Raw genomic sequence first — 57,671 nt, 5'->3', positions numbered from 1 at the left:
ATCTGTCATTCTCCTGATCCAGTGAGATAAAGCGCGGATAAGGCTATTCTACTACGGGGAAGAGGGAGTGTCAAACCCCGTCCTCCCTTTACGGCAAAGGATTTTTACTGTATCTTTAGTACAGCTATGGTATAATTCAGGAGAGAAAACATATTGTTTGGGAAGGGGAATGTGCATGAAAAAACAGACGCTTGTGCGGGATGCCACTGTAATGCTGCTGGCTCTGTTCGCTGCCTATGCCATGGTGATGCTTACACAGGCCGTTATGGGCCGCATTGAGGGCGTTGCCATGCTGATCTTTATGCTGGCAGTATTTGTCACATCAATGTATACAGAGGGGTATGTCTGGGGCGTGGCAGCGTCCCTGATCAGCGTGCTGGCGGTGAATTTTGCCTTCCTCTCGCCGTATTTCGCGTTCAACTTTACTCTGTCGGAAAACCTGTTTTCCGGCCTTGTGATGCTTGTGGTGTCCATCATGACCAGCACCCTGACCACCCGCATCAAAAAGCAGGAGCAGCTGCGCATGGAGAGCGAAAAGGAAAAAATGCGCGCGAACCTCTTGCGCGCGGTTTCCCACGATCTGCGCACCCCGCTCACTTCCATTTATGGTGCCTGCTCCACCGTGATCGAAAACTACGATTCGCTGGATAAGGCAAAGACCATCAAGCTGCTGGGCGAGGCCTGCAGCGATGCCCAGTGGCTGACCCGCATGGTGGAGAACCTGCTCTCGGTCACCCGCATCGACAGCGAGAAGGTGACGGTGCAGAAGACCCCCACGGTGCTGGACGAACTGCTGGACGCCGTGCTGGTCAAGTTCCGCAAGCGATACCCGGATCTTCAGGTGGAGCTGGAAACGCCGGATGCCTTTATCGTGATCCCCATGGATTCCATGCTTATCCAGCAGGTGCTGATGAATCTGCTGGAAAACGCCGCTCTGCACGCCGAGGGCATGACAAAACTGACCCTGAAGGTGTTCACGGTGGGCAATCGCGCGGTGTTCGAGGTGACGGACAATGGCTGCGGCATCCCCAGAGAACGGCTGAAAACGCTGTTCTCCGGCACCGGCAGCACCGACCCGGATGTACCGGCAGACAGCCGCAAGCACGGCATGGGCATCGGCTTGTCGGTGTGCGCAGCCATCATCAAGGCCCACGGCGGCGAGATCAAGGCCGAGAGCCGGGTGGGCGAGGGAACCACCATCCGCTTCTGGCTGGAGACCGAAGAAATTGAAATGGAGGATGCAGAAGATGAGCAATAATAAATTCAAGGTCCTCATTGTGGAGGATGAGGCGAATATCTGCAGCTTTATCGAAACGCTGCTGACTACCAATGATTATCAGGCGCTGGTGGCCCACACCTGTACCATGGGCCTGACCCTGTTTGCCTCCCACAACCCGGATCTGGTCATTCTGGATCTGGGCCTGCCGGACCGGGACGGTCTGGAGTTCATCCGCACCGTGCGGCAGAAGTACATGACCCCCATCGTGGTGCTCTCGGCCCGCACCGACGAGATGGATAAGATCGAAGCGCTGGATCTGGGGGCCAATGACTATATCACCAAGCCCTTCAGCACCGGCGAGCTGCTGGCCCGCGTGCGTGCGGCCCTGCGCCTGAACCGTTACGGTGCCCTGCGCGGCGGCAATGCCCCGGCAGGGGAGTTCCGCGCACAGGGAATGCGCATCAATTATGACCGCCGCAAGGTGTTTGTGGACGAGCAGGAGATCAAGCTGACCCAGACCGAGTACAACATCGTGGCGTTCCTCTCCCAGCACGCGGGCCGTGTGATGACCTATGCGGCCATCGTCAAAGCCATCTGGGGCGATACCGACATCGGCAGCACCAAGAAGCTGCAGGTGAATATGGCCAACATCCGCAAAAAGCTGGGCAGCCGCCCGGGCAGCAACGCCTATATCCTCAATGAGCTGGGCGTGGGCTACCGCATGATCGACGAGGACAACGACACCCGTAACAGGGAGAATCTGGAATGACACTTGCGCTGCTTGTGTTTGCGGCCACCTATCTGCTGATGCTGCGGCTGCAGCAGTACCGCCCGTGGGTGGCACTGTGCAGTGCGGTGCTCTTTATTATGCTGGGCGAGGCCGGGGTATACGGCTTTTCGCTCCGTGCGGCACTGCAGGCGGTGGATTACAACGTTCTGCTGATGATGGCGGGCACCATGGGTACGGTGGCGCTGTTCATCGAGAGCAAAATGCCCGCCCGTCTGGCGGAAATGCTCATCGTCCGGGTGCCGGATGTCAAGCGGGCGGTGTGTATGCTGGCGCTGTTCGCCGGCGTCATCAGTGCTTTTGTGGACAATGTGGCTACCGTGCTCATGGTGGCCCCGGTGGGCCTTGCCATTGCCCGCAAGCTGAAGATCTCGCCGGTGCCGGTGATCATTTCCATTGCGGTCTCCTCCAACCTGCAGGGCGCAGCCACGCTGGTGGGCGATACCACCAGCATCCTGCTGGGCAGCTTTGCGGACATGAACTTCTTCGAGTTCTTCTGGATGCAGGGCCGTCCGGGCATTTTCTGGGGCGTAGAGCTGGGCGCACTGGCATCGCTGGCGGTGCTGCTGTGGCTGTTCCGCCGTGAGACCCAGCCGGTCTGTGCAAAGGTGGAAACGGATGTGGAGGACGACGTGCCCGCCGCCCTGATGCTGCTGACGGTAGGCCTGCTGATCGCGGCATCTTTCCTGCCGGAGCCCGCCGCCGGGCCGCTGCATACGGTGTATGAGCTGCGCAGCGGTCTTATCTGCATGGGCCTGTGCCTGTTTGGCACCGTGCGCGCCTGCCTGCGGGCAAAGTCGGCAAAGCCGCTGGGGCGGGTGCTGGGTGAGCTGGACTGCGATACCCTGCTGCTGTTGTTTGGTCTGTTCATCGTGATCGCAGGCATTCAGGCGGCGGGCGTCATTGATGCAGCGGCCCGGCTGTTCCACGCCGTGGCGGGAGAAAGCCCCTTCCGACTGTTTACGCTGCTGGTAGTGGTTTCGGTCGTGCTGTCGGCATTCATCGATAATATCCCATACGTAGCCGCCATGCTGCCCGTGGTGCAAAGCATTGCTGCACTGATGAATGATGGCCGGGGGATGGAGCCCTACGTGTTTTACTTCGGTCTGCTCACCGGTGCCACTCTGGGCGGCAACCTGACGCCGATCGGCGCTTCGGCCAATATTGCTGCCATCGGCCTGCTGCGCAAAAACGGTGAAACCGTCACGACCCGGGACTTCCTGCGCATCGGCGTGCCCTTTACGCTGGCTGCAGTGCTGGCAGGCTATGTGTATCTGTGGCTGGTGTGGGGCAGAGTCTGATCTGCTGGCCTCCGGCACGGCTGTCTGCTGAAGAAAAAACAAAGAAACTCCGACCCTCTGCACTGCCGGAAAATCGGCCTGCAGAGGGCTTTTTCGCGAAAGTATGACGTTTTGTAGTGAGGAAAAAGTTTTTTTGAAAAAACGCTTGACATTCTTCGTATATCTGGTATAATAACTATCGTTCCGAGCGACACAGCTCACGAACACAACAGAATATGCGGATATGGCGGAATTGGCAGACGCGTTAGATTCAGGTTCTAATCGGGGCAACTCGGTGGAGGTTCAAGTCCTCTTATCCGCACCACAAGGAAGACAGCTTTTGATAGCTGTCTTTTTTGTTTTGCACGGCAGTTTCCCTTTAGCAGTAACCGCGGATAAGAGGACTTGAACAGCAACGACGACGACCGCAGCCAGCGGCTGAAACAGGGAGGAGTTGTTGGGGCCGCGTTCTGATTTTTCAAAGCCCTGCCAAGGGGCTGCAGAAAAATCAGCAAACGCAACCCGTAAGGCCCTGACCGCCAGATTCCGCTGCGGTTCCCAACCTGTAGGAATGTCTACCGGGAGGCAGACTGTCCACTGTCTTTTTTGTTTTACATTTCCATTGACTGCACTGGGGTCGAGGATGAATTGGACGTGACCATGGCGCAGAGGACGGAACTGGACTACCTCATCTACAATGACCCGCTGGGATATGCGGATTTGATTCTGAACGGTGACACGAAGGAATATTTGAAGAATGTGGCCGGGAGCCATGGGCTAGAGGATTAGAAAAATATCATCTGCTCTTTGCGGCAGACGGTAGATATGAAAATTGCATGAGTTGAGTTTGGGCGATGTGCTTTATAGCGAAGCACATCGCCTTTAGTTTTTCTTTCGGGTGGCAATGTCCTGAAAGCAGAAATAGTCCGGTTGGTGGCGGGACTGGGTGTACTCGAACAGCATCCCGTCCGAGTTGAAGGTCTGGTTTACCACCACTGCCACGCAATCATAGCCGTCCATATCCAGCAGCTTTTCATCACGGGCAGTTGCGTGTTCCACCGTGATGCGCCGTTTGCTGGTGATGATCTGCATTCCAAGCACGTTTTCAATAAAATCATAGATGGAATGGGATGCGATTTCCTCTGTCAGTCCGGGTACAAATTCCTTTAAAAAGTAGTTGATGTCCAGAATCAGTGCTTTTCCGTCCAGATAACGCACACGCTGTACCGCCCACAATTCATCGCCCTCAGAAAATCCGCTTTCCGCGGCAAACTGTTCCGTTGCGATGATGGTCTCAAACTTCGTGACCTTCGTCACGGCGCGAAGGCGGTTGCGGCGGGCGGTTTCTTGAAACGTCTCGATGCCGCCGATGGTAAACGTCGTTTTGCCCACCGGCTGGTAGATGACCCGCACGCCGCGCCCCTGCATGGTCTGCACATAGCCGTCGGCTACCAGCTCCGCCAATGCGCGTCGAACTGTGTTGCGGGAGCAGGCGTATTCCTCTATTAAGGTATTCTCGCTGGGCAGCAGCGATTGATAGGGGTAATCCTGCGCCTCGATGCGTTTTTTGATGCTGTGATAAATGCCCTCATATTTTGCCTTTGGCATGGTGTGTACCTCGCAACTTGTTCAAACATTTACTTTAGTATACCGTCTTTTCGGCTAAATTTCAAGTGGGCAACTTGTGAGCAGTGCCGAAAATAGGCATTCTGCAGTGCTTTTTTGCAAAAGCAGATTGACTTGTATGAACAAGTCTGGTATTCTGTGGCTGTAAGGAGAACTTGTATGAACAAGTTCAAAGATGCCCGTATGAACAAGTTCGAAGATGCCCGCTCTACCGGGCAAAAGGAGGAAAACATTATGGGTAAATACGAACAGGACGCGCGGCTGCTGCTTGAGTACGTTGGCGGCAAGGAGAACATCGCGGCAGTATCCCACTGCGTATCGCGTATGCGATTTGTCCTCAACGATCCCGCCAAGGCGGATGTTGCCAAGATCGAGGCACTGAAATCCGCCAAGGGCACTTTCACCCAGGCAGGCCAGTTCCAGGTCATCATCGGCAATACGGTCAGCGATTTCTACAATGACTTTATTGCCGTCTCCGGCATCGACGGTGTCTCGAAGGACGCTGTCAAGAGCGCGGCCAAGCAGAACCAGAACGCATTGCAGAAGGTCATGAGCGTGCTTGCGGAGATTTTTGCCCCATTGATTCCCGCCATCATCACCGGCGGTTTGATTCTCGGCTTCCGCAACTGCATTGACAGCATCTACTTTTTTAATAACGGCACCCAGACGCTGTGCGACATCAGCCAGTTCTGGTCCGGCGTTGACAGCTTCCTGTGGCTGATTGGCGAAGCCATCTTCCATATGCTGCCGGTCTGCATCTGCTGGTCTGTCACAAAGAAAATGGGCACGACCCAAAGCCTGGGCATCGTCCTCGGCCTGACGCTCGTCTCCGGCCAGCTGCTCAACGCTTACGCCGTGGCTTCTACTGCGGCGGCAGATATCCCCAAATGGGATTTTGGCTTCTTCACCATCAACATGATTGGCTATCAGGCGCAGGTCATTCCCGCCATGCTGGCCGCGTTCACGCTGGTGTACTTGGAACGCTTCTTCCGCAAGATCTGCCCGGCGGTCATTTCCATGATCGTGGTGCCCTTCTGCTCGCTGGTGCTGTCCGTCATCATCGCCCACACTGTCCTTGGCCCCATCGGCTGGAAGATTGGCACCTTCATTTCTGACATCGTCTACGCCGGCATTTCCGGCTCCTTCCGCGTGGTCTTTGGCGCAATCTTCGGTTTTGTTTATGCCCCGCTGGTCATCACCGGCCTGCATCACATGTCCAACGCCATCGATATGCAGCTGATCGCCGACTTCGGCGGTACGATGCTGTGGCCCATGATCGCGCTGTCCAACATTGCACAGGGCTCCGCCGTGCTGGGCATGATCTACCTGCAGCGCAAGAATGCTGCTGCACAGGAAGTCAACGTTCCCTCCTGCATCTCCTGCTATCTGGGCGTTACCGAGCCTGCCATGTTCGGCGTCAACCTGAAATTCCACTTCCCGTTTATCTGCGGCATGATTGGATCTGCCATCGCAGCGGTCGTCTGTGTGGCAACTTCCACCACGGCCAACGCCATCGGTGTCGGCGGCATCCCTGGTATTTTGTCAATCCAGCCCGCCTATATGCTCAGCTTTGCGCTGTGCATGGCCATTGCCATCGTCGTCCCCTTTGTGCTGACCGTCATCGTCGGCAGGAAAAAAGGCGTTGCCTGATTTTGTGAGGTGTATACCATGAATGATTTTAAAGATAAAGTTGTCTACCAAATTTACCCGAAATCCTTCATGGACTCGAACGGTGACGGCTTCGGCGATTTGAAGGGCGTCACCGCGAAACTGGACTACCTCGCCGACCTGGGCGTTGACTATCTCTGGCTGACGCCGTTCTTCCCCTCGCCCCAGCGCGACAACGGCTATGATGTGGCCGACTACCGTGCCGTTGACCCGCGCTACGGCACGATGGAGGATCTGGAGGAGCTTATCCGCGAGGCGGACAGGCGCGGCATCGGCCTGATGCTGGACATGGTGTTCAACCACACCTCCACCGAGCATGAGTGGTTCAAAAAAGCACTGGCGGGCGACAAAAAGTACCAGGACTATTACATCTTCAAGGACGGCACGCCCGACTGCTACCCGACGAACTGGGTTTCAAAATTCGGCGGCCCTGCGTGGGAATATGTACCATGGCTCGGCAAGTGGTATCTGCACCTGTACGATGTTATGCAAGCCGACCTGAACTGGGAGAACCCCGCCGTGCGGGAGGAAATGGCCGACATCCTGCGATTCTGGAAGGCGAAGGGCATCAAGGGCTTTCGCTTTGACGTCATCAATGTCATCTCCAAGCCGGAATTTTATGAGGACGATTTTGAGGGCGACGGCCGCCGCTTCTACACCGATGGCCGCAACGTCCACAAGTACCTGAAAGAGCTGGTCGCCGCGGGCGGCATCGACGGCATGATAACCGTTGGCGAAATGTCCTCCACCACGCTGGAAAACTGCATCGGCTACACCGCTGAGGGCAACCACGAGCTGACGATGTGCTTCAATTTCCACCACCTGAAGGTCGACTACAAGGACGGGCAAAAGTGGGAATTGAGGGAGCCTGATTACCTCGCCATGAAGAAACTGTTCCAGACCTGGCAGGAGGGGATGCAGGCCCACGGCGGCTGGAATGCGCTGTTCTGGTGCAACCATGACCAGCCCCGTGCGGTGAGCCGCTTTGGCAGCGACACGACCTACTGGAAGGAAAGCGCCGAGATGCTGGCGGCAGCGATCCATTTTATGCGCGGCACCCCCTACATTTATCAGGGCGAAGAACTGGGCATGACGAACCCGCACTTCACATCCATTGACCAGTACCGTGATGTGGAAAGCCGCAACTACTATAAGATTCTGCGCCAGCAGGACAAGTCCGAGGAAGAAACGCTGGACATTATCGCCCAGCGCAGCCGCGACGACAGCCGCACCCCGATGCAGTGGAATGGCAGCGAAAATGCGGGCTTCACCACTGGCACTCCGTGGATTGGTTTGGCGGACAACTACAAGGCCATCAACGCCGCTGCTGAGGTGGATGACCCAGATTCTGTGCGCAGCTTTTACAAGATGCTGGTGCATCTGCGCAAGACCCACAAGGTCATCAGCGAGGGCAAGATCGAGTTTCTTTACCCAGACAATGCCGATTTATTGGCTTACCGCCGCTATGGTGCCGAAGATGGGGAAGAACTGCTGGTGCTGTGCAACCTGACTGAGCATGACGCACCTTACACCCTGCCAGAGGGCTGGGCAGACGCAGATAAGCTGCTGGGAAACTATCCTGACAGAAACGATGCCCTGCGTCCGTATGAGTGCCTGATCCTAACAAAGGCCTAAGATTTATTTCTCAAGTTTTTTCTCAAAATAAAAACAGGGTGCGCCCTGAATGGACGTACCCTGAAAATCCACAGACAAGAGCGATATGTACGACAGGGCGTTCCCCGTCGGGAACGCCCTGTTTCTCTCTGTACTGACAGTAAAACCGCTCCGAGCGCTCTGCCCGGAGCGGTTTTGCGTCAGCAGTATTTATGCAGAATGGTCATAGACGGAGGGAGAAGTCATGCGTCCTTGCACAGCTTGGTCAATTCTTCGATGGCGGCATCCTCGTCCGGGCCATCGGCGGCGATGGTCACGGTCTCGCCGCACTTCACGGCCAGACCCATTACGGCAAAGATCTTCTTCATGTCGGCGACTTTGCCGTTCTTAGTCATAGTGACTTTGCTCTCAAAGCCTTTGGCAGCTTTGCTCAGGATACCGGCGGGACGGGCGTGCAGACCTTCTTTGTCCTGAATGGTGATATCGATGCTCTTCATAAAAATCTCTCCTTTTTGGAATCGTTATTGTAAGTGCTCCAGCACATAGTTCATATCGGAAGTGGTCTTGAGCTGTTCCAGCGCATCCTCGTCTTCAAGGATCTCGCAGACATTGCCCAGCAGGTCAAGATGGTCGTTGCCGACACCGGCAATGCCGAACACGAGGTAGGCTTTTTCATCGCCGAAGTCCACGCCCTGCGGATATTGCAGCAGAACAACGCCGGACTTTTTAACGGTGCCCTTCTTCTGGCTGGTGCCGTGGGGAATGGCTACGCCCATGCCCATGTAGGTGCTCACCAGCTTTTCGCGCTCCACCATGGCATCGGCGTAACTGTCATCCACATAGCCCCGCTTTGCCAGCAGCGCACCGGCCGCACGGATGGCCTCCTCCTTGGTGACGGAGGGCAGACCCAGCTGGATGTCCTCCGCCTGGATCTTCATCACGGAACCGTTGGCTTTGGAAGCCTCGGTCACGGCAGCCGCCAGAGGGGCTACGGCTGCATTGCGCAGGTCGGATACGATCTCCTCATTGGCGGCAGCTTCGGCCTTGGCATCCAGTGCCGGGGTAGTGGAGGTCAGTGCGTTGTACAATGCGTCCAGATGCGGATCTGCAAGGAAGTTATCCAATGTAACAAGCTGTGCCTGCGGGGCGCACTTGGCGGCACGGTCAGCCAGAACGCGCTGGCAGACCACCACGTCCGCGTCAGCGGGGATGGTGTCCACGCTGGAGTTGGTCACGGTCAGGTCGGGGCGCTCCGCCTTAATGCGGTTGTGGAACTTGGTAGCACCCATGGCGCTGGAACCCATACCGGCATCGCAGGCAAAGACGATCTTGCGGATCTGGCCGACATTCACGGCAGTAGGCTCGGGGATCTCGCCCTTAGCCTGTGCCTTCATCTCCTTCATTTCGTTCTGGGCGTCGGTCAGGCTCTTGGTGTGACCGGAGGTCGCTTTCAGGATGACCGAGGACAGAACAAAGGAAACAGCACCGGCGATGACAACGCCCAACAGAACGGTGAGAATGGAATCCCGGGGAGCCATTGCCATGTAGGCGATGATGGAACCGGGAGAAGCAGGACCGGACAGACCTGCACCGGTCATAGAGTAAAACAGGATGGCGCAGAAGTTGCCCACGATGGGGGCGATGATGATCACGGGGTTCATCAGGATGTAGGGGAAGTAGATCTCGTGGATGCCGCCCAGCAGATGGATGATCACAGCACCGGGAGCGGACTGGCGGGTGGTGTCGTCCTTGCAGAAGAAGCAGTAGGCCAGCAGGACACCAAGACCGGGACCGGGGTTGGCTTCCAGCATATACATGATGGAGCGACCGGTCTCAGCAGCCTGGCTTGCACCGATGGGGCTGAAGATGCCGTGGTTGATGGCGTTGTTCAGGAACAATACCTTGGCAGGCTCAATGAAGATGGACACCAGCGGCAGCAGGCTGTGCGCCACAAGGAAGTCCACACCGGCGGTCAGCACGGTGAGGATGGCAGTCATGAACGGGCCGATGACGTAGTAGCCAAGGATGGCCAGCAGCATACCCAGAATGCCGATGGAGAAGTTGTTGATCAGCATCTCGAAACCGGCGGGGATATGGCCTTCCACCTTCTTGTCGAACTGCTTGATGACCCAGCCGGCCAGAGGGCCCATGACCATGGCGCCCATCAGCATGGTGTAGTCCGAGCCGCAGATGCAGCCCACCACGGCGATGGCGGCGATGACGCGGCCGCGGTCGCCTGCAATCATCTTGCCGCCCTGCCCTGCAATGAGGATGGGCAGCAGGTAGGTCAGCATCGGGGAGACCATGCTGGCCAGCTTTTCGTTGGGGAACCAGCCCGCTTCAATGAACAGAGCAGTGAGGAAGCCCCACGCGATGAATGCGCCGATATTCGGCATGACCATGCCGCTGAGGAACTTGCCAAAGCGGGAAACAGCGTTTTTCATTTGTAGCTCTCCTTTTTCACTTGAAAGGCAGGCGGCGCAGCTCCTGTGGCATGGGAGCTGCGGCCTGCGGACGGTTGTTCGGAGGAGCTTTCGTTTCGTTCTGGCACTATTCTAGCCGATACTGCGCCGGATTTCAATGGTGACAAGCGGTGGGGTTGTCACCGGAGGATGGTGACACCAGTGGGCTGATACGGCAACATTTCCAATGGATGCGCGGGTGATTTGTGCATATTTGCTGATGCGCCGGGATACAAGACGGGAACAAGGAAGCTTTTGTCACTGGGCAATGGTGACAAAAAACACACAACTTCTTTTCTGCGTTGGGGGCTGGCAGACGGGGTGGCACTATGTTACAATAGAAGCAATGGGTAACTTTTGGGAAAAGGAGAGAAGCAACATGGGTGCGGTGTATCGTGAGGAACTGTCGGCAAATGCACGGAAGCTGATCGAGCAGCTGCTCAGCCTTCCGCAGGGCTGGGTGACGGCGGCGGCGCTGGCTGAAAGCATCGGGGTCAGCCGCCGCACCGTGCTGCGGGAGCTGCCCGCTGTGGAGCAGTGGATGCAGGCTGCCGGGGCGCATTTTGTGCGGAATCCCGGCAAGGGTCTGCTGCTGGATGAAGCGCCGGAGCGGCGAGACGCACTGCGCACCCAGCTGAACAGCGGCGACAGGAAAAAACTTTCCCGCACAGAGCGGCGGCAGCAGCTTTTGACAAGGCTGCTCAGCGAGCAGGAGCCCTGCAAAACAGCGGTACTGGCACGGGCGCTTGGCGTTTCGGAAAGCACGCTGTCTGCAGACTTGGATGAACTTGAGACCAAGCTACACCCCTACCGGGTGGAGATGTTCCGCCGCCCCGGCGTGGGGGTCTGGCTGCAGGGGGATGCTTCTTCCTACCGGAGGGTGGTGTCTGCCCTGCTGCGCAGCAGTATGCCGGAAAAGGAACTGGCAGAGGTGCTCTGCGGACGGATGCCGGAAAACGAGATCTTCTCGACCCTGCTGGATACAAAAACGGCCGAAAAGGTCTGGGCGGCTTTGCAGCAGTTTGAACAGGAAGAACAGCTCCATCTGCCGGATGCAGGCTTTCTGGCGCTGGCGATCCATTGCACCCTGACCATTCAGCAGCTGCGGCAGGGCGGCGACAAGGGCAGTGCCCCCAGAGGGCTGCGCCCGGCGGGCAATCATGCTGCCCGGCTGGTGGCGGCGCTGAACCGCACCTTCGGGCTGACCCTGCCGCCTGAGGAAGCGCAGTATCTGGAACTGTATCTCTCCGCCTATCTGGGTGCGGAGGATCCTTGGGGCAGTGCGCAGGAGATGGAGTTGCGGAATCTGGAAGCCGCCCTTATCCGGGAAATGGAAAAGGCGCTGCACACAGACCTTTCCGGTTACACCTCTCTGCGGGATGACCTGTACTGCCACCTGCGCCCCATGCTGCTGCGGGTGGAGCAGAACATTCGTACCGAAAACCCCCAGCTGGACACCATCCGCACCGCCTACCCCGGCCTGTGGAAAGCCACCCGCACCGCCTGTGATGCGGTGCAGCAGCAATTCGTCCTGCCCGCCATCTCGGACGACGAAGCGGCCTACCTTGCCATGCACTTTGGCGCAGTGCTGGAACAGAATGCCATGTTCCGGCTGCTGCTGCGGGTGGTAGTGGCCTGTCCGCTGGGCATGGGTTCCAGCCGCTTTCTGGCTTCCCGGCTGGGAAACGAGTTTCCCTCTTTGCAGGTGGAGGGGTGCTGCTCGGTGCGGGAGCTGAACACTGCCGACCTGCGTCGGAGAAAAATCGACTTCATTATCTCCACCGTGCCGCTGGAACTGGATTACCCGGCGGTGTGCATCAGCCCTTCCCTGCTGGAGCCAGACCGTGCCGTGCTGAAGGACGCTATCACGCGGTACAGCCAGAACCGCGCAGAACCGGAACCGGCGGTGCAGCCCGTGCAGGATGCACCGCACGCAGGCTCTAAGCTGCAGTATTATGCGCGCCTGACCCGGTCCATGACCGGGCTGCTGGAACATCTGACCATCCAGCCCGTCAAGGCTCCTGGCAGCCGCGCTGCCCTCATCCATGCAGCGGCGCAGCTGTTCTGCCCGCAGGAAGCGGACGCCCGGCTGGTGGAGCAGCAGCTTCGCCGCCGTGAAACGCTGGGCGATACCTACATCAAACCTCTGTATGCCCTGCTGCTCCATTGCAGGACAAGTGCGGTAAAGGACTGCCGCTTGGGCTATCTGCAGGCACAGCCGCCGGTCTATGAGCCGGGGCGCATCGTGCTGGGGGCACTGGTGCTGCTGGCTCCGGACGACGGGAACGGCGTCCCGGTGGAGGTCATGCAGAATGTCAGCGGGCAGCTGATCGAAACGCCCCGGCTGATGGAGGCGCTGCGCACCGGCCAGCAGCAGGAAGCTGCAGACCTGTTGGAACAGGGCTTTGATCGCACCTTTTTTGCGGACTGCAAACCGCCGCATACAAAATGAACTGAAAACGCACTCCCGGCTTTTTCCTTTTTGGGCAGAACCGGGAGTTTTTTGTTGTTGTAAAAAGATACCTATTAGAGAACTTTTGAACTAAAAATCATGTATCCCAGAAAGTTGGCGAAAAGCACCAAAAACACGCAGTGCAATTTGTTGAAACAACAGCTTGACATGGGCGAAAACTGTTGGTATTATAATGCTAGAGCTTTCGTTTCAACAGTTTCGAGTTTCATAACAACAATCATGAAGGAGGCTGTTGTTCCCATGATCTACACCGTAACATTGAATCCGGCGCTGGACAAGACCGTTGAGATCCCAAACCTTGCGCTGGACACCGTAAACCGGATCACCAAGATGCGTACCGATCCCGGTGGCAAGGGCATCAACGTCAGCAAGGTGATCGCAAAGCTGGGCGGGACCAGCAAGGCTATCGGCATTCTGGCCGGTAACAGCGGCAAAGCCATTCAGGACGCACTGGACAGTGAAGGGCTTGCCCACAACTTCCGTTTCGTGCCCGGCGAGACCCGCACGAACCTGAAGGTCATCGACCCGGAAAACCACACCAACACCGACATCAACGAGCCGGGTATCGAGGTGGATGCCCCGGAGCTGACCGCCCTGCTGTACGACCTGCTGAAGGAACTGAAACGGGGGGATATCGTGGTGCTGGCAGGCAGCCTGCCGAAGGGTGCCCCCAAGGACACCTACTACACATGGGTGGAATCCTGCAAAAAGGCAGGGGCAAAGGTCTTTCTGGATGCAGACGGTGAGCTGCTGGCAGAGGGGCTGAAGGCTGCTCCCTATCTGGTCAAACCCAACAACGACGAGCTTTCCCGCATGATGGGCCGGGAGCTGAAAACGCTGGATGAACTGGCCGATGCCGGTCAGGCGCTCATCCGCAGGGGCATCGAACATGTGGTGGTGTCCATGGGCGGTCGGGGTGCGCTGTATCTCCGCAAGGACAGCGTGATCTACGCTCCGGCACTGAAGGTCAAAGTGGGCAGCACGGTGGGTGCCGGCGACAGCGTGGTCGCCGCTCTCGCCTACGCCGAAGCAGAAGGGCTCAGCGAAGAAAACACCGTTCGCCTGTCCATCGCCACGGGAGCCGCCAATGTGATGTGCAGCGGCACACAGGCCGCAGAGCGCAGCCAGATCGAAGAACTGCTGCCGCGGGTCACCTTCCAGCATCTGTAAAACTTCTTGAAAACACAACGGTAACTGTTATAATAAAAGGAGAGTTTCATTATGAAAGTCAAAGCTGTTCGTCTGCACGCCGCCAACGATCTGCGTCTGGATACTTTTGAACTGCCGGAGATCAAGGACGATGAGATCTTGGTCAAGGTCGTTTCCGATAGCATCTGCATGTCTACTTACAAGTGCGCCATCCTCGGCACTGGTCACAAGCGTGTGCATCCGGATGTAGCCGAGCACCCCGCCATCATGGGTCACGAGTTCGCCGGTGATATCGTCAAGGTGGGCAAGGCGCATCAGGACAAGTTCAAGCCCGGCATGAAGTTCACCCTGCAGCCCGCCCTGAACTACAAGGGCACCATGTGGAGCCCCGGCTACTCCTACGAGTTCTTCGGCGGCGACGCCACCTACTGCATCATCCCTGCCGAGGTCATGGAACTGGGCTGCCTGCTGGAGTACAAGGGCCGTGCTTACTACGAGGCTTCTCTGGCCGAGCCTATGAGCTGCTCCATCGGTGCTTTCAACGCCGCCTACCACACCAAGATGGGTGTGTACCATCACGATATGGGCATCAAGAAGGGTGGCAAGCTGGCGATTCTGGCCGGTGCAGGCCCCATGGGTCTGGGTGCTCTGACCTACGCACTGCACCGTGATGTGCGCCCCGGCATGGTGGTGGTCACCGATATCAACGAGGATCGTCTGGCCCGTGCGGAGTCCCTCTTCCCCCCGAAGGAGGTCAAGGAGAAGGACGGCATCGACCTGTACTTCGTCAACACCGCCAACATGGCAGACCCCGCTGCCGAGCTGCGGGAGCTGACCGGCGGTACCGGCTTTGATGATGTGTTCTGCTACGCCCCCATCGCGCCGGTGGTGGAGCTGTCCAGTGCTGTGCTGGGTCGTGACGGCTGCCTGAACTTCTTTGCAGGTCCCACCGACAAGCATTTCAGCGCCAAGATGAACTTCTACGATGTGCACTACAATTCTACCCATGTCATGGGCACCACCGGCGGTAACACCGCCGACATGATCGAGTCGCTGGAACTGACCGCCGCTAAGCGCATCGACCCGGCTGTGATGGTCACCCACATCGGCGGTCTGAACGCCGCTGCCGAGACCACCCTAAACCTGCCCAAGATCCCTGGCGGCAAAAAGCTGATCTACACCCACCTGACCATGCCCCTCATCGCCCTGACCGATCTGCGTGCCAAGGGTGAACAGGACAACGATCCCCGCTATACCGCACTGGCTGACATCGTGGATGCCCACAACGGCCTGTGGTGCCCGGAAGCAGAGGAATATCTGCTGGCAAACTTCAACCCGGAGGACTAAGCGGAACGTGCCATGGGACAGGACAAACGCAGACAGGAGGAATCCCCCATGGAACAACGCCGCAATCAAATCGTGGAGCTGGTGAACCGCAAAGGCAGCATTAGCTTTGCCCAGCTCAAGGAAGCTTTCCCTTCCGTTTCGGAAATGACCCTGCGCACCGACCTGAAAGCACTGGATGAAGCCCGCCGTGTGGTGCGGGTGCATGGCGGTGTCAAGTCGGTGGAGCAGGTGGTAGGCACAGACGACCTGCTGAGCCGCCGTTCTGCCCGCAATGCCGAAGCAAAGCAGATCATTGCCGAAAAAGCCGCTGCTCTGCTGCGCCCCAACACCACCCTGTTTCTGGATTCCGGCAGCACCGCCACAGCAGTGGCCCGGTGCATCCCGGATCAGCCCATGCTCATCTACACCAGCGGCCTGAGCTGCGCCATGGAGCTGGCAAAGCTGGAAAAGCCCCATGTATCCCTGCCGGGCGGCAACCTGAACCGGTTCAGCCTGAGCGTCTGCGGTGCACAGAGCATCCAGACGATGGAGGGCATCAACTTTGATCTGCTGCTGCTGGGCGTGACCAGTTACAGCCCGGAAACCGGTTTTACCTGCGGCGTGGAGGATGAAGCACGGCTCAAGCAGACCGTGCTCCGCCGCTGTGACTGTGGGCAGAAAGCCGTGCTGCTGGATTCCTCCAAAATCGGACTGAAAAGTACGTTCCACATCTGCGAGCTGTCCGATATTGATATTGTGATCTCGGACGGAAAGCTGCCCGTAGAATTTTTACAGGCCTGCCGGAACGCAGGCGTAACGGTACTATAAAAGGAGCATTATTATGAAGATCATTCGTGCAAAAGATTATCAGGATATGTCCCGCAAAGCGGCCAATATCATCTCCGCACAGGTCATCATGAAGCCGGACTGTGTACTGGGTCTTGCCACCGGCGGCACCCCGGTGGGCACTTATGCCCAACTGGTGGACTGGTACAACAAAGGCGATTTGGATTTCTCCGAGGTCACTACTGTCAATCTGGATGAGTACCGCGGCCTACCCAAGGAGCACCCCCAGAGCTACTGGTATTTCATGAACGAGAACCTGTTCAGCAAGGTGAATATCGACCCGGCCAAGACTAACCTGCCGGACGGTACCAATCTGGACACCGCCGCCGAGTGTGCCCGTTACAACGGTATCATCCACAAGCTGGGCGGCATCGACCTGCAGCTGCTGGGCATCGGCCCCAATGGTCATATCGGCTTCAATGAGCCGGGCGAAGCCTTTGAGCTGGAGACCCACTGCGTCGACCTTGCGCCCACTACCATCGAAGCCAACAAGCGCTTCTTTGACGGCAACGAGGCCCTTGTCCCCAAACAGGCATACACCATGGGCATCAAGACCATCATGCAGGCACGCAAGGTGCTGGTGGTAGCCAACGGTAAAGCCAAGGCACAGGCCGTCAAGGACGCCGTGACCGGTCCTGTGACCCCTGCCTGCCCCGGCAGCATCCTGCAGCTGCATCCGGACTGCATCCTTGTGGCAGACGAGGAAGCACTGAGCCTGCTGTAAACTCCCAAAGCCAACCTCTTCATTTACCATAATTTTGCTCAAGATCCAACCAAAGCACAGAAAGGGCCGGACTCGTTGCACGGGTTCGGCTCTTTCTGTCAGAAATAAGATTTATCTTGCAATCTTACGCAAAATGTGGTATATCCATTATACGAAACATTGTTTGAGATGCACGTTCCACAGTTCAATGATGTATAAATAGGATGTGCCTGCCATGACCGCCGTGATCTATGCCCGCTATTCCAGCGACAACCAGCGCGAAGAATCTATCGAAGGCCAGATCCGCGAGTGCACGGCCTATGCGGAAAAGAATGGCATCACCATGCGTTGGATGTTACCATGGCGCAGAGGTCAGAACTGGATTATCTCATCTACAATGACCCACTGGGCTATACTGATTTGATTCTGAATGGCAACCCGGAGGAATATTTGAAGAAAGTGGCTGGGAGTCATGGATTAGAAGATTGACCACGCTATAAAGATTCCCTAAAAAAACAGTTCCCATCTGTACGACAAAATTACAGATGGAAACTGTTTTTATGTGCGGATAGAACATTCGGTGCAACTCGACAACAGTTGCGGGTGATTTTTATACATTTTCTGTGCTACGCGCCTGCCCACTTTTCTTGCTGCTCAAACGGAGAGAACCTCAACGGAGTTATTGAAAATATTTAGCACGGTATTGGCTCGGAGTATCCTGAAATTCTGCTTTGAAGCGTTTGACAAAATAGTTAGCATCCATGATGCCAACGGATTCTGCAATTTCGTGTATTGGTGCTCTGCTATGCGCCAAACTGTGTGCAGCGTGCTGCATTCTAATGCGATTCAGATAGGCCAGCGGCGTGATACCGACTTCCTTTTTGAATAGCGAAATCAGATGATTTGGAGAAACATCCAGTTCTGTTGCCATGCTTTGCACGGTGACTGCCCGTGCATAGGAGTGCTCCAGATAATATAGTGCACTGATCGTCAGGTTGCTGTAGCTGGTGGTCTTTTTGCGCCGGATGGTCTGACAGTATTCACGGATCAGCCGTTCATGTTCCTGATTGATCTCGTCGATGGTGTGGGCATCCCAAATGATGGAGGCACTGGCAGAGGACAGCCGGTCGTTTACAATGGGAGGAATCCCTGCGTGCATTGCGCCAATGCGGATAACTGTGCGGGTAATGGCAGCCGAAACCCGGGCACTTTCCAGTGTTTGTCCCAACCGTTTCAAGAAGGCAACAGAATTGTGCAGTTCATTCCAACTCTCCAGCGCTTTTACGACATTGCCGTTTTCAACAGCTGTCATCAGCGCGGCTTCCAGCGCATAGCGCTGAGCAACAAGTTCCGCATAGGGAACAGTAGAGTCAACATCCTGAAAAATAGTACGGACGTTCTTCTTGTCGTAATTGATTTCTCGGAAATCTTCTGGAATGGGGGTCTCCATCGCGCGGAACAGGCAGTGAATGATATGCTGCTGATTGGACTTTGGTGCCACCGGGATCTTGCCCCGGTGTGCAGCCAGTTCTTCCGGAGAAAAGTTTTTTAACTCGATCTGTCGCAGCAGGCTTTCACAGTCATTCAAGGAATAGAACTCGGTACAGAACGGACCAAGCACGAGAGGAACCGAACCAATCCGAAAAAACAGAGTTTTTATATGGAAGGGATCAGTCACGCAGACAGTTTCGTTTTCCGAGAGTCCTTCCAGAAACAACTTCATCGTATGCGGCAGAAGATATTCCTGTAAGGGATGAAACTGATACTGTGTGCAGAAGAGCATACAGTCTGTAGAAGTCTGCAAAACGGTGATAGGGATGCGTGTCATATCCTGCGCAAGAGCACAACATTCATTTAAAGTCATAGTTTTATCCTATTCTAAATTGTTTTATTCTAATTGAGAACGGTGAATAATTCTATTTTACTATATTTTATTCTATCACATCTTTTCAAAAAATGATATCCTATTTTCAGAATCTCAAAGCAGTGGGCCCCTGCCGCAGAATCGTTGTGAAAAACATGAAAAAACAAGAAAAGCATTAGGAGGAAAACCATGGCAAAAGATTACAACGTGCTTGCCAAGAGCATTGTCGAGCTGGTCGGTGGTGAAGAAAACGTTGTCTCGTTGGCACATTGCGTTACACGTCTGCGTTTCAAACTGAAAGATGTTTCTCTGGCAAAGACCGAAGAAATCAAAAAACTGAACGGCGTACTCAAGGTCATGGAAGCCGCCGGTCAGTATCAGGTCGTCATTGGTACCGATGTAGGAGATGTGTATGATATTATCCTGAAAACCACCCACATCACCGCAGCAGGCGTGGCACAGGCTTCGGCAGCAGAAACGGCTGCCGATACCACCCCGGCGGAAAAGCCGAAGCTGTCTGCTGTCCTGATCGACACGATCTCTGGTATTTTCACCCCGTTCCTTGGTGCCTTTACCGGTGCCGGTCTGTTGAAAGGCTTTATGGTTCTGTTCGTCACGCTGGGTGTGCTGGACAAGTCCACTACGACTTATGCGATCCTGAACGCAGCCGGTGACGGTGTGTTCTACTTCCTGCCGATCTTCCTTGCATACTGCGCAGGCAGCAAGTTTGGTGCTAAGCCTTTTATCTCGATGGCAATCGCTTCTGCGCTGGTATACCCCAATATCACCGCTCTGTTCAGCGCAACCGACCCCATCGCAGTTGATTTCTTTGGCATCCCCGTCCACATGATCAGCTATACCAGCTCGGTTCTCCCCATCATTGCCGCCTGTTTCGTGCAGGCTAAGCTTGAAAAACTGCTGAACCGGGTCATTCCCAAGATGCTGCGTGGCATTTTTATCCCGGTGCTGGATCTGCTCATTCTTGTTCCGCTGACCTTTATCGTTGTAGGACCTGTTACCGATATCCTGGGCAATGGTCTTTCTACCATTATCGAGGCAGGTATGCACCTTTGCCCGCCGCTGGGTGGTTTCCTGATGGCTGCTCTGTGGCCGGTTATGATCATCTTCGGCATCCACTGGGCTTTCGTTCCCATTGCTCTGAACAATCTGGCTGTGCTTGGCTATGATTATCTTCTGCCTCTGACGGTCGGCTGCAACTTTGGTATTGCTGCTGCATGTCTGGCGATATTCTTTAAAACCAAGAACAAGGAATTGAAAGAGGTTGCCGGTCCGGACACGATTTCTGCACTGATTGGTGGTGTCACCGAGCCTGCTGTGTACGGCATTCTGCTCAAGTACAAGAAGCCTATGATTATCGTTTGCCTCGTCAACGGTATCGGTGGTGCCATCTGCGGCATCTTCAATGTCACCCGTAATGTGCAGATGTCGGTCAACCTGCTGACGATCCCTGCGATCTGGGCAGTCTATGGACCTTGGGGTGTGGTCGCCATCGTGGTTTCCTTTGTCGGCTCCTTTGTCCTGACCTGGCTGTTTGGTTACAGCGATAAGATGCTGGAAAAAGAAAGCAAGTAAAATAACGCCGTGCTTCGCAGATGTTTTTCTTGAAGGATGAACAGCTGCGGAGCATTTTTGGTAAACAGACCATAAATACAATCAAAAACGGGAGCATCGTTCTATGATGAAAAACTCAGTCCTTTACCCCATTACGAACCGTTATCGCATGGCTCTGTCGCTGGACGGGATGTGGCAATTCCAGTTTGACCCAAAGTCCTGCGGCCTTTCTGAAAACTGGAAGGACGGTCTGCCGTCTCCCATTTCCATGCCGGTACCTGCCAGCTTCTCTGATTTCTTCACCAGCGGTCCTGACCGGGACTACTGCGGCGATTTCTGGTATCAGAAGGATTTTTTTGTGCCTGAAACGGTGCAGAGCAAGGTGCAGCTTCGTTTTGGAAGCATTACCCACCGTGCAATTGTGTTCTGCAACGGTGTTGAGGTCGCCCGGCATGAAGGCGGCTTTCTCCCCGTTGTCGCCGATGTCACGGACGTTGTCCGCCGTGGTGCGGTGAACCGGGTCTGTATCTGGGTGAACAACGACCTGAACGAGAGCACTTTGCCTTGCGGAACACACAATGTCCTCTCCAGCGGCAGAAAAATCGTTAAGCCTTATTTCGATTTCTTTAACTACTCCGGCATCCAGCGCAGTGTGTATCTGGTCATGCTCCCGGCAGAAAGTGTTCAGGACTATGAGGTGCGCTATACGCTGAACGGTGCGGATGCACAGGTGGATTACAAGGTTTTCTGTGAAGGTGCCGGAGAAATTTCGGTACAGCTGCTGGATGCGGAAAACAAGCTGGTGGCAGAAGCAAACGGTGCGGAAGGTGCTCTCTGCGTGCAGAACGCGCATCTCTGGCAGGTGCGGAACGCCTATCTTTACACCATCGTCATCACACTGAAAAAGGACGGCTTGCCTGTGGACGAGTACCGGGAACGCATCGGTATCCGCACGGTGGAGATTCGCGGCACAAAGATCCTCATCAACGGAAAGCCTGTCTACCTGAAAGGCTTTGGCAAGCACGAGGACTTTGATATTCTGGGGCGTGGCTTCAACTGGGCCGTCGCAAAGCGGGATTTTGAGTGTATGAAATGGACGGATGCCAACTGTTTCCGTACCAGCCACTACCCTTATGCAGAAGAGTGGTATCAGATGGCAGATGAAGAGGGCTTCCTTATTATTGACGAAGTCCCCGCTGTCGGCATGATGCGTTCGACCCACAACTTTGCCGCAGCCGGCACAGGCCAGTACACCTACTTTTTCGAGACACCTACAGTTCCGGAGCTGCTGAAAAATCACATTCAGCAGGTCAAGGAGATGATGGCGCGCGACAAAAACCATCCCAGCGTTTTTGCGTGGAGCCTGTTCAATGAGCCGGAAACCACCAGCGAGTATGCAAAGGATTACTTCACGAAAGTCTTTGAGACCGCCCGTACACTGGATCCGCAGAACCGTCCGCTGACCGGTGCGTTCGAGAAGAACAGCGCGCCTGACAAGTGCCGCTGTTATCAGCTGTGTGATTTCATCTGTCTGAACCGGTATTATGGCTGGTACATCAGCGGCGGCGCTGAGATGGAGGAAGCGGAGGTCAAGTTCCGTGCTGAAATGGACAAGTGGGCGGCAAAAAAGCTGAACGTTCCATTCGTCTTTACCGAATTCGGCACGGACACCCTTGCCACTGAGCACAAGCTGCCCGCTATCATGTGGAGTCAGGAATACCAGAATGAGTATCTGGCAATGAATTTCAGCGTGTTTGACAGCTACGATTTTGTGCAGGGCGAGCTGGTCTGGAACTTTGCAGACTTCCAGACTTCCGAGGGTGTTATGCGCGTCAACGGAAACAAGAAGGGCATCTTTACGCGCCAGCGTCAGCCCAAGGATGCAGCATTCACCTTCAAAAGACGTTGGGAATCTCTGCCGCTGAATTATAAGGGAGAATAAAATGGGAGTTTTTCGTGATGATTTTCTGTGGGGCGGCGCCTGCGCTGCCAATCAGTTCGAGGGTGCATGGGATGTGGACGGCAAAGGCCCCAGCGTGCCGGATATGTGCACCAACGGTTCCCACACCAGCCCGAAATGGGTGACCACCGGCATCCGCCCCGACCGTCTGTACCCCAGCCACGAGGCCATTGATTTCTATCATCACTACGAAGAGGATATCGCCCTCTTTGCTGAGATGGGCTTCAAGACCTTCCGCACCTCCATCAACTGGACCCGCATCTTCCCCAACGGCTGGGAAACGGAACCCAATGAGAAGGGTCTGGAGTTCTACGACCGCGTGTTCGACTGCTGCAAGAAGCACGGCATCGAGCCGCTGGTCACCATTAGCCATTACGAGCTGCCCTATGCTCTGGTGGAAAAGTACAACGGCTGGGCTTCCCGGGAACTGATCGAGTTCTACATGAACTACTGCAAGGCAATCTTTGAGCGCTACAAGGACAAGGTAAAGTACTGGCTGACCTTCAACGAGATCAACTGCGGCACCATGCCCATAGGCGCGATCCTCGGGACCGGCACGATCAAAGGCTTTGAAGGCTCCACCGCCGATGTGCCCGACAACAAGCAGGAGCGTTTTCAGGCACTTCATCACCAGTTCGTGGCCAGCGCCAAGGCGGTCAAGTACGCCCACGACAACTATCCCCAGTTCAAGATGGGCAACATGATCAGCTTCATCACCAGCTATCCGCTGACCTGTGACCCTGCCGATGTGGTCGCCAACCAGCAGAAGATGCAGATTACCAACTGGTTCTGCTCCGATGTGCAGGTGCGCGGCGAGTATCCCAGCTATATGAAGCGCTGGTTCGCCGAGAACGGTATCACCATCCTGCAGCAGCCCGAGGACGCTGACATCCTGAAAGAAGGCACGGTGGACTTCTACACCTTCAGCTATTATATGTCCAACTGCATCACCACCCATAAGGATACCGAGGATGTGGGCGGCAACATCGTTGCCGGAAAGAAGAACCCCTACCTGAAGGCTTCCGACTGGGGCTGGCAGATCGACCCCATTGGTCTGCGCTACACCCTCAACGAAATCTACGACCGTTACCACCTGCCTATGATGGTGGTGGAGAACGGTCTGGGTGCTTACGATGTGAAGAGCGAGGACGGCAAGATCCACGACAGCTATCGCATTGACTACCTGCGCCGGCACATCGAGCAGATGGCTGAGGCGGTCAAGGACGGCGTGGATCTGATGGGCTATACCCCGTGGGGCTGCATTGATCTCGTTTCCGCCTCCACCGGCGAGATGGCAAAGCGTTACGGTTTCATCTACGTCAACAAGTTCGATGATGGCACCGGCGACCTGAGCCGCGAGCGTAAAGATAGCTTTTACTGGTATAAGCGGGTCATTGAGACAAACGGCGCTGAATTGTAACTGGGAATAAAACAAAAACAGGGTGCGCCCTGAATGGACGCACCCTGCCAAAAGCCACAGACAATAGCGATATGTACAACAGGGAGTTCCCCAGTGGGAACTTCCTGTTTTTCGTTTTTTGCACTATCTCTTTGTGCAAGCTGCTATCGCATTTTTATTTTGCAACAGCCCCGTTTTTGAAACAAGGGGGGCAACAGCATGAAACAGTGCGTTTCTTTCCAGCGACTTGATATAATATGTTCCATCCAGTGCCTTACAGAGTTTTACCTGAAACGCTTCCTCCCAGATCTTCTGCTCATACAGTTGGGAGGGTTCCGCAAAGGTGGCAAGTTTTCCGTCTGCGAATACACCCACGGCATCGCTGTACTGCATCGCGTGGGCAAGGTCGTGCAAAACCATCACGACGGTCCGGCCCTGCTGCGCAAGGCTTTGCAGAAGTTCCATCAGCTGGAACTGTGCTGCACCGGGAACTTCGGGTGCCAGCGCCGCGACCAGAAGGGCAAAAAAGCCCGCGCCGGAGTCCAGAACGACCACATTCTTATAAAGTTTGCTCATGTTCCGGATGATCTCGTCCTCGCTCTGGCCCGCCCTCTCGAAAATGTACCCGGTCGGTAAGCCGGAACTGGACGATCTGAGAAGAACGGCGTATGAGGCTATTGCATGAGATCCTGTGCGACAGCCTTATTTTTATGCACAAATGCACCCCAAAATTTAAAAAGTATGGTATACTGGTACAAAACTGGTTCCATAGGGGAGAAAAGAATGCAATATAAGATTCTGGCAAGCGATTACGACAATACACTGGTGCCCTTTGGTGAGAGCAAGCCCCACCAGAAGGTGGTCAGGGCGGTAAAGAAGCTGCAGGCCGCAGGCGGCAGATTCGTGCTCAGCACCGGCCGTGCCTATCCGTGCGTCAGCCTCAAGGGGCAGCTGGGCGGCATCCGGTTCGACTACGCCATCACCTGCAACGGTGCCTGCGTGGTGGACCGCGAGGGCCGCATCGTGGCAGAGCACCCGCTCACCGCTGAGGAAATGTATGCGCTGGTGGATTTCTGTGAGGATTATAACTATCCGCTGCAGTTCAATTTCAGGGATGCCTGCTACGCCTACTGCGAGTATGAATATCTGCACAGGGGCTACCGGCAGATGAACAGCATCGGGCTGGACTGCGTGGACGGCGAAGATCAGGACCGCCACCTGATCGATATGCCCCACGCGGCCTTTGCGGCAGTGCCGCCGGAGCACGTAGCAGATTTTGCGGCAAAGTACGGCCATCTGGGCCTGCACTGGATGCAGGTGGGTGCGCAGAATGCCGACGGCCTGTGCTACTACGACATCGTGCGCGGAGGAATGGACAAGGGGGTTGGCCTTGCTGACCTGTGTGAAAAAATGGGTCTGACGCTGGCCGATGCCGTAGCGGCAGGGGATTCTGCCAACGATGTGGGCATGCTGAAGGCAGCGGGCCTTGGCTGCTGCATGGCAAACGGCACGCCGGACGCAAAGGCTGCCGCCGACCGCATCATTGGCGACGTGCGGGAGGACGGCGTGGCGGCACTGATCGAGGAGCTGTGGTTCGACGGCCCCACAGCGGTGCCGTCCGGCCGCGACCTTGGCTCGCCTTGGGATAAAATTGAAAGTGCAGGCGGACAATGAGCTTTGACCCGGTGTATAACGAACACAGCCGGGCGCTGATCCTGGGCACATGGCCCAGCCCCAAAAGCCGCGAGATGGCCTTTTACTACGGCCACCCGCAGAACCGCTTCTGGCCCATGCTGGCCGCGCTGACCGGGGAGCAGACGCCCGCGCGGGAGGATATCGAAGCCAAAAAGCAGATCATCCTGCGCCATGGTCTGGCCCTTTGGGACACGCTGGAACGCTGCACCATTACCGGGGCGTCGGACGCTTCCATCCGGGATGCGGTGCCGAATGACATCGCCGCACTGCTGGAAAAGGCACCCATCGAGGCGGTGTTCTGCAACGGTGCGGCAGCTTACCGCATCTATACAAAGTATCTGCAGCCGGTGTCCGGCATCGCGGCCGTCAAGCTGCCCAGCACCAGCCCGGCAAACGCCGCCTGCCGCCCGGAAACGCTGCGCGCGGTCTGGGGCGAAGCGCTGGGCCCGTGGATTTCCAAATGATTGCAAGGTTGTAAATTATCCGTGAAACCCTTGCGTTTTTCGCCGGGTGCGGTATCATGGATAACATAAGGGGAAGCTACCCCAAAGAAGGAGAAGGTTCATGAGTAAGATCATCCGCACCCAGAAGCCCAGCGTTCTGCCGTTTTATGCAATGGCGCTGGTCTTTTTGGGATTGTGCGCGGTACTGCCGGTGTATAAGCTGTGGGCGCTGCTGGTGGCGCTGGGCGGTGCCCTGATCGCCTTTGGCGCGGCGCAGAAGGTCTGCCCGCCCCGGGTGGTGGAGCACGAAGTGCCCTTCCACACCGGCGTGGAGGATGTGGACGCGATGCTGACCGACATCCAGCAGAAACTGGATACCCTGCACACCCTCAACGAGCAGCTGCCGGACCCGCAGCTCTCTGCCGCCATGACCCGCATGGAAAAGGCGGGCCGCTCCATTGTGGAGGCGGTGGAAGCAAACCCGGAAAAGGCAAAGCAGGTGCGCAGGTTCGCAAACTATTACCTGCCGGATGCGGTGAACGTGCTGCAGCAGTATGCAAAGCTGGCAAAGCAGGGCGTGCGCGGCGAGAATGCCGCAGCCATCCGTACCGAGGTGGAGCACAATGCTGCTTCCATTGCCACGGCGTTTGAAAACCAGCTGGATGCCCTGTACGCCGCCGAGAGCATGGACCTTTCTGCAGACATCACGGTGCTGCAGAGCATGCTCAAGGGACAGGGACTGAGCTGAAGAAAAAGGTAACCGGTATTTGGAAAGGAAGGAATCTCTTATGGCAGACAATACATTCAACTTTGATCTGGATGCACCCGCTGTGCCCACCCTGACACTGGACCCCGCCCCGGCAGCGGAGGAAAAGGCTGCGCCCGTCCAGCAGGAAGCCCCCGCTCCGGAGGCACAGGTGAACCTGACCCCGGAGGAGCAGGCCATGGTGGACCAGTTCGCTGAGAAGATCGACATTACCAACAGCCAGCAGGTGCTGCAGTACGGCTCTGCCTGCCAGAAAAAGATCGGCGATTTCTCCGAGGCTGCGCTCTCCAAGGTATCCACCAAGGATCTGGGCGAGGTGGGCGACATGATCACCAGCCTGATCGGTGAGCTGAAGAGCTTTGATGCCGGTGAGGAAGAGAAAAAGGGCATTCTGGGCTTCTTCAAGAAGAAGGGCGACCAGCTGGATGCCATGAAGATGAAGTACAACAAGGCAGAGACCAACGTGGAAAAGATCCAGTCCATGCTGGAGGGCCATCAGGTACAGCTGCTCAAGGACATCGCCATGCTGGATAAGATGTATGATCTGAACATGGCCTACTTCAAGGAGCTGAGCATGTATATTCTGGCCGGCAAAAAGAAGCTGGCCGATGTGCGGGCAAACGAGCTGCAGCAGGCCATGGACAAGGCCAAGGTTTCCGGCCTGCCGGAGGACGCACAGGCTGCCCGCGATCTGGCCGACCAGTGCGAGCGGTTTGAGAAAAAGCTCTACGATCTGGAGCTCACCCGCAACATCAGCCTGCAGATGGGCCCTCAGATCCGCCTTTTGCAGAACAACAACACCATGATGGCGGAAAAGATCCAGTCCACCATCGTCAACACCATCCCGCTGTGGAAGAACCAGATGGTGCTGGCACTGGGTCTGGCCCACAGCCAGCAGGCCATGCAGGCCGAGCGTGCCGTTACCGATATGACCAACGACCTGCTCAAGAAAAATGCCGAGGCCCTCAAGATGGGTACCATCGAGACCGCCAAGGAGTCCCAGCGCGGTGTGGTGGACATCGAGACCCTGCAGCAGACCAACAAGAGCCTGATCGAGACGCTGGACGAGCTGAACAAGATCCAGAGCGAGGGCCGCGCAAAGCGTGCCGCCGCCGAGCAGGAGCTGAACCGCATCGAGGACGAACTGAAAGCAAAAATGATGGAGATCCGGAGCTGAGATGGCAAACGCAGATTTTTCGCAAAAACAGAACAGCACTCCCGGCGGCTTTGACGCGGGCAGCTACCGCGAACAAAAGCAGCCGGAGCAGGCTGTGCCGCTGACCCCTTTGCAGCAGAAGCTGGCGGGTGCGGAAGCAAAGCTGCCTGCCACCCTTTCCACCCGGGCGGCGGCGCTGGCCCTGAGCGTGGTGGTGATGCTGGCGGCCTTTTTGGGCTTTGGCAGCGCCAAGCTGCGCAGCCGGTACAACGAAGCCCGCAAATGGTATACGGTGGGTGTGGCGGCAGACAACGGCTATAACCTCAGCGAGGAGCTGACCACCCGCATGAACACGGCGGCGAACATCATCACCACCGCCGGCAACACGCTGGGGGCCGACAGTGCCGAGGTGCAGGCTGCACAGACCGCGCTGAACGACTTCTCGGCCTGTCTGGAAGCGGTGCAGAACGGCGGCAAAGCGCAGGCTCTCACCTCGCTGCCCTATTATCAGGGCAGCACGATGCACGCACTGTATCAGGCCAACGAGGTGCTGGGTTCGCGGATCGACCAGCTCTATGCAAAGCTGCAGGAGCAGGCTGCAGACCCCATGAAGATGGGCGCAGTGCAGGGGCAGTACGGCCAGTTCAACAGTGCGGCTACCATCATCGGCACCCTGCAGTACAACGATGCCGTTTACGACTACCAGAAAGAGACCGGCGGCTTCCCGGCCAGTGTGCTGGGCAGCATTGCCGGGGTAAAGGAGGTTGAACCCTTCGCATGAAAAATTTTGCAAAGCGCGTGAGCGCTCTGGTGCTGGCCCTTGTAGTGGGCGCAGCGGCCCTGTGCCCGGCGGCATTTGCCGCCGCCAGCCTGCCGGATCTGCCCAGAGATCAGTGTGTGGTGGATGACGCCAACGTTCTGAGCGACAGCACCACCCAGACCATCATCGACCTGAACAACCAGCTGCAGTCCAGCTGCAACGGGGCACAGATCGGCGTACTGACTGTAGATTATACGGGCAATTATTCCACTGAGGATTATGCAACACAGGCCTTCAACGCATGGGGCATCGGTGATGCCGCAAACAACAACGGCGTGCTGATCCTGCTGGTGATGGAGTCGCCCATCTATGAGGATGGCGATTACTACGTGACCTACGGCGACGGCTTCCGCAACACCACGCTGGAAAGTCAGGCCAGCGCCCTCGCCCAGACCATGGAAGGTGATTTTGTTAACCGCGATTACAGCGATGCAGTAATCACCTGTGCCAACAATGTGGCCGACACCATTGCAAGTGTTTATGGGGTAAATCTGAACAATGGCAGCTACGACGATGGCAGCTACAACGATGGCGGCTACGCGGAGCCGGACGACGGCCCCACCACCTTTGAGGATGTCGTTCTGGGCATCGTGATCCTGTTCATGTCCCTGCTGGTGATGCTGATCATCGTGCTGTTCGTGTTCCGGGTGTTCGTTGCACCCATCGGCCATGCAGTGGGCTGGAACTGGGGCCCCTTCGCATGGGGCTACATGGCAGGCTCGGCCCGTCGGCGTTATCGTCCCGGCCCGCCGCCCCCTCCGGGCCCCGGCTTCGGTCCCGGATACGGCCCGGGCTATGGCCCCGGCCCCCGCAATGACCGGCCCCGCCCGCCCCGGAACAACAACCGGCGTCCGCCCCGTCCTCCCATGGGCGGCGGCTTTGGCGGCGGTTCCTTCGGTGGCGGCTCGTTCGGCGGCGGCAGCTTCGGCGGCGGCTCCTTCGGTGGAATGGGCGGCGGCTCCAGCCATGGCGGCGGCGGTGGACGCGGACGGTAATGCCGCTGCGCGGCAAAATGCCCTCCGCGCTGCTTTGGGCCGTTTCAGCGGAAGAATTATTTGAGATTTTGGGGTTCTGAAAAGCCTGCGGGCTTTTCAGAACCCCTTTTTCACGGATGGGATCGGGGCGGCAAGAAGCAGCTGCCGTGCCGGTCTTGACGGAAAACATTGCCGCTCTCTTTTCTACCTCTTTTATCATGAAGGAAATTCATTTGACAAAATAACTTTGCTAATCTATACTGAAAACCATGCAATTACAGTAAAATGTGTCATATAGAGGGAGAATCACCATGCTGACTCTGGATAAGATCTACCACGCCGCCTTTGTGCTCAAGGACGTTGCCCGCAAGACCGACCTCATTGAGGCATCCAAGCTTTCCAAGGACTGCCATCTGTACCTGAAGACCGAGAATCTGCAGGCCACCGGCAGCTTCAAGGTGCGCGGCGCTTACTATAAGATCAGCCAGCTCTCCGCAGAGGAGAGCGCCAAGGGCGTGATCGCCTGCTCTGCGGGCAACCATGCGCAGGGCGTGGCACTGGCTGCCACCCGCCGCGGCATCAAAAGCATCGTCTGCATGCCGGACGGTGCGCCCATCATGAAGGTGGAGAACACCAAGAACTTGGGCGCAGAGGTGTGTCTGGTGCCCGGCACCTACGACGACGCCCACGACAAGGCCGTGGAGCTGCAGGAAGAGACCGGCATGACCTTTATCCACCCCTATGACGATGAGCAGGTCATCGCGGGGCAGGGGACCATCGGTCTGGAAATTCTGGATCAGCTGCCGGATGTGGATGCGGTCGTTGTGCCGGTGGGCGGCGGCGGCCTGATCTCCGGCGTGGCCTTTGCCATCAAGAGCCTGCGCCCGGAGGTAAAGGTGTACGGCGTGCAGGCCGAGGGTGCCCCCAGCATGTACCGCAGTCTGCATGAGCACAAGTATCAGACCCTGAAAGCAGCCTCCACCTTTGCAGACGGCATTCAGGTCAAGACGCCCGGTGAGCTGACCTACCAGATCTGCGAACAGTATGTGGATGATATCGTCACCGTCACCGAGGACGAGACCGCTGCCGCCATCCTCTCCCTGATGGAGAACCAGAAGCTGGTGGCCGAGGGTGCCGGAGCCGTGCCGGTGGCTGCAGTGCTGTTCCACAAGCTGCCGGTCGAGGGCAAAAAGGTGGCCTGCGTTGTCTCCGGCGGCAACATCGATGTGAACATCCTCAACCGCGTCATCACCCGCGGTCTGGTGATGAGCGGCCGCAAGGCCAACATGACCATCGCACTGGAGGACAAGCCCGGCCAGCTCAAGAAGGTGGCGGAGATCGTTTCCCGCTGCGGCAGCAATGTGGTGTCGGTGCAGCACGATGGTTCTGACCCCAACATGCCCATCTCCAGCTGCTTCCTCAAGCTGACCCTTGAGACCCGCGATGCGGCGCAGATCGAGCAGATCCGTGCAGAACTTGCAAAAGAGGGTTTCCAGCTGGTGAGCGAAAGAGTATAATAGAAGAAAAAAGAAAGGAACGTTTTATCATGAAAGTCGTTTCTACTTCCAATGCACCCGCCGCCATCGGCCCCTACAGTCAGGCCATCGATCTGGGCAATATGGTGTTCGTTTCCGGCCAGATCCCGGTAGACCCTGCCACCGGAAAGATGGCCGATACCGTGGAGGAGCAGGCTGCACAGAGTCTGGCAAACCTCAAGGCCATTCTGGCGGAGGCCGGCCTTTCCATGGCAAATGTGGTCAAGACGGTCATCTTCCTTGCCGACATCAACGATTTTGCCGCTGTGAACGCCGTGTATGCCAAGGCATTTGCAGAGCCGTTCCCCGCACGCAGCTGTGTGCAGGTGGCGGCCATCCCCAAGGGCGCAAAGCTGGAGATCGAGTGCATCGCCGTGCGTGAGTGAATGCACACAGACTGTTTCTGAAATACCGGACAAAAAGAGAGCCGCAGGATGCTGCAAAGCAGCGTTCCTGCGGCTCTCTTGCGGAATGCGTGAGGGCGCGGGGGTCACTTCTGCACCCCGGCCTCGCACTGTTCAATAAACTGCTTTGCCACCCGGGGGCTGCGGCCTCCGGCGCGGATGGCAAAGGCCTCGGCCTTTACCAGCAGCTGATCCATGGGCATATCGATGCCGTGCTGCTTTGCCAGCTCTGCCAGAATGGTCTCGAACCGGGCCTTCTCCGGGCGCTGGAAGGTGACGGTCAGGCCGAACCGGGCGGAAAGGCTCATCAGCTCCTGCCGGGTGTCGGCTTCGTGGATGTCATCGCCGGTGCGGTCGGTCAGGGTCTCCTTGATCAGGTGGCGGCGGTTGGAGGTGGCATATACCGCAATGTTCTCGGCCCGGCCGCCTACGCTGCCTTCCAGAATGGCCTTCAGGGCGGCAAAGTTGTCGTCGTTGGCGGTAAAGCTCAGGTCGTCGATGAACAGGATGAACTTGAGCGGGTTCGCCGCCAGCCTGTCCATCAGATCCGGAATCTGGTACAGCTGGTTCTTTTTCACCTCCACCAGCCGCAGGCCGTCGGGCGCAAACTCGTTGGCAATGGCCTTTACCGCGCTGGACTTGCCGGTGCCGGCGTCACCGTACAGCAGCACATTGTTGGCGGGCATTCCGGCCAGCAGGGCCCTGGTGTTGGCAATGACCTTTTCCCGCTCCTTCTCGTAGCCGGGCAGCTCGGAAAGACGCTGGGGGTCGGGGTACTTCACCGGCACCAGCTGGCCGTTTTCCACCGTGAACACATGGTGCTTGGCAAACATGCCGTAGCCCTTTCTGCCCACCTCGCTCATGCGCTGGGCGTAGGCGGCAGGCAGATCCAGCTGTGCCGTCTCCCACCGGGGAAGAAAGTCCAGCTCCTGTGCCTGACCGGCAGCAGAACCGGCTGCGGCCAGCAGCTCGTCCAGCGTCAGGCCGCACAGGGCCTGCAAAAAGGCCAGCTCGCTGTCCAGTGCAGTCTGCAGCACCGGGGCAAGGGTGCCCGCTGCAGCCTGCCGCACGCAGACGGTTTCGGCTTCCAGCACGGCGGCGCTGAGGTAGCTGCCCCAGTTGGTGGTGTGCTCGAACAGCGCCGCTTCAAATTGTGCCACGGCGTCACACACCGGGCCGCAGCCGGGCGCACCGGCTTCCATGCGGTCGGTCAGATCCGCAAACTTTGCCACCACGGGATCGTCCAGCAGGCTGCGGAAAATAACAAGCCCGTGCAGCCGGGCATTCCATTCTCTCAGTTTCATATTCCTGTCCCTCTGATTTGAGCGTGTGATAAATAAACGCGCAGGCGCGCATATCAGAAGTATACAGCAGCTTCTGCCAAGGCGCAAGAGGTGTTCAAATCCCTTCATGTTTGAGATGCTTCAGGAGACAAATCATCGATTGACAAAAGCCCGATTTATAGTATAATTTACATCAGCAAATGCGCAGATGGGAAAAAGTACCACACGATCCCCACTGTTCAGAGAGCTGCCGTCTGGTGCAAGGCAGTCAGCGTTTCGTGCGGAAAATCATCCCGGAGCAGCCTGCCCAACGGGTGCAAAACCCTTGTAAGCAGCGCCGGTTGCAGCCGTTACCGTGCAGGGCTTTGTTGGAAGCCCGTGAGAGGGTGTGCACAGCACGCCAACGAGAGTGGTACCGCAGAGAGCTTGATGTTACAAGGTCTTTGTCTCTTGAAAGAAGCAGGGGACAAGGGCTTTTTCTTTTTCTTTTTCAAAAGCTCTCCCTGAGGGAATGGATAAGAAGTGGAACAGGAATAGGAGCAACACCATGCAGTTGAATGGTTCTCAGATCTTTGTAGAGGTCCTGTGCGAGCAGGGCGTGGACACCCTTTTTGGTTATCCCGGCGGCGCAGTGCTGAACCTTTACGATGAGCTGTACAAGAATTCGGACCGCATCACCCATGTGCTCACCGCCCATGAGCAGGGCGCTGCCCACGCGGCAGACGGCTATGCCCGCGCCACCGGACGCACCGGCGTGGTGCTGGCTACCAGCGGCCCGGGTGCCACCAATCTGGTCACCGGCATTGCCACAGCCTATATGGACTCGGTACCCATGGTGGCCTTCACCGGCAACGTAGCCACGGCGGGCCTTGGCACGGACAGCTTTCAGGAAGCCTACATTGAAGGCATCACGATGCCCATTACCAAGCACAACTTCACGGTGCGCCGGGTAGAGGAGCTGGCCGATACCATGCGCTCTGCCTTCCGCATTGCACAGAGCGGCCGCAAGGGCCCGGTGCTGGTGGATATCCCCAAGGACGTGACGGCGGCGGTGTGCGAGTTCACCCCCAAAAAGCCGGAGCCCATCCGCACCGTGACCACCTTCGACGCAGAGCGGGTGAAGTGGGCGGCAGACCTCATCAATGCGGCGCAGCGCCCGCTGGTCTACTTTGGCGGCGGCGTGCGCAGCGCAGCTTCCTGCCAGCCCCTGCGCGACCTGCTGAAGAAGGCCGAGATCCCTGCGACTTATACCCTGATGGCCGCAGGCGTCGTGCCCTACGGCGACCCGATGAACATCGGAATGGTGGGCATGCACGGCTGCTACACCTCCAACCGCGCTGTGGCCGACTGCGATGTGCTCATTGCAGTGGGCACCCGCTTCTCGGACCGTGTGGCCCTGAACCCCAAGACCTTTGCAAAGAACGCCACCATCATCCAGATCGACATCGACCCCAGTGAGCTGGGCAAGAATGTGGAAGTCGATCTTTCCATCGTGGGCGATGCGGCTTATGTGCTGAACGCCATGCTGCCCCAGATCAAGGAGAAAAAGCATCCGGAGTGGATGGCTATGATCCACGAGTGGCAGGCACAGGATTACCACCCGGTGTCCGACCCCACCCGCCTGATGCCCCATCAGGTCATCGGAGAGGTGTGCAATCAGTGCGGCCCGGAGGCCGTGTATGTGACCGATGTGGGCCAGCACCAGATGTGGGCAGCGCAGTATCTGCGCCACGCCAAGAGCCGCGGCTTCATCACCAGCGGCGGTCTGGGTACCATGGGCTTTGGCTACGGTGCTGCCATCGGCGCACAGATGGCCCTTGGCCGGGATCAGCGGGTGGTCATGTTCACCGGTGACGGCTCCTTCCACATGAACCTGAACGAGGCCTGCACCGCTGTGAGCTACGAGCTGCCCATCATCACCGTGATCTTCAACAACTCGGTGCTGGGCATGGTGCGCCAGTGGCAGACCACCTTCTACGGCAGGCGCTACAGCCAGACCGACCCCCACCGCAAGACGGATTTCGTCAAGCTGGCAGACGGCTTTGGCCTGAAGGGCTACCGCTGCACTAACCTTCCGGAGTTTCAGGCTGCTTTTGCGGATGCGCTCAAGCAGAAGGGCCCCACATGGATCGAGTGCATCATCGATAAGGACGAAAAGGTGCTGCCCATGATCCCCGGCGGCGGCGATATCAACGACATCATCATGGAATAAGGAGGACACAGCAAAATGGAAACCAACAAACGCAGGGTCATCAGCCTGCTGGTGGACAACCAGAGCGGTGTTCTGGCCCGTGTGTCCAGCCTGTTCTGCCGCCGCGGCTTCAACATTGACAGCCTGACCGTTTCGGCTACCAACGACCCGGCGGTCAGCCGCATCACGGTCACAATCACCAGCGACGAAAAGGCGCTCAGCCAGCTGATCCTGCAGACCGAGCGTCTGGAGGTCACCCGTCAGGTGTTCGTGCTGGACGGCGAAAAATCGCTGGAACGGGAGCTGCTGCTGCTGAAGGTGGCGTCCGACGTGCACAACCGCAGTGAGCTGCGGGAGATCGCCAGCATCTACAAGGCAAAGATCATCGATCTTTCGCCGGACAGCATGGTGTTTGAACTGATCGGCAAGCCGGATAAGATCGACGCCTTCCTGAAAATGTTTGCGGATTATAAGATCCTGGAGCAGTGCCGCACCGGAGTCACCGCACTGGAGCGCGGCGGGATGCACCAGCACATGCAGAAGCCGCCGCAGGAGGTGCGCGCAGCGCAGCTGCCTCTGCCGGGGACCCACTGCCCGGAGAGAAAATAAGAACGAACCCTCTCTGTCACGGCTGCGCCGTGCCACCTCTCCCGAAGGGCGAGGTTTTATGCATCATCAAAAGAAAAGGTATGATAAAAGCTCCCCCCTCGGGGGAGCTGGCATCGAGCAAAGCGAGATGACTGAGAGGGTTAAAACTTCGCTTTTCCGCTCTCAAGGAGCGAAAAAATAAAATGTTTAGAATCAGCCACTGAATAAACACAAAACAAAAAAGGAGAACAACTACCATGGCTATCAAGAAATACTACGATTCCGACTGCAACCTCGGCGTGCTGGACGGCAAGACCGTTGCTGTCATCGGCTTCGGCAGCCAGGGCCACGCCCATTCCGAGAACCTGGCCGAGAGCGGCGTGAACGTCGTCGTCGGCCTGCGCAAGGGCTCTGCTCACTGGGAGAAGGCTTCTGAGTTTGCAGCAACTCACGAGAACTTCAAGGTCATGGAAGTGGAAGAAGCTGCCAAGGCCGGCGACGTTGTCATGATGCTGGTGCCCGACGAGCTGTGCGCCGACATCTACAACAAGCAGGTGGCTCCCTACATGACCGAGGGCAAGGCACTGGCCTTTGCACACGGCTTCAACATCCACTTCAAGACCATCACCGCTCCCAAGAATGTGGACGTTATCATGATCGCTCCCAAGGGCCCCGGCCACATTGTCCGCCGCCTGTACACCGAGGGTGAGGGCTGCCCCTCTCTGATCTGCGTGGAGCAGGACTACACCGGCAAGGCTAAGGATATCGCTCTGGCATACGCTTCCGGCATCGGCGCAGGCCGTGCAGGCATCCTGCAGACCACCTTCAAGGAGGAGACCGAGACCGACCTGTTCGGCGAGCAGGCAGTGCTGTGCGGCGGTGTTTCCGAGCTGATCCACGCCGGTTTCGATACGCTGGTGGAAGCTGGCTACGAGCCCGAGATGGCATACTTTGAGACCTGCCACGAGATGAAGCTGATCGTTGACCTGATCAACGAGGGCGGCTTCTCCAAGATGCGTTACTCCATCTCCAACACCGCTGAGTACGGCGATTACCGCACCGGCAAGCGCCTGATCACCGCCGAGACCCGCAAGGAGATGAAGAAGGTCCTGACCGAGATCCAGGACGGCACCTTCGCTTCCGAGTTCCTGACCGAGATGAGCCCCAACGGCGGCCGCAAGGTGCACTTCCTGGCAAAGCGCCGCATGGAAGCAGAGCTGCCCATCGAGAAGGTCGGCGCAGAGCTGCGCAGCATGATGAGCTGGCTGAAGAAGTAAGAGGAAAACCCTCTCAGGCCGCCTTTCGGCGGCCAGCTCCCCCGAAAGGGGGAGCTTTTGTTGAAAGTGGGAACCTTATACTTATAGATCCTCCGCAAAAACCTCTCCCCTTCGGGAGAGGTGGCACGGCGCAGCCGTGACGGAGAGGTTTTTTGACAGAAAAGAGGATTTGAAATGAGAAGCGACAATGTGACCAAGGGCTCGGAGCGCGCTCCGAACCGAAGCCTGTTCTACGCACTGGGCTATACCAAGGAAGAGCTGGAGCGCCCGCTGATCGGCGTGGTGAGCGCCTACAGCGAGATCGTGCCCGGCCATATGAATCTGGACAAGATCGCCGATGCCGTAAAGGCCGGTGTTGAGATGGCAGGCGGCACCCCCATCCTGATCCCTGCCATCGGCGTGTGCGACGGCATCGCCATGGGCCATGTGGGCATGAAGTACTCGCTGGCTTCCCGCGAGCTGATCTGCGACAGCGTGGAGACCATGCTCATGGCCCACCAGCTGGACGGTCTGGTGCTGGTGCCCAACTGCGATAAGATCGTGCCCGGCATGGTGATGGCAGCGGTGCGCATGGATGTGCCCGCTGTGGTCTGCTCCGGCGGCCCCATGCTGGCCGGTACCTACGGCGGCGAAGAGGTCAGCCTTTCCAAGATGTTCGAGGCTGTGGGTGCCTACAAGGCCGGTATGATCACCGAGGATCAGCTGGAAGACTGCACCTGCAACTGCTGCCCCAGCTGCGGCAGCTGCTCCGGCATGTACACCGCCAACAGCATGAACTGCCTGTGCGAGGCCATCGGCATCGCACTGCCCGGCAACGGCACCATTCCTGCCGTCTACTCCAAGCGTCTGCAGCTGGCAAAGCACGCCGGTATGGCCATCATGGATATGGTCAAGAAGGGCATCACCGCACGCCAGATCATCAACGAGCGCTCCATCCGCAACGCTCTGACCTGTGATATGGCGTTGGGCTGCTCCACCAACACCGTGCTGCACCTGCTGGCCATCGCCTATGAGGCCGGTGTGCCCATCGACCTGAAGCTGTTCAATGAGATCAGCGCCAAGACCCCCAACCTGTGCCATCTGGCACCGGCCGGCCCCACTCACATGCCGGATCTGTACGCCGCAGGCGGCATTCCTGCTGTGCAGGCAGAGCTGGCCAAGAAGGGCCTGCTGGATCTGGATGTGCCTACCGTTACCGGCAAGACGCTGGGCGAGAACATCAAGGGCGCACACATCCTGAACGACAAGGCCATCCGCCCCATCGACAACCCCTATTCCCAGACCGGCGGCCTGCAGATCCTGTGGGGCAACATTGCACCGGACGGCTGTGTGGTCAAGCGCAGCGCCGTGGCCCCCGAGATGCAGCAGCATTCCGGCCCGGCCCGTGTGTTCAACAGCGAGGACGAGGCCATTGCCGCCATCTACGCGGGCAAGATCGTCCCGGGCGATGTGGTGGTCATCCGCTACGAAGGCCCCAAGGGCGGCCCCGGCATGCGTGAGATGCTGAACCCCACCTCCGCACTGGCCGGCATGAAGCTGGACAAGACCGTGGCCCTCATCACCGATGGCCGCTTCTCCGGCGCAAGCCGCGGTGCAGCCATTGGCCATGTGAGCCCGGAGGCTGCTTCCGGCGGCCCCATCGGCCTGATCGAGGAGGGCGATACCATCAACATTGATATCCCCAATGCCTCCATCACGCTGGAGGTCAGCGACGAAGTCCTGGCCCAGCGCAAGGCAAAGTATGTTGCACCCGAACCCAACATCAAGACCGGCTGGCTCAGCCGCTATGCACGCATGGTCACCAGTGCAAATCTGGGCGCCGTGCTGAAGTAATTTGATGATCTAAGCAAAAACAGAGGGACGACCCCGCGTCGTCCCTCTGTTTTTTTGTTTCCTGCAGGCCCGCAGGCCCATAGATAAAAAGAAAGCGACAAAGCAGACAGGCTTTGTCACTTCTCAGGCAAAAATTTATTCTCCGTGGCCGAACAGCACTGCACGGAAGGTTGCAAAGATGATCTTCCAGTCCACCAGGAAGCTGCGCTCCTTGACATACTTCACATCCAGCGCCATCCACTCCTCAAAGCTCAGCTGGTTGCGGTGCGGGGCGATCTGCCAGTAGCAGCTCAGGCCCGGCGTCACGTACAGCCGCTGCCATTCATAGGGGGTGTACTGGGCCACCTCACGGGGCAGAGCCGGGCGCGGGCCCACAATGCTCATATCGCCCTTGAGGATGTTCACCAGCTGAGGCAGCTCGTCGATGCTGGTCTTGCGGATGAAATGGCCCACCCGGGTGATGCGGGGATCGTCCTTCATCTTGAACACCGGGCCGTCCATCTCGTTGTCCTGCAGCAGATCGTTGAGCTTGCTCTCAGCGTTCGGGCACATGGAACGGAACTTGTACAGCCGGAACAGCTTGCCGTTGCGGCCCACCCGCAGCTGGCTGAACACCGGGCTTGCACCCGGGCTGTCGATCCAGACTGCAATGCAGGTAAGGAGCATCAGCGGGGAAAGCGCGATCAGCGCCAGCAGAGAAAAGAAGATATCCTGTGCGCGGCGCACACACCAGTAAGCGCGGTGCTCATGAAGATTCGTCTTACGGTCGACCGTGACCGGCTTGCGGATGCCAAGCTCTGCGCCGGGCTCCTCCATCCGGCCGGTCTGCAGCCAGTATTCCGCTTCTGGCGCAGTGGTTACAGTTGTCATACTCAGATTCACTCCATCTTAGTCCATAACAGAAAATAAGGAGAGCCCCAAACTCTCCTACACAGTTATTGCACCTATTGCACAATAAAACTGCAAACTTCTGTACAATTTTACCATGTGCACAGGCAGATTGCAAGAGAGTTGAACCATTTTTTTGTCTGGTATGTCAGAAAAAGCCGGATCAGAGGGGGAAAAACGATGAACAGACAGACCGGTGTGCCGGAGCCTTACCCGAACAGGCTCTTTGTGTTGTGCATATAGACCGACAGCACAAGCCCCACGCAGATATACAGCATCAGCACCGAGCTGCCGCCCGCAGAATAAAAGGGCAGGGTGACGCCGATGACCGGCAGCACCCGCAGGTTCATGCCTACGTTCACGGCGATCTGAGCCATCAGGGCACCGCCGATGCCGGCGCAGATATAGCTGCCCAGCAGATCCTCGCTGCGGGCACCGGTGGCAAAGGTCTTGATCACCAGTGCCAGCAGGGCACCCAGCACGATGCACAGGCCCACAAAGCCCATGGTGTTGCCTATCCAGCTGAGGATAAAGTCGTTGTGGGCGTTGGGTACGCTGTAGTACCGGCCGCTGAACAGGCCGTTGCCGAAGATGCCGCCGGAGCCGATGGCGATCTCGCCGCGCTGCTGCTGGTAGATGATGTTTTTCCAGGTGGTCTCGTTGGGTGCCCAGCCGGTGGTGTTCTCCGGGTCGATGACGGCCAGAATGCGGTACCACTGGTAGCCCTTGCCGATCTTATCACTGAAAAAGGCGAAGGCTGCGGCCACTGCGGCAGCGGCGGCTGCAATGGCTCCGATGATATACTTCCAGCTCAGGCCCGCCGCAAACATCATGCTGCAGCCGATGATACCGTAGATGATGGCGGTGCCGTCATCGCCCTGAACATGGATGATGGCGATAGGCACCAGCAGGTGCAGCAGCAGCTTTGCCAGCTCCTTGGGCTCATTGATGCGGCTGCGCACATTGTTCAGGTGCATGGCAAAGGTGAGGATGAAGCTGATCTTTGCCAGCTCAGTGGGCTGGAAGGTAAAGCCGCCCAGCTTGTACCAGGAGTAGTTATCGGTATCACCGGCGTTGAAGCCGATGGTCAGCGGGCCGATGGTCACGTTGCGGATGAACAGGGTGGGCAGCACAAGGCCCCATGTCAGGGCCACATGCACCGGCCACACCTTGACGAGGCTGCGGTAGTCGATGCAGGAGAGCAGCAGCGCAAGGATGATGCCCAGCACCGCCGCACCGGCCTGCACCAGCGCACGGCGGTAATCGCCGATGCCGATAACGGCACCGGTGAGCTCATCGGTGGCAAAGCCGCTGCCCTGCTTTGCGGCCCAGGAGGCCAGTGCCACCACAGCCATGGTGCTGCTGAAGATGCACAGCAGCAGGTAGAGCTTATCCGTCCGCTTCAGATATTGTCGAATGCTTTCCAAGAAAGCACCACCTTTCGTTTCCAGATGCACACCGGGCCCGGCTGCACGCATAGGCAACACAAACCCAGTTTATCCTTATTATACACAGATGGCACAGCGTTTTCAATCTGCCGCGTGGAACAGCCTTGCAAAATCTGCGCGGATGCTTGACAAAGCGGACGGCAGCATCTACAATGAAGGCACGGCAAACACGGATGAAGTTTTTGCTGCGGGAAGAAGATGGAACGGCCGGTCATCGGCCGGGCAGGCATCCTGCCTGCCGGAAAAGGGCCCTGTGCTGCATGGGCGCACGGCAGGCCCGGAGGGAATGGGAATGAAACAGAATAGACCCTGCCGCCTTGTGTGTGTGCTGTGTGTGCTGGCTTTTGCACTGACAGCTCTGCCCATGGCGGCTTTTGCACAGCAGCCGGAGGAAACCGCCGCTGTGCAGCAGAGCCTGACGGCTGCGGATGTGCGTGGGATGCAGCAGGCAGATGCTGCAGTCACGGAGCTGACCGACAGCGAGGATTACACCCGGATGAGCGAGGACGAGCGCATCGATGCAGCCCTGCAGCAGCTGGAAGAACTGACCCGGCAGGGCCTTGTGAAGCAGGGCTCTGTGTACACCGATGCCGAAAACGGCATGGTGAGCTTTACCTACAGCTGCGGTGCGCTGGGTGGCATTCTGGTGGCAGACCCGGAGGAGGAGAACGCTGCCGCTCTGCCGCAGCTGGAGAAAGAACAGCTGCAGCAGCTGGCCGAGAACAAGCGGGTGGGCACGGCGGCCATCTATTACGCCTTTGACAACACCATCAACAGCGCCCGCTACCCCTACTATGCCTATATGCAGACCTATTGGGATTCGGTGGGGCTGCAGACCAGACTGGACACTACCGTTACCGTGTCCGACCTGCGCAGGATGGGTGATTATGACCTGTGCATCCTGAGCACCCATGGTGCCTACTATACCTATGAATACGGCTGGCTGTGGAAAAGGACCGCCACCGAGCCGCTGATCCTGCTGAGCGAAAAATCAGAATTCTGGAGCGACCTGCGCTATGGCTTTGACCTGCTGGCCCACCGTGTAGTCAAGGTGAACGGCATGTATGCCGTCAACGGCGATTTCTTCCGCAGTGCATACCGGGGCAATGGCATCGTGCTCAGCGAGACCTGTGAGTTCTATGGCAAGAACGGCCATGTGGACACCGCTATGGCAGACGGCCTGCTGGCAGGCGGTGCCAAAGCCGTGATGGGCTATGTGAACAATGTGTACTCGGTGTACTCCCGCAGCATGCTGTGGGCCACTGTGAACCGGATGATCGAAGGCGAAACGCTGGAGCAGGCCGTGGACTATGCCAAGAGCATCTACGGCACCGATGATATCATCTGGTACAACGAGCAGGGCGGCAGACGGCCCCATGCAGCGGCATCCTATGCGATGCTGAGCGGAAGCCGGAGTGCCGTGCTGCCCAACCCCTACACGGCAGAAGAAGCTGCGGCTGCGGCCTGAGCAGACCCCGCAGCGGTCAAGGAAATCAACTTTTGATGCTTGACCCAGAGCTAAAGCCTTCACCCCTTGGGGGGAAGGTGGCGCGTAGCGCCGGATGAGGGGTATTTAGGGCAAGATGCTGTTGTCCTGCGCCCTCATCAGTCACCTGCGGTGACAGCTTCCCCCGACCGGGGGAAGCCTTTAGAGGAAAATTGATTTCCGTGCGCAGCGGTTTCTTGGCATTGCGCTTTTGTGCAAAGTATATTATACTAAGGGATGGCAGAGCTCTGCCGTCCCTTTTGCTTTATAAAATGAGGTAAGCTTCATGTCTGAATATATCACCCACTCCCGTGCCGAGACGGTGGCGCTGGGCGCACGCATGGCCGGCGCACTGGCACCGGGCTCTCTGGTGGCCTTTACCGGCGGACTTGGCGCGGGCAAGACCGCTTTCACCGAGGGCCTTGCGCAGGGCCTTGGCTGCACCGACCCGGTGTCCAGCCCCACCTTTGCCATTGTGAACTATTACCGCGGCCCGAGACCGCTGGCACACTTTGACCTGTACCGCATTTCCACCGAGAATGATCTGTGTGCGGCAGGCTTTTACGATTATCTGGATCAGGGGGCCGTTGTGGCGGCAGAGTGGAGCGAGAATTTCGCCGACCTGCTGGCGCTGGAAGACCCCATCCGGGTGGACATCCAGCGCGTGGACGAGAACACCCGAAGGATCACCATTGAGGGGGTAACGCTATGAATATCTTAGCCGTGGATACGGCGGGCAAGACGGCCGGTGTGGCCCTTTTGCAGGACGACCGCCTGCTGTACGAGGTCTATCTGGACGCGGGCATGACCCACAGCGAGACCCTGATGCCCATGATCGACACCTGCCTGAAGATGTGCGGCATGACCTGCGCGGACATCGACCTGTACGGCGTCAACGCCGGTCCCGGCAGCTTTACCGGCCTGCGCATCGGTCTGGCAGCGGTGAAGGGCCTTGCCTTCCCGCGGGAGACGCTGTGCGCACCGGTGTCTACGCTGGAAGCACTGGCCGCAGCACACACCGGCGAGGGCACCGTGCTGTGCGCACTGGATGCCCGCCGCGCACAGGTGTACAGCGCCGCATTCGAGCTTTCCACCCACCGGCGCCTGCTGGAGGACGATGCCCGGGCTGTGGCTGATCTTGCAGAATTTGTAGAAAATTGCAAAAAGCCCCTGTTTTTTGTTGGTGATGGCGCTTCTCTGTGCTATAATAAATACAGCAGTGTGCCGGGCGTGCTGCAAACGCCCCTGGCGCTGCGCGGCGGACGGGCTGCAGCGGTAGCCCTTGTGGCAAAGCAGATGGCCGCAGCCGGACAGGCTGTGCTGCCGGAGGCGCTGCTGCCGGATTATCACCGCCTGAGTCAGGCGGAGCGGGAGCGCGCAGAGCGCCTTGCGGCCGAAGCTGCGGCAAAAAAAGAAAAAGCTTGAATTATAGTTTGCGTTACAAGAGAAAGGACGTTTTTCCATGGCAAAACCCATTGCACTGGCCGCTGACCACGGCGGATTTGAACTGAAGGAAGCTGTCAAGGCACATCTGAAGGAGCTGGGGCTGGAATACATCGATTTTGGCACCCACAGCACCGACAGCGTGGATTACCCCGACATGGCAGTGCCTGCCTGCGACGCCGTGGTGAACGGCCAGTGTGAAAAGGCACTGCTGTTCTGCGGCACCGGCGTGGGCATCAGCATGGCGGCAAACAAGATCAAGGGCATTCGTGCCTGCTGCTGCTCCGACAGCTTCAGCTGCGAGTATACCCGCCGCCACAACGACGCCAACGCCCTGTGCATGGGCGGCCGCGTGGTGGGTGCAGGCTTGGCCTGCCAGCTGGTGGATATCTTCCTGAACACCGAGTTTGAGGGCGGCCGCCATCAGCGCCGTATCGACAAGCTGACCGCACTGGAGAACCGCTGATTCTCAGGTTTGACGATTGGAATGGCCTCCGTTTTACTCTGGCCATGAATCAAGGAAAAAATATTTTTTTGATTTCGCGTTTGTCGCGGCCCCGACGCTTGTCAGGGCAAAGCCCTTCCATCTGCTATCGCAGATCGCTCGCCTGCTTGAAAGACCCACTGGGGCTTTCATTGCTGCGCAACCGCAGGGCCGCTCCAAACGCATTTTCACAAAAGGGGCCGTAATGGGCAGCTGCATAGAAATACTGCAGTGCAGATGCCGTTTTTTCGTTACGACCCTTCTGATCATGGCGAAGCGCATGCGGAGCCGTTTCAGAGCGTGATCCCGTACCCGATAGAGTTATCTATTTAAAATAAGGAGCGTGTTTTTATGACCCCGATGATCGTTGAGCATCCGCTGCTGCAGCACAAGCTGAGCATTCTGCGCAACAAGCAGACCGGTACCAAGGAGTTCCGTGACCTCGTTGGCGAGATTGCAACCCTGCTGTGCTACGAAGCGACCCGTGACCTGCCTCTGGAAGAGGTGGAAATCGAGACGCCCATCACCATGGCAAAGACCAAGGTGCTGGCTGGCCGCAAGCTGGCTCTGGTGCCCATCCTGCGCGCAGGCATGGGTATGCTGGACGGTATGCTGACCCTGCTGCCCGCTGCAAAGGTGGGCTTCATCGGCCTGTACCGCAACGAGGAGACCCTGCAGCCCGTGGAGTACTTCTGCAAGCTGCCGCAGGACATTGCAGAGCGTGACGTTCTGGTTCTGGACCCGATGCTGGCCACCGGCGGCAGCGCCATTGACGCCATCACCCAGATCAAGAAGCATGGCGCAAAGCGCATCAAGTTCATCGGCCTGATCGCTGCTCCGGAAGGCATCAAGGCCCTGCACGAAGCACATCCTGATGTGGATATCTACCTCGGCGCAGAGGACGACCACCTGAACGAGAACGGCTACATCGTTCCCGGTCTGGGCGACGCCGGCGACCGTATCTACGGCACCAAGTAAAAAACTGTATCGCAGAAGGGCAGCTGGAAACAGCTGCTCTTTTTTGTGCAGACGAAAAGGGGGAACGACAGCTGTCGTTCCCCCTTTGTGCGTTATGGAAAAACTCAGATCTCGGCCAGAATGGCATCGCCCATGGCGGTGCAGCCAAGGCAGGTGCAGCCCTCGCTCATATTGTCGGCGGTGCGCAGGCCCTTGTCCAGCACCTTGTTCACGGCGTTCTCGATGGCGTCGGCTTCCTCGGTCAGGCCGAAGGAGTAGCGCAGCATCATGGCGGCAGACAGGATGCAGGCGGTGGGGTTCACGATGTCCTTGCCGGCAATGTCCGGGGCGGAGCCGTGGATGGGCTCGTACAGGCCGCGGGTGCCGTCGCCCAGAGAAGAGGACGGGATCATACCGATGGAGCCGGTGATCATGGAAGCCTCGTCCGACAGGATGTCGCCGAACATGTTCTCGGTGACGATGACGTCGAACTGGGCGGGGTTCTTGACGATCTGCATGGCGCAGTTGTCCACGAACATCTCGCTGTATTCCACATCCGGGTACTCGGCCTGCAGGCGGTGCATCACGCTGCGCCACAGGCGGCTGGTGTCCAGCACGTTGGCCTTGTCCACGCAGCACAGCTTTTTGCGGCGCTTGCGTGCGGTCTCGAAGCCGATGCGGCCGATGCGCTCGATCTCGTGCTCCGAGTAGGGCATGGAGTCGATGGCCTGCTTCTCGCCGCTGGCGAGGGTGTGGGTCTCGTGACTGCCGAAGTATACGCCGCCGATCAGCTCACGCACGATGATGAAATCGATGCCCTGTGCCACGATCTCGGGCTTCAGGGGGCTGGCAGGAGCCAGCTGGGGCCAGATCTTGGCCGGGCGGTTGTTGGAGTACAGGCCCATGCCTGCGCGCAGGCGCAGCAGGCCCTTCTCCGGGCGCTGCTCACCGGGCAGACCCTCCCACTTGGGGCCGCCCACGGCACCCAGCAGGACGCTGTCCGCAGCAAGGCACTTGTCCAGCTCGTGCTGGGGCAGCGGGTCACCGTACTTGTCAATGGCTTCGCCGCCCATGGCAGCGTCGGTGTAGTGGAAGGTGTGGCCGTACTTTTCGGCCACCTTGTCAAGCACACGGATGGTCTGCTTGACGATCTCCGGGCTGGAGCAGTCGCCCCAGATGACAGCAATGTTTTTTTCCATTGGGAAACTCCTTCTATCGGTTTGAACCCTCTCAGCCAATGCCTATGGCATTGCCAGCTCCCCCGAAGGGGGAGCTTTTCAGGCGGGTAAGATATTGTTCGTTGTTTATCCTGGAAGAAAATACATTCGGGAAGATGCCAAAAAGCTCGCCCTTTGGGAGAGCTGGCGCGAAGCGCCTGAGAGGGTTACTGCTGCTTCGCCTTGATGGACTTCATCAAGCCACCGGCGGAGATGATCTCCTGAATGAACGGCGGGAAGGGTTCGGCATGGAACACCTTGCCGTTGGTCTCGTCGGTAATGACACCGGTGTCAAAGTCCACGCTCACGGTGTCGCCTGCGTTGATGGCGTCCACGGCCTCAGGGCACTCCATGATGGGCAGACCGATGTTGATGCTGTTGCGGTAGAAGATGCGGGCAAAGCTCTTGGCAATGACCACCGAGATACCGGCGGTCTTGATGCACAGCGGTGCGTGCTCACGGGAGGAGCCGCAGCCAAAGTTCCAGCCGCCCACCATGATGTCGCCGTCCTTCACCTTCTTGACGAAGTCCTTGTCGATGTCCTCCATGCAGTGGCTGGCCAGCTCTTTGGCGTCCTGCATGTTCAGGTGGCGGGCCGGGATGATGACATCGGTATCCACGTTGTCCGGGTATTTGAAAACAGAACCTTTTGCGTTCATTGTTGTGCTCCTTTCCGATCAGACCGTGCGGGGGTCGGTGATGTAGCCGGTCAGTGCGCTGGCGGCGGCAGTGGCGGGAGAAGCAAGGTAGACCTCACTCTTCACATGGCCCATGCGGCCCACAAAGTTGCGGTTGGTGGTGGAAACGCAGCGCTCGCCCTCGGCCAGAATGCCCATGTAGCCGCCGAGGCACGGTCCGCAGGTGGGGGTGGACACGATGCAGCCTGCATCGATGAAGGCGGTGGTCCAGCCGCGCAGGATGCATTCCTTGTAAACAGCCATGGTGGCGGGGATGATGATGCCGCGCACGCCCTTGGCAATGTGCTTGCCCTTGAGCACGTTGTAGGCGGCTTCCATGTCCTCCAGACGGCCGTTGGTGCAGCTGCCGATCACTACCTGATCGATCTTGATGTCCTTGCCCTCACTGGCAAGGTGGGTGTTCTCGGGCAGGTGGGGGTAGCTGACGGTGGGCTCCAGCTTGTCCAGATCGATCTCGATGGTCTTTTCGTACTCGGCATCGGGGTCAGCAGTGTAGAACACCGGCTCACGCTGGCTGCGGCCCTTGAGGTAGCTGCGGGTCACATCGTCCACCGGGAAGATGCCGTTCTTGGCACCGGCCTCGATGGCCATGTTGCAGATGCACAGGCGGTCGTCCATGGTAAGACCGGCAACGCCCGGGCCGGTGAACTCCATGGATTTGTACAGCGCACCGTCCACACCGATCATGCCGATGATGTGCAGGATCAGGTCCTTGCCGGACACCCGGGGGCCGAACTTGCCCTTGAGCACGAACTTGATGGCAGAGGGAACCTTGAACCATGCCATGCCGGTGGCCATACCGGCGGCCATGTCGGTGGAGCCGACGCCGGTGGAGAAGGCGCCCAGTGCACCATAGGTGCAGGTGTGGCTGTCCGCACCGATCACGCAGTCGCCTGCGGTCACGATGCCTTTTTCCGGCAGCAGGGCGTGCTCAATGCCCATCTGGCCCACATCGTAGAAGTTGAGGATGTCGTACTTGTTGGCGAACTCGCGGCACTGCTTGGACTGGGTGGCACTCTTGATGTCCTTGTTGGGCACAAAGTGGTCCAGCACGATGGCAATGTGCTCTTTGTCGAACACACCGTCAAAACCGGCCTTTTCAAACTCGTTGATGGCAACCGGGGTGGTGATGTCGTTGCCCAGCACGATGTCCAGCTTTGCATTGATGAGCTGGCCTGCCTTGACCTCGGCAAGACCGGCATGTGCGGCAAGAATTTTCTGCGTCAGGGTCATTCCCATGATGGTACTCTCCTTTTATCGAAAAAATGCTTTTACTTATTATTGATCGCGCTCACCAGTGCCTTGATGCCGGCCACGATGATATCGGTGTCGGTGCCGGCACCCCATGTGACGGTGTTATCGCCCCAGACAAGGCCGACGTAGGAGGCAGCGCGGGAGGTGGAGCCTTCGTCCAGACTGTGCTCGGAGTAGGTTTCGAGGTGGAACTCCATGCCGGTGGCGCTCTGGATGGCGTTTGCCACGGCGTCCAGACGGCCATTGCCCACCGAGGTGACCACCTTGCGCTGACCGTTCAGCTCCAGCGTGACGGTGGCGGTGATGCCGCCCACCTGTGCAAAGTGGGCTTCCAGAACGTTGAGTGGCTTGCAGCGGTTGAGGAAGGCATCCTCGAAGATGTGCAGCACCTCGTTTGCACTCAGCTCCTTGTGGCTGTGGTCGGAAACGCTCTTGACCTTGTAGCCCAGCGCCTCACGCATCTTGGGCGGCAGGTTGTAGCCGAAGTTCTGCTCCAGCACAAAGCCGATGCCGCCCTTGCCGCTCTGGCTGTTGATGCGGATGACGTCGGCATCGTAGGTGCGGCCGATGTCGTGGGGGTCCACCGGGATGTAGGGGCAGGTCCAGCGGTGCTCGCCATGCTCCTTGCGGTAGGCCATGCCCTTTGCAATGGCGTCCTGATGGCTGCCGGAGAAGGCGGCGAACACCAGCTGACCGGCGTAGGGGGTGCGCTCGTAAATGTGCATCCGGGTCACCCGCTCATAGGTGGCGCAGATGTCCGGCATATCGGAGAAGTCCAGCTTGGGGTCTACGCCGTGGCTGTACATGTTCATGGCCAGTGTCACGGCGTCCACGTTGCCGGTGCGCTCGCCGTTGCCGAACAGGCAGCACTCCACCCGCTGTGCACCCGCCAGCACGGCCAGCTCTGCGCAGGCCACGCCGGTGCCGCGGTCATTGTGGGGATGGGTGGAGATGATGACGCTGTCGCGGTACTTCAGGTGCTTGTCGCAGTATTCGATCTGGTTGGCGTAGACATGCGGCATGCTCATTTCCACGGTGACGGGCAGGTTGATGATCATGGGGCGGTCCGGGGTGGGCTGCATGATGTCCAGCACGGCATTGCACACATCCACGGCGTAGTCCACTTCGGTGCCGGTGAAGCTCTCGGGGCTGTACTCGAACAGGAAGTTGCCCTCGTACTCCTGACTGAGCTGCTTGACCAGCTTTGCGCCGTCGGTGGCGATCTTCTTGATCTCATCCTTGCTCTTGTGGAACACCTGCTCGCGCTGGGCCACAGAGGTGGAATTATAGAAGTGGATCACCGCCCGGGGAGCGCCCTTGACGGCCTCAAAGGTCTTGCGGATGATGTGGTCGCGGCACTGGGTCAGCACCTGCACGGTAACATCCTCGGGGATCATATTCTTCTCGATCAGGGTGCGCAGGAACTCGTACTCGGTGTCGCTGGCGGCAGGGAAGCCCACCTCGATCTCCTTGAAGCCGATTTTTACCAGCATCTGGAAGAACTCCAGCTTTTCCTCAAGGCTCATGGGCACGATCAGGGCCTGATTGCCGTCGCGCAGGTCCACACTGCACCATGCGGGGGCCTTTTCAATGTGATCCTTCTTTACCCAGCTGTCATAGCCTGCGGGTACCGGGTAGTAACCCGGAGCGTACTTGGTTGCGTCCATCATAATGTGCGTCCTCCTGAATAGCATAAAGCCTTCACCTCTTGGGGGGAAGGTGGCGCGTAGCGCCGGATGAGGGGTGTTTAGGGCAAAATGCTGCTGTCCTGCGCCCTCATCAGTCACCTGCGGTGACAGCTTCCCCCGACCGGGGGAAGCCTTCTGCCCCACTGCGACCGTTGTACGAAAAAAGGCTCTCGTCTTTCAAGGCGAAAACCTTGAGAGACGAGAGCCTGTAAATTCAAACTACAGGGCACCCGTGGTACCACTCTCTTTGCTGCGCCTTTGGGCACAGCCACTTTGCACGATCGGCTTTTTGCGGCGAATCGCTGCCCGGGTAACGGTGGGCGTCCGTCAGAGCCTACTTGCATGTTCAGCTCTGCCGCTCAGGGGCCAGTAACCGAAGCCCTCTGCACCCGCCTTGCACCACCCGGCGGCTCTCTGTACGCAGAAGAAATTCGTTTTTTCCCCGTCAACGCATTTGTGCTTTTTTCAAAGTGGACTAAGTTTAGCATGATTCGCAGGCAGTGTCAAGCAGTCTGGCTCATTCTCAAAATGAAACAATTTCACAAAAGAAGGGGCAGAATTTTCCAAAATTGTGCACGGGTCGATTCGATGCATTTTACAGTCGATTCGTGCCGGAGATCGTCCGGGGGAGGGGCAAGCATGATATGATACAGACAAAGAAAGAGAGGAGGCACTCATTTTATGAAACGATGGACCCGAAAACTCCTTGCCGGTCTGCTGAGCTTTGGTATGCTGCTGCAGGTGGCAAGTCCCCTCAGCGCACTGGCGGCAGAAGGTGGCACCAGCGGCGGACCGACTTTGACGATTGAAATAGATGACACCAATTTAAAGATTGACGAAAGCGGCTCGTACGATTTCCACTACAGCGACTATAGTGGTGACCACACAGTAACTATTGAAGTGACACGGAGTGGTGACACCTTTACATTGAATGGTGCTATTCCGTATTATACCACGATCACCGGTACAGACAGCCCAAACCTTGTGATGGATGGCGGAGAAGGCCCAATTGCAACGAGCAACCTCACAATAACTGGTATCCATGATTTTACAGCTACCACAAATTCAACAGCAAAAAGAGCGTTTGTTGGTTTGAATGTGGAGTGCACGGGTGACGTGAAAATCACTTCTCCCAGCACCTGTACCAGTGGGCTGACCATAAAAGGTGCAAACAAAGTGAACTTGACATCAGGAGGTACCAGCAACGATTGCAGTCATGCAGCGCTTCAGAGCGCAAACATCACCTGCAGTGGGAATGTGACGATTGAAAATACGAACCCCGCAGCAGTATTGTCCAATGAAGAATTGTACATTACGACGCCGGGTCTGGTTGCGCTCAGTTGCAGCGGCAGCGATGTCATGACGGGCAGATATGGCAGATACGGGATGTCAGTCATTACGTCCGGCGGCCTTATCATGAACAATGCATCTGGCTCGTTTGGCGATGTCAACTTCACACGGCCAGAGGGTAACACGAACAGCTTTATCGTCAGTGTGGGAAGCAGCGACGGCACGATGCAGGCGCAGAGCGGCATTATGGCAGACAATTTTGGAATCAACTACATCCGAGCAGATAACTACCAAAAGGACTACCGGAATTGCATGAGCATCCTGCCGGGCGAATATGAAGAGTATGGCATTACGCTTTCTGTTTTTGGCGGAAGCAGCGTAAAAGTAACAAACTTAAATAAAGACAATGTTGTTCTTCGCGGCTATTACAAGAACAGCATACTGAAGTACGACAAAGACACCAATACGCTGACTGCGGATGAAGTGTTCCAAGCGGGCAACACTACCACGATCAAAGGCAATGAAACTTCCAAGCTCGCGCTGAAACAGAGCAGTGAAAAAGGTCTGGACATTAAAAACATGGCCGAAATCAATGTGGACGGCGACATAGGCGGCTATCTTAAGGTCAGCAACTGCACCGGTGATGTGACGATCAATGGCAGTGTGAGTGATTATGTGCTTGCCACCGTTGACGGTAATGTGAAAATTGTTGGCAGCAGTGAAAAGCCTCTAATCGATGGTGGCTTTGTCAGTGATGTTACCGCCAGCAGTTTGCTGCTGGAGAACACCAGCGGCGGAAAGCTTGGAAAGGTGACCTTTACCAAGCCCGACAGTACCAAGACCTATCGTGTGACCACCGGCAAGAGCAGCACAGACCCTGACCGTACCTCCGTCATCATGAAGGGCAACAGCTATACACTGTCTGCCGACAGCGATATTTCTTACCTGTATATTGAGCCCACCAATCCAGAAACACCTCCCGAACCGGAAGTCCCTGCTGAGCTGGAAATTACCGTAAACGGCAAGAGCTACAAATTTGGCAAGGATGCCGCGCATACAACGCTCAATGATGACTCCGGTGTCATGGTTACTTATTTTGAAAACGGCAATTATTACAAGATTGACGGCGGGTTTAACAGTGCTGTCACCGTTAGCGGCACCAACAACAAAACGCCCAACGTCAAAATGGAAAACGATAACGGCCAAATCACCTCGGGCACGCTGGCCGTTACCAGTGTGAACGATTTCACTGCAGAATCCAATGTGGAGATCGCCGGTGAAGAACTGAACATTATTGCAGACGGCGATGTCAACCTGAGCGGTATGTCGTTTATCAAGACCGTCGTCAAATCTAAGAGCCTGACCATGGATACGGCCAAGAGCCTAGGCGATGTTACCTATATCACCCCGAACGGCAATACCTATACCCCCACCAAGGAAGAAGCTGACAGTACCACGCTGAAGCTTGACGCAAGTACCGTCGATGGTAGCAGTAATCCCGGCAATGACGACACCCCTGCCACCACCGACTCCGGTTCTGACGCAGGCGGCGCTGTTGCAGCCGTTCTGGTGGGCGGCGCTGCAGTCTGGGGCGGCTACGAGATTGCTACCCGGGTGATCCTGCACAATATCCTGCCCGAGGGCACAGCCATCCCCGCAAACCGCGGCCAGCTGGCACTGCTCGTCTGGAACAATGCAGGACGTCCCGCGCCTGTGAACGAACCTGCCTTTGCGGATATGGACGACGCCGACATGGCAAAGGCTGCACAGTGGTGCGTGGAACAGGGCATCATGGAGGCCAAGACCGCAGAAACCTTCAAGCCGGAAGGCTGGATGCCCAAGCTCAAGGTCATTGAGGTCTGGAACAAGGCGTTCCCCAAGCAGTAAACCCATACTAAACCAAAGAGAGCGGCTTCGGCTGCTCTCTTTTTGTATGCAGAGGGAACCTTTGTTAACAAACTGCTAAGTTTTTGGAAAGTTCTGCTCGAACCGCTGTTGCGGGCCCGGCGGCTGTGCTATACTACTTGCATCAAGAACCAAAGGAGGAATTGCGTCATGAAAGAAGTCAAACCTTCCAAAAAGCCGCTGGCGATCTATTACGCCATCGTGCTGGCGGTCCTGCTGCTGCTCAACCTTGTGCTGCTGCCGTGGATGAGCGAGCGTCAGGTGGAGGAAGTGGACTACGGTACCTTTATGACCATGACCGAGGAAAAGAACATCGGCCGTGTGGATATCGAATCCAACCAGATTATTTTTACCGATAAAGAGGAAAAGCAGGTCTACAAGACCGGCCTGATGAACGACCCGGAGCTTACCCAGCGCCTGTATGACGCCGGAGCACAGTTTTCCAGCGAGATCGTGGAGCAGGGGTCGCCGGTGCTCAATTTCCTGATCTGGTTCCTGCTGCCCATCCTGCTGTTCAGCTTCATCGGCAATCAGATGAACAAAAAGCTGATGGAAAAGGCCGGCGGCGGCCCGGGGGCTATGATGTTCGGCGGCGTGGGCAAGTCCAACGCCAAGGTCTATGTGCAGTCCACCCACGGCATCCGCTTTGCGGATGTTGCCGGTGAGGATGAAGCTAAGGAAAACCTGCAGGAGATCGTGGATTACCTGCACGACCCCGGCAAGTACGAGAGCATTGGCGCATCCATGCCCAAGGGCATCCTGCTGGTGGGCCCTCCGGGCACCGGCAAGACCATGCTGGCCAAGGCCGTGGCAGGCGAATCCAACGTGCCCTTCTTCTCCATTTCCGGTTCCGAATTTGTGGAGATGTTCGTGGGCATGGGCGCGTCCAAGGTGCGCGACCTGTTCCGGCAGGCCAAGGAAAAGGCCCCCTGCATCGTGTTCATCGATGAGATCGATGCCATCGGCCAGAAGCGCAACAGCGGCAATCTCGGCGGCAACGACGAACGTGAGCAGACTTTGAACCAGCTGCTCACCGAGATGGACGGCTTTGAGGGCAACACCGGTGTTATCATTCTGGCGGCCACCAACCGCCCGGATTCGCTGGACCCGGCCCTGACCCGTCCCGGACGTTTTGACCGCCGTGTGCCGGTGGAGCTGCCCGACCTCAAGGGCCGCGAAGAGATTTTGAAAGTGCACGCCAAAAAGGTGGCGCTGGCCCCGGGCATCGACTTCAACACCGTGGCCCGCATGGCCTCCGGTGCATCCGGTGCGGAACTTGCCAACATCGTCAACGAAGCAGCCCTGCGCGCCGTGCGTGCAGGCCGCAAGAGCGTGACCCAGGCCGATCTGGAGGAGAGCATCGAGGTGGTCATTGCAGGCTACCAGAAGAAGAACTCCATCCTCACCGATAAGGAAAAGTGCATCGTGGCCTACCACGAGATCGGCCATGCACTGGTGGCGGCCAAGCAATCCAACTCTGCCCCTGTGCAGAAGATCACCATTATCCCCCGCACCTCCGGCGCACTGGGCTACACCATGCAGGTGGACGAGGGCAACCACTACCTGATGAGCAGGGAAGAGCTGGAAAATAAGATCGCCACCCTCACCGGCGGACGCGCCGCCGAGGAAGTGGTGTTCCGATCCATCACCACCGGTGCCTCCAACGATATCGAGCAGGCCACCAAGCTTGCCCGCGCCATGCTTACCCGCTACGGCATGAGCAAGGACTTTGACATGGTGGCGCTGGAGACCGTGAACAACCAGTATCTGGGCGGCGACACCTCGCTGGCCTGCTCGGCACAGACCCAGCGCGAGATCGACCAGAAGGTGGTGGAGCTGGTCCGGGCCCAGCACGAAAAGGCTGTCCGCATCCTGACCGACAACCGCGCCAAGCTGGACGAGCTGGCACAGTATCTGTACCAGAAGGAGACCATCACCGGCGAGGAGTTCATGGAGATCCTGAACCGGGAACCGGCACAGGCCCAGTGACCCCGGCGGCAGAGCATCCAAAAAATTTTTATAGCCCACTGCAATAATCCCGCCGCCGCATCCGTTTATAAGACAGATGCGGCGGTTTTGTATTACACCGCATGGCAGACCATGGTTTTCCACAAAACAAAAATGTGCGGTGAAAAACCGCCGTCAACGGAGGTATTCCAAATGAAACTGAACCATAAATTTGTCCGTACCGTCACCACCACCGCTGCAGTGCTGGGTGCTGCCGCCATGCTGAGCGTGGGCGCATTTGCCGCAGAGGCAGACATCAACGACCCTGCTGCCGCAGGCTATCTGCCCCCGCAGGAGCAGATGGTGCAGGGGGATATCGCCCTGCACAGCGCCGATGTGGCGATCGGCGAAAAGGACCCCACCTACGGCGGCTACGGCGCACCGGAGGGAAACCCCATTCAGGGCAATATCATGCTGATCTCCGGCGATGAGCTGGCCGCCCCGTCCGCAGATGCAGCGGCGAAAAAGAGCGAGGCCCGCTACACCGTCAAGGGCCTGTTCGGCAGAGAAGTGCTGTACACTGCCCGCCAGAAGGACAGCGTGCTGACGCTGGATGTGCCCGCCGGTTCTGCTACCTTCCGCACCACCGTGCAGGACATGCAGACCCTGCTGAACGAGGGTGTGAGCACGCTGGTGGTCCAGACTGAGAAGGGCTCCACCACTCTGAACCTGTCTCTGCTGGTGGAGGGCCAGAAGGGCACCGACCGCGTGGTGCTGCGCCGACTGGGCGAAAACACCTTCCTCACCGTAGGCCTGCGCTGCCGCCGCGATTTGATCGTGGGGCGCTGACCGCTGAGATCAAATGATGAAAGGGCTGCTGCACGCAGAGATGTGCAGCGGCCCTTTTTGCGCTTTTCTGTTAAGTTTTTGAAAATTTGCGCAGATGTCTTTGCAAAGTCTGCCGGGAGATGTTATAGTTAAATTGAAACAGTATGCATTCCCGATAGAAAGGAAAAGACGCCATGGAACACTTTGTGGAGTTTGAGGACGTTTGCAAATACTACCAGACCGGCAGTGTGAAGATCGCCGCCGCAGACCACCTGAATTTCTATGTGGATAAGGGCGAGTTCTGTATCATCGTGGGGCCCTCCGGCGCAGGCAAGACCACCCTGCTGAATATCCTTGGCGGTATGGACAGCTGCGACGAGGGCAACGTCTGGCTGGACGGCCAGAACGTGAGCCACTTTACCGCCAGAGAGCTGACGACCTACCGCCGGTACGATGTGGGCTTTGTGTTCCAGTTCTACAACCTTGTGCAGAACCTGACCGCACTGGAGAACGTGGAGCTGGCCAGCGAGATCTGCCGCGACCCGCTGGACCCCAAAGAGACCCTGCGCAGCGTGGGTCTGGGAGAGCGGCTGAACAACTTCCCGGCCCAGCTTTCCGGCGGCGAGCAGCAGCGGGTGTCCATTGCCCGCGCACTGGCCAAAAACCCCAAGCTGCTGCTCTGCGACGAGCCCACCGGTGCACTGGACTACAAGACCGGCAAGCAGGTGCTGGCCCTTTTGCAGGATACCTGCCGCCGCACCGGCCGCACGGTGATCGTTATTACCCACAACACCGCCCTGACGGCGATGGCAGACCGCATCATTCAGGTGCGCAGCGGTAAGATCGTCTCCAATCAGGTCAACGAGCACCCTGTGCCGGTGCAGGAGATTGAGTGGTGAGAGCTGTGCTGAAAAGTTATCGTAAAAACATCCTGCGGGAAATGAAGGACAATCTGAGCCGTATGGTCTCGCTGTTCGGCATCGTAGCGCTGGGCGTCATGATGCTGACCGGCCTGATGAGTTTTGCGCCCAGCATGCGCATCGCCGGGCAGAAATACTACGTGCAGCAGAACGTGTTTGACCTGCGGGTGCTGTCCACGCTGGGCCTTTCGGAGGACGATATCACCGCCATTGCCGCCGTGGACGGCGTGGAGGCTGTGCAGACGGTAAAATATCAGGACGTGGAGGCCCAGTGGCAGGGCCAGAGCGAGACGGCGGTGGTGCGC

Annotated in this window: 48 protein-coding genes, 1 tRNA gene, 3 pseudogenes and 2 other annotated features (2 of these 54 only partly in view); of the genes and pseudogenes, 39 read left to right on the top strand and 13 right to left on the bottom strand. The window is 57.6% G+C overall.

Annotated elements, in window-relative coordinates:
* Window positions 1–2 carry a 2-nt sliver of a threonine aldolase family protein gene (locus tag ACNSPV_RS03440; RefSeq protein ID WP_249238040.1) on the bottom strand. The gene continues 1,021 nt to the left of window position 1, outside the view, so just 2 of its 1,023 coding nucleotides fall inside the window; the start codon is cut by the window's left edge — 2 of its three bases fall inside, at window positions 1–2; its stop codon lies off the left edge, out of view.
* 173 nt (window positions 3–175) lie between these two features.
* Between ACNSPV_RS03440 and ACNSPV_RS03435 the strand changes: the two genes are divergently transcribed.
* The 5 genes and pseudogenes from ACNSPV_RS03435 to ACNSPV_RS03415 all read left to right on the top strand — a co-directional run.
* Entirely contained in the window at window positions 176–1,258 is a 1,083-nt protein-coding gene (locus tag ACNSPV_RS03435; RefSeq protein WP_348584618.1) for a sensor histidine kinase, read from the top strand.
* Window positions 1,248–1,988 (top strand): response regulator transcription factor, encoded by a 741-nt coding sequence (locus ACNSPV_RS03430; protein WP_339395519.1) that lies wholly within the window; start codon window positions 1,248–1,250, stop codon window positions 1,986–1,988. The genes ACNSPV_RS03435 and ACNSPV_RS03430 overlap by 11 nt, the downstream gene beginning before the upstream one ends.
* The gene (locus tag ACNSPV_RS03425; RefSeq protein WP_348584619.1) at window positions 1,985–3,307 is read left to right on the top strand and encodes an SLC13 family permease; all 1,323 of its coding nucleotides are present in this window, start codon (window positions 1,985–1,987) and stop codon (window positions 3,305–3,307) included. Before ACNSPV_RS03430 ends, ACNSPV_RS03425 begins: the two co-directional genes overlap by 4 nt.
* Window positions 3,308–3,524: 217 nt before the next feature.
* Window positions 3,525–3,611 (top strand) — tRNA-Leu (locus ACNSPV_RS03420).
* A 290-nt stretch (window positions 3,612–3,901) separates the two neighbouring features.
* Window positions 3,902–4,075: pseudogene (locus tag ACNSPV_RS03415) on the top strand (DUF6061 family protein); the annotation flags it as partial.
* 93 nt (window positions 4,076–4,168) lie between these two features.
* On the opposite strand, the gene treR reads toward ACNSPV_RS03415, so the two are convergent.
* Window positions 4,169–4,894 (bottom strand): trehalose operon repressor, encoded by a 726-nt coding sequence (gene treR / locus ACNSPV_RS03410; RefSeq protein ID WP_348584621.1) that lies wholly within the window; start codon window positions 4,892–4,894, stop codon window positions 4,169–4,171.
* A gap of 252 nt (window positions 4,895–5,146) precedes the next feature.
* On the opposite strand from treR, the gene treP reads away from it, so the two are divergent.
* Together treP and treC are read left to right on the top strand one after the other, a co-directional pair.
* Window positions 5,147–6,562, top strand: a complete 1,416-nt coding sequence (gene treP / locus ACNSPV_RS03405) for a PTS system trehalose-specific EIIBC component (RefSeq protein WP_418268290.1) — start codon at window positions 5,147–5,149, stop codon at window positions 6,560–6,562.
* Between the two features lie 18 nt (window positions 6,563–6,580).
* A complete protein-coding gene (gene treC / locus ACNSPV_RS03400) occupies window positions 6,581–8,215 on the top strand; it encodes an alpha,alpha-phosphotrehalase (RefSeq protein ID WP_348584625.1) in 1,635 nt (544 codons plus the stop codon).
* 221 nt (window positions 8,216–8,436) lie between these two features.
* Here treC and ACNSPV_RS03395 read toward each other — a convergent pair whose 3' ends face one another.
* Together ACNSPV_RS03395 and ACNSPV_RS03390 are read right to left on the bottom strand one after the other, a co-directional pair.
* On the bottom strand, window positions 8,437–8,691 hold the full coding sequence (locus ACNSPV_RS03395) for an HPr family phosphocarrier protein (protein ID WP_006735298.1): 255 nt from the start codon (window positions 8,689–8,691) through the stop codon (window positions 8,437–8,439).
* 24 nt (window positions 8,692–8,715) lie between these two features.
* Entirely contained in the window at window positions 8,716–10,638 is a 1,923-nt protein-coding gene (locus tag ACNSPV_RS03390) for a PTS mannitol transporter subunit IICBA (RefSeq protein WP_348584627.1), read from the bottom strand.
* A gap of 397 nt (window positions 10,639–11,035) precedes the next feature.
* On the opposite strand from ACNSPV_RS03390, the gene ACNSPV_RS03385 reads away from it, so the two are divergent.
* From ACNSPV_RS03385 to ACNSPV_RS03355, 7 genes and pseudogenes are all read left to right on the top strand, one after another.
* Window positions 11,036–13,108, top strand: coding sequence for a BglG family transcription antiterminator (locus ACNSPV_RS03385; protein WP_348584629.1), 2,073 nt, complete (start codon window positions 11,036–11,038; stop codon window positions 13,106–13,108).
* A 261-nt stretch (window positions 13,109–13,369) separates the two neighbouring features.
* Window positions 13,370–14,299: a 1-phosphofructokinase gene (pfkB, locus tag ACNSPV_RS03380; RefSeq protein ID WP_348584631.1), complete on the top strand. Its 930-nt coding sequence runs from the start codon at window positions 13,370–13,372 to the stop codon at window positions 14,297–14,299.
* A 51-nt stretch (window positions 14,300–14,350) separates the two neighbouring features.
* Entirely contained in the window at window positions 14,351–15,625 is a 1,275-nt protein-coding gene (locus ACNSPV_RS03375; protein WP_348584632.1) for a zinc-binding dehydrogenase, read from the top strand.
* A 48-nt stretch (window positions 15,626–15,673) separates the two neighbouring features.
* The gene (locus ACNSPV_RS03370; RefSeq protein WP_348584633.1) at window positions 15,674–16,432 is read left to right on the top strand and encodes a DeoR/GlpR family DNA-binding transcription regulator; all 759 of its coding nucleotides are present in this window, start codon (window positions 15,674–15,676) and stop codon (window positions 16,430–16,432) included.
* Between the two features lie 13 nt (window positions 16,433–16,445).
* Window positions 16,446–17,174: a glucosamine-6-phosphate deaminase gene (nagB, locus tag ACNSPV_RS03365; protein WP_117554657.1), complete on the top strand. Its 729-nt coding sequence runs from the start codon at window positions 16,446–16,448 to the stop codon at window positions 17,172–17,174.
* Between the two features lie 214 nt (window positions 17,175–17,388).
* Window positions 17,389–17,499: pseudogene (locus ACNSPV_RS03360) on the top strand (recombinase family protein); the annotation flags it as partial.
* Window positions 17,499–17,642: pseudogene (locus ACNSPV_RS03355) on the top strand (DUF6061 family protein); the annotation flags it as partial. The pseudogenes ACNSPV_RS03360 and ACNSPV_RS03355, both read left to right, overlap by 1 nt.
* A gap of 190 nt (window positions 17,643–17,832) precedes the next feature.
* Here the strand turns inward: ACNSPV_RS03355 and ACNSPV_RS03350 are convergent.
* Complete coding sequence (locus ACNSPV_RS03350) at window positions 17,833–19,017, bottom strand: helix-turn-helix transcriptional regulator (RefSeq protein ID WP_348584634.1); 1,185 nt, start codon at window positions 19,015–19,017, stop codon at window positions 17,833–17,835.
* 189 nt (window positions 19,018–19,206) lie between these two features.
* Between ACNSPV_RS03350 and ACNSPV_RS03345 the strand changes: the two genes are divergently transcribed.
* From ACNSPV_RS03345 to ACNSPV_RS03335, 3 genes are all read left to right on the top strand, one after another.
* Window positions 19,207–20,610 (top strand): PTS transporter subunit EIIC, encoded by a 1,404-nt coding sequence (locus ACNSPV_RS03345; RefSeq protein ID WP_348584635.1) that lies wholly within the window; start codon window positions 19,207–19,209, stop codon window positions 20,608–20,610.
* A gap of 103 nt (window positions 20,611–20,713) precedes the next feature.
* Complete coding sequence (uidA, locus tag ACNSPV_RS03340) at window positions 20,714–22,531, top strand: beta-glucuronidase (RefSeq protein WP_348584636.1); 1,818 nt, start codon at window positions 20,714–20,716, stop codon at window positions 22,529–22,531.
* Window position 22,532: 1 nt separating this feature from the next.
* Window positions 22,533–23,969, top strand: a complete 1,437-nt coding sequence (locus ACNSPV_RS03335; protein ID WP_348584637.1) for a glycoside hydrolase family 1 protein — start codon at window positions 22,533–22,535, stop codon at window positions 23,967–23,969.
* 123 nt (window positions 23,970–24,092) lie between these two features.
* Here ACNSPV_RS03335 and ACNSPV_RS03330 read toward each other — a convergent pair whose 3' ends face one another.
* Window positions 24,093–24,524 (bottom strand): hypothetical protein, encoded by a 432-nt coding sequence (locus tag ACNSPV_RS03330; protein WP_348584638.1) that lies wholly within the window; start codon window positions 24,522–24,524, stop codon window positions 24,093–24,095.
* 207 nt (window positions 24,525–24,731) lie between these two features.
* Between ACNSPV_RS03330 and ACNSPV_RS03325 the strand changes: the two genes are divergently transcribed.
* The 8 genes from ACNSPV_RS03325 (at window position 24,732) to ACNSPV_RS03290 (ending at window position 31,723) form a co-directional block, all read left to right on the top strand.
* On the top strand, window positions 24,732–25,622 hold the full coding sequence (locus ACNSPV_RS03325) for an HAD family hydrolase (protein ID WP_348584639.1): 891 nt from the start codon (window positions 24,732–24,734) through the stop codon (window positions 25,620–25,622).
* Window positions 25,619–26,107: a DNA-deoxyinosine glycosylase gene (locus ACNSPV_RS03320; protein WP_348584640.1), complete on the top strand. Its 489-nt coding sequence runs from the start codon at window positions 25,619–25,621 to the stop codon at window positions 26,105–26,107. The genes ACNSPV_RS03325 and ACNSPV_RS03320 overlap by 4 nt, the downstream gene beginning before the upstream one ends.
* 100 nt (window positions 26,108–26,207) lie before the next feature.
* Window positions 26,208–26,834, top strand: coding sequence for a 5-bromo-4-chloroindolyl phosphate hydrolysis family protein (locus tag ACNSPV_RS03315; RefSeq protein WP_348584641.1), 627 nt, complete (start codon window positions 26,208–26,210; stop codon window positions 26,832–26,834).
* Between the two features lie 40 nt (window positions 26,835–26,874).
* Window positions 26,875–28,029, top strand: a complete 1,155-nt coding sequence (locus ACNSPV_RS03310) for a toxic anion resistance protein (protein WP_348584642.1) — start codon at window positions 26,875–26,877, stop codon at window positions 28,027–28,029.
* Window position 28,030: 1 nt separating this feature from the next.
* Window positions 28,031–28,789, top strand: a complete 759-nt coding sequence (locus tag ACNSPV_RS03305) for a LemA (protein WP_348584643.1) — start codon at window positions 28,031–28,033, stop codon at window positions 28,787–28,789.
* Window positions 28,786–29,823, top strand: coding sequence for a TPM domain-containing protein (locus ACNSPV_RS03300; RefSeq protein WP_348584644.1), 1,038 nt, complete (start codon window positions 28,786–28,788; stop codon window positions 29,821–29,823). Before ACNSPV_RS03305 ends, ACNSPV_RS03300 begins: the two co-directional genes overlap by 4 nt.
* A gap of 290 nt (window positions 29,824–30,113) precedes the next feature.
* A complete protein-coding gene (ilvA, locus tag ACNSPV_RS03295) occupies window positions 30,114–31,319 on the top strand; it encodes a threonine ammonia-lyase (protein WP_249238061.1) in 1,206 nt (401 codons plus the stop codon).
* 29 nt (window positions 31,320–31,348) lie between these two features.
* Window positions 31,349–31,723 carry a RidA family protein gene (locus ACNSPV_RS03290; RefSeq protein WP_097774035.1) on the top strand — a complete coding sequence of 125 codons (375 nt, stop codon included), beginning with the start codon at window positions 31,349–31,351 and terminating at the stop codon, window positions 31,721–31,723.
* Between the two features lie 104 nt (window positions 31,724–31,827).
* On the opposite strand, the gene ACNSPV_RS03285 is transcribed toward ACNSPV_RS03290, so the two are convergent.
* Window positions 31,828–33,045, bottom strand: coding sequence for an ATP-binding protein (locus ACNSPV_RS03285; protein ID WP_348584645.1), 1,218 nt, complete (start codon window positions 33,043–33,045; stop codon window positions 31,828–31,830).
* 175 nt (window positions 33,046–33,220) lie between these two features.
* Window positions 33,221–33,478, top strand: a binding site (T-box leader).
* 93 nt (window positions 33,479–33,571) lie between these two features.
* Between ACNSPV_RS03285 and ilvB the strand changes: the two genes are divergently transcribed.
* From ilvB to ilvD, 4 genes are all read left to right on the top strand, one after another.
* Window positions 33,572–35,236 (top strand): biosynthetic-type acetolactate synthase large subunit, encoded by a 1,665-nt coding sequence (ilvB, locus tag ACNSPV_RS03280; protein WP_348584646.1) that lies wholly within the window; start codon window positions 33,572–33,574, stop codon window positions 35,234–35,236.
* 15 nt (window positions 35,237–35,251) lie between these two features.
* The gene (ilvN, locus tag ACNSPV_RS03275; RefSeq protein ID WP_339395412.1) at window positions 35,252–35,824 is read left to right on the top strand and encodes an acetolactate synthase small subunit; all 573 of its coding nucleotides are present in this window, start codon (window positions 35,252–35,254) and stop codon (window positions 35,822–35,824) included.
* 236 nt (window positions 35,825–36,060) lie between these two features.
* Window positions 36,061–37,080 (top strand): ketol-acid reductoisomerase, encoded by a 1,020-nt coding sequence (gene ilvC, locus ACNSPV_RS03270; RefSeq protein WP_005942218.1) that lies wholly within the window; start codon window positions 36,061–36,063, stop codon window positions 37,078–37,080.
* Between the two features lie 174 nt (window positions 37,081–37,254).
* Window positions 37,255–38,913, top strand: coding sequence for a dihydroxy-acid dehydratase (ilvD, locus tag ACNSPV_RS03265; protein ID WP_097774031.1), 1,659 nt, complete (start codon window positions 37,255–37,257; stop codon window positions 38,911–38,913).
* A gap of 135 nt (window positions 38,914–39,048) precedes the next feature.
* Here the strand turns inward: ilvD and ACNSPV_RS03260 are convergent, their stop codons facing one another.
* Together ACNSPV_RS03260 and ACNSPV_RS03255 are read right to left on the bottom strand one after the other, a co-directional pair.
* Window positions 39,049–39,729 carry a sugar transferase gene (locus tag ACNSPV_RS03260; RefSeq protein WP_249238692.1) on the bottom strand — a complete coding sequence of 227 codons (681 nt, stop codon included), beginning with the start codon at window positions 39,727–39,729 and terminating at the stop codon, window positions 39,049–39,051.
* A 281-nt stretch (window positions 39,730–40,010) separates the two neighbouring features.
* On the bottom strand, window positions 40,011–41,228 hold the full coding sequence (locus ACNSPV_RS03255) for an FtsW/RodA/SpoVE family cell cycle protein (RefSeq protein WP_339395411.1): 1,218 nt from the start codon (window positions 41,226–41,228) through the stop codon (window positions 40,011–40,013).
* 313 nt (window positions 41,229–41,541) lie between these two features.
* Between ACNSPV_RS03255 and ACNSPV_RS03250 the strand changes: the two genes are divergently transcribed.
* The 5 genes from ACNSPV_RS03250 to upp all read left to right on the top strand — a co-directional run bounded on the left by ACNSPV_RS03250 (window position 41,542) and on the right by upp (window position 45,640).
* Window positions 41,542–42,717 carry a hypothetical protein gene (locus ACNSPV_RS03250; RefSeq protein WP_348584647.1) on the top strand — a complete coding sequence of 392 codons (1,176 nt, stop codon included), beginning with the start codon at window positions 41,542–41,544 and terminating at the stop codon, window positions 42,715–42,717.
* Window positions 42,718–43,021: 304 nt separating this feature from the next.
* On the top strand, window positions 43,022–43,447 hold the full coding sequence (gene tsaE / locus ACNSPV_RS03245) for a tRNA (adenosine(37)-N6)-threonylcarbamoyltransferase complex ATPase subunit type 1 TsaE (protein WP_249238068.1): 426 nt from the start codon (window positions 43,022–43,024) through the stop codon (window positions 43,445–43,447).
* Window positions 43,444–44,160, top strand: a complete 717-nt coding sequence (gene tsaB, locus ACNSPV_RS03240) for a tRNA (adenosine(37)-N6)-threonylcarbamoyltransferase complex dimerization subunit type 1 TsaB (protein ID WP_348584648.1) — start codon at window positions 43,444–43,446, stop codon at window positions 44,158–44,160. Before tsaE ends, tsaB begins: the two co-directional genes overlap by 4 nt.
* Window positions 44,161–44,197: 37 nt before the next feature.
* Entirely contained in the window at window positions 44,198–44,644 is a 447-nt protein-coding gene (gene rpiB / locus ACNSPV_RS03235) for a ribose 5-phosphate isomerase B (protein ID WP_348584649.1), read from the top strand.
* Window positions 44,645–45,013: 369 nt separating this feature from the next.
* Complete coding sequence (upp, locus tag ACNSPV_RS03230) at window positions 45,014–45,640, top strand: uracil phosphoribosyltransferase (protein ID WP_249238071.1); 627 nt, start codon at window positions 45,014–45,016, stop codon at window positions 45,638–45,640.
* Between the two features lie 104 nt (window positions 45,641–45,744).
* Here upp and leuB read toward each other — a convergent pair whose 3' ends face one another.
* The 4 genes from leuB to ACNSPV_RS03210 form a co-directional block, all read right to left on the bottom strand.
* Window positions 45,745–46,818, bottom strand: coding sequence for a 3-isopropylmalate dehydrogenase (gene leuB / locus ACNSPV_RS03225; RefSeq protein WP_348584650.1), 1,074 nt, complete (start codon window positions 46,816–46,818; stop codon window positions 45,745–45,747).
* 185 nt (window positions 46,819–47,003) lie between these two features.
* Window positions 47,004–47,495 (bottom strand): 3-isopropylmalate dehydratase small subunit, encoded by a 492-nt coding sequence (gene leuD / locus ACNSPV_RS03220; RefSeq protein ID WP_348584651.1) that lies wholly within the window; start codon window positions 47,493–47,495, stop codon window positions 47,004–47,006.
* Window positions 47,496–47,513: 18 nt separating this feature from the next.
* Window positions 47,514–48,773 (bottom strand): 3-isopropylmalate dehydratase large subunit, encoded by a 1,260-nt coding sequence (gene leuC, locus ACNSPV_RS03215; RefSeq protein WP_348584652.1) that lies wholly within the window; start codon window positions 48,771–48,773, stop codon window positions 47,514–47,516.
* Window positions 48,774–48,805: 32 nt separating this feature from the next.
* Entirely contained in the window at window positions 48,806–50,458 is a 1,653-nt protein-coding gene (locus ACNSPV_RS03210) for a 2-isopropylmalate synthase (RefSeq protein WP_348584653.1), read from the bottom strand.
* Between the two features lie 209 nt (window positions 50,459–50,667).
* Window positions 50,668–50,934: a binding site (T-box leader), on the bottom strand.
* Between the two features lie 223 nt (window positions 50,935–51,157).
* Here ACNSPV_RS03210 and ACNSPV_RS03205 point away from each other — a divergent pair.
* From ACNSPV_RS03205 to ACNSPV_RS03185, 5 genes are all read left to right on the top strand, one after another.
* Window positions 51,158–53,653 carry a hypothetical protein gene (locus ACNSPV_RS03205; RefSeq protein WP_348584654.1) on the top strand — a complete coding sequence of 832 codons (2,496 nt, stop codon included), beginning with the start codon at window positions 51,158–51,160 and terminating at the stop codon, window positions 53,651–53,653.
* A gap of 168 nt (window positions 53,654–53,821) precedes the next feature.
* Window positions 53,822–55,660: an ATP-dependent zinc metalloprotease FtsH gene (gene ftsH, locus ACNSPV_RS03200; protein ID WP_348584655.1), complete on the top strand. Its 1,839-nt coding sequence runs from the start codon at window positions 53,822–53,824 to the stop codon at window positions 55,658–55,660.
* 171 nt (window positions 55,661–55,831) lie between these two features.
* Window positions 55,832–56,467, top strand: a complete 636-nt coding sequence (locus ACNSPV_RS03195; RefSeq protein ID WP_044953740.1) for a hypothetical protein — start codon at window positions 55,832–55,834, stop codon at window positions 56,465–56,467.
* 173 nt (window positions 56,468–56,640) lie between these two features.
* Entirely contained in the window at window positions 56,641–57,345 is a 705-nt protein-coding gene (locus tag ACNSPV_RS03190; protein WP_005942271.1) for an ABC transporter ATP-binding protein, read from the top strand.
* On the top strand, window positions 57,342–57,671 hold the 5' end (the start) of the coding sequence (locus tag ACNSPV_RS03185; RefSeq protein WP_348584656.1) for an FtsX-like permease family protein. The gene runs 2,943 nt beyond the window's last position; the window shows 330 of its 3,273 coding nt (coding positions 1–330); the start codon lies at window positions 57,342–57,344; its stop codon lies beyond the right edge, outside the window. Before ACNSPV_RS03190 ends, ACNSPV_RS03185 begins: the two co-directional genes overlap by 4 nt.

Source organism: Faecalibacterium sp. 3 (assembly GCF_048323735.1).
GTDB classification, from domain to species: domain Bacteria; phylum Bacillota; class Clostridia; order Oscillospirales; family Ruminococcaceae; genus Faecalibacterium; species Faecalibacterium wellingii.
Note: the sequence above shows the minus strand (reverse complement) of the source record. Positions and strands in the feature narration are given on the sequence as shown.

Coding starts and splice junctions, on each gene's coding strand:
- ACNSPV_RS03435 (WP_348584618.1), top strand. CDS start 176: ATGAAAAAACAGACGCTTGTGCGGGATGCCACTGTAATGCTGCTGGCT.
- ACNSPV_RS03430 (WP_339395519.1), top strand. CDS start 1,248: ATGAGCAATAATAAATTCAAGGTCCTCATTGTGGAGGATGAGGCGAAT.
- ACNSPV_RS03425 (WP_348584619.1), top strand. CDS start 1,985: ATGACACTTGCGCTGCTTGTGTTTGCGGCCACCTATCTGCTGATGCTG.
- treR (WP_348584621.1), bottom strand. CDS start 4,894: ATGCCAAAGGCAAAATATGAGGGCATTTATCACAGCATCAAAAAACGC.
- treP (WP_418268290.1), top strand. CDS start 5,147: ATGGGTAAATACGAACAGGACGCGCGGCTGCTGCTTGAGTACGTTGGC.
- treC (WP_348584625.1), top strand. CDS start 6,581: ATGAATGATTTTAAAGATAAAGTTGTCTACCAAATTTACCCGAAATCC.
- ACNSPV_RS03395 (WP_006735298.1), bottom strand. CDS start 8,691: ATGAAGAGCATCGATATCACCATTCAGGACAAAGAAGGTCTGCACGCC.
- ACNSPV_RS03390 (WP_348584627.1), bottom strand. CDS start 10,638: ATGAAAAACGCTGTTTCCCGCTTTGGCAAGTTCCTCAGCGGCATGGTC.
- ACNSPV_RS03385 (WP_348584629.1), top strand. CDS start 11,036: ATGGGTGCGGTGTATCGTGAGGAACTGTCGGCAAATGCACGGAAGCTG.
- pfkB (WP_348584631.1), top strand. CDS start 13,370: ATGATCTACACCGTAACATTGAATCCGGCGCTGGACAAGACCGTTGAG.
- ACNSPV_RS03375 (WP_348584632.1), top strand. CDS start 14,351: ATGAAAGTCAAAGCTGTTCGTCTGCACGCCGCCAACGATCTGCGTCTG.
- ACNSPV_RS03370 (WP_348584633.1), top strand. CDS start 15,674: ATGGAACAACGCCGCAATCAAATCGTGGAGCTGGTGAACCGCAAAGGC.
- nagB (WP_117554657.1), top strand. CDS start 16,446: ATGAAGATCATTCGTGCAAAAGATTATCAGGATATGTCCCGCAAAGCG.
- ACNSPV_RS03350 (WP_348584634.1), bottom strand. CDS start 19,017: ATGACTTTAAATGAATGTTGTGCTCTTGCGCAGGATATGACACGCATC.
- ACNSPV_RS03345 (WP_348584635.1), top strand. CDS start 19,207: ATGGCAAAAGATTACAACGTGCTTGCCAAGAGCATTGTCGAGCTGGTC.
- uidA (WP_348584636.1), top strand. CDS start 20,714: ATGATGAAAAACTCAGTCCTTTACCCCATTACGAACCGTTATCGCATG.
- ACNSPV_RS03335 (WP_348584637.1), top strand. CDS start 22,533: ATGGGAGTTTTTCGTGATGATTTTCTGTGGGGCGGCGCCTGCGCTGCC.
- ACNSPV_RS03330 (WP_348584638.1), bottom strand. CDS start 24,524: ATGAGCAAACTTTATAAGAATGTGGTCGTTCTGGACTCCGGCGCGGGC.
- ACNSPV_RS03325 (WP_348584639.1), top strand. CDS start 24,732: ATGCAATATAAGATTCTGGCAAGCGATTACGACAATACACTGGTGCCC.
- ACNSPV_RS03320 (WP_348584640.1), top strand. CDS start 25,619: ATGAGCTTTGACCCGGTGTATAACGAACACAGCCGGGCGCTGATCCTG.
- ACNSPV_RS03315 (WP_348584641.1), top strand. CDS start 26,208: ATGAGTAAGATCATCCGCACCCAGAAGCCCAGCGTTCTGCCGTTTTAT.
- ACNSPV_RS03310 (WP_348584642.1), top strand. CDS start 26,875: ATGGCAGACAATACATTCAACTTTGATCTGGATGCACCCGCTGTGCCC.
- ACNSPV_RS03305 (WP_348584643.1), top strand. CDS start 28,031: ATGGCAAACGCAGATTTTTCGCAAAAACAGAACAGCACTCCCGGCGGC.
- ACNSPV_RS03300 (WP_348584644.1), top strand. CDS start 28,786: ATGAAAAATTTTGCAAAGCGCGTGAGCGCTCTGGTGCTGGCCCTTGTA.
- ilvA (WP_249238061.1), top strand. CDS start 30,114: ATGCTGACTCTGGATAAGATCTACCACGCCGCCTTTGTGCTCAAGGAC.
- ACNSPV_RS03290 (WP_097774035.1), top strand. CDS start 31,349: ATGAAAGTCGTTTCTACTTCCAATGCACCCGCCGCCATCGGCCCCTAC.
- ACNSPV_RS03285 (WP_348584645.1), bottom strand. CDS start 33,045: ATGAAACTGAGAGAATGGAATGCCCGGCTGCACGGGCTTGTTATTTTC.
- ilvB (WP_348584646.1), top strand. CDS start 33,572: ATGCAGTTGAATGGTTCTCAGATCTTTGTAGAGGTCCTGTGCGAGCAG.
- ilvN (WP_339395412.1), top strand. CDS start 35,252: ATGGAAACCAACAAACGCAGGGTCATCAGCCTGCTGGTGGACAACCAG.
- ilvC (WP_005942218.1), top strand. CDS start 36,061: ATGGCTATCAAGAAATACTACGATTCCGACTGCAACCTCGGCGTGCTG.
- ilvD (WP_097774031.1), top strand. CDS start 37,255: ATGAGAAGCGACAATGTGACCAAGGGCTCGGAGCGCGCTCCGAACCGA.
- ACNSPV_RS03260 (WP_249238692.1), bottom strand. CDS start 39,729: ATGGAGGAGCCCGGCGCAGAGCTTGGCATCCGCAAGCCGGTCACGGTC.
- ACNSPV_RS03250 (WP_348584647.1), top strand. CDS start 41,542: ATGAAACAGAATAGACCCTGCCGCCTTGTGTGTGTGCTGTGTGTGCTG.
- tsaE (WP_249238068.1), top strand. CDS start 43,022: ATGTCTGAATATATCACCCACTCCCGTGCCGAGACGGTGGCGCTGGGC.
- tsaB (WP_348584648.1), top strand. CDS start 43,444: ATGAATATCTTAGCCGTGGATACGGCGGGCAAGACGGCCGGTGTGGCC.
- rpiB (WP_348584649.1), top strand. CDS start 44,198: ATGGCAAAACCCATTGCACTGGCCGCTGACCACGGCGGATTTGAACTG.
- upp (WP_249238071.1), top strand. CDS start 45,014: ATGACCCCGATGATCGTTGAGCATCCGCTGCTGCAGCACAAGCTGAGC.
- leuB (WP_348584650.1), bottom strand. CDS start 46,818: ATGGAAAAAAACATTGCTGTCATCTGGGGCGACTGCTCCAGCCCGGAG.
- leuD (WP_348584651.1), bottom strand. CDS start 47,495: ATGAACGCAAAAGGTTCTGTTTTCAAATACCCGGACAACGTGGATACC.
- leuC (WP_348584652.1), bottom strand. CDS start 48,773: ATGGGAATGACCCTGACGCAGAAAATTCTTGCCGCACATGCCGGTCTT.
- ACNSPV_RS03210 (WP_348584653.1), bottom strand. CDS start 50,458: ATGATGGACGCAACCAAGTACGCTCCGGGTTACTACCCGGTACCCGCA.
- ACNSPV_RS03205 (WP_348584654.1), top strand. CDS start 51,158: ATGAAACGATGGACCCGAAAACTCCTTGCCGGTCTGCTGAGCTTTGGT.
- ftsH (WP_348584655.1), top strand. CDS start 53,822: ATGAAAGAAGTCAAACCTTCCAAAAAGCCGCTGGCGATCTATTACGCC.
- ACNSPV_RS03195 (WP_044953740.1), top strand. CDS start 55,832: ATGAAACTGAACCATAAATTTGTCCGTACCGTCACCACCACCGCTGCA.
- ACNSPV_RS03190 (WP_005942271.1), top strand. CDS start 56,641: ATGGAACACTTTGTGGAGTTTGAGGACGTTTGCAAATACTACCAGACC.